The following is a 57,671-nucleotide window of genomic DNA, read 5'->3' on the forward strand; positions in this document are numbered from 1 at the left end:
TGCTGTATGGGTTTTCCCAACGACGCCAGCGGCAGTAGAAACACGTAACCTCCCATCAGCTGACAGTGCCAACACACGGGCGCATTGAAAGGAGCTAGAGATGCAGACTACTTTAAATTGTATCCCTCGTGGAGGAACACTGGTAGTTGAACAATAAAGGCAGATACCAGATGCCTTGCACTGCAGGTGGTGGATCGTGCATCTGGTAATGGCGTGAAACTTGGACACTGCTTTAAAATGACCAAAAGGGTGGGGCTGGAACATACTACGTCAGAGTGAAACACCGTGTACTTCATCAGTTGGCAACTAACATGCTTTGTCTGGTTTACGCAACGACCATGGCAGCAGTAGAAACACAGTAACATCTATTAAAACGGTATAACACACAGGCATTGAAGGGAGCTGGGATGCAGACACACTTTAAAATTGTTATCGTGGAGAGCACTGGTGGCAGGCAACAGATGCAAGGACCTTGCTGGTGGTGATCGGAAATTGCATCTGATGATAACAGTACTTGGACACTAACTGTGACCAAGGGTATTAAGAGGCTGGAACGTACTACGTCAGAGTGAGCACCGTGGTCTTCATCAGTTGGCAACTATATGCTTGTCTGAATTTATACCCAACGACCGTAGCAGCAGTGAGCACAGCAGCTCCATCAGCCCAAACGAAAGTATAACACGGGCGCATTAGAGCTAGAGATGCAGACTACTAAAATTATCCCCCTCGTGGAGAGAACACTGGTGGTTAAGACAACGGGCTTAACAGATACCAGAGATACCTTTTGCAGGTGATGATCGATAAATCTGATAATAGTGGCAGACACTAACTTAAAATGACAAGGGTAGGAGCTGGAACATACTACGTCAGTGGCTGTAATCTTCATCCCAGTTGGCAACTATATGCTTGTCACAGTTTACTGCCCGGCGACCGTGGCAGCAGTAGAAACGCAGTACCATCAGCCCAAACGGTAGCTTGCACGGGCGCATTGAAGAATAGAGATGCGAACCACTTTAGTGTTGTCGGAGGAGCACTTGGTGGTTAGACAACTTGAGGCTAACAGATACCAAAGATATTACTGCGGTGGTGGTCCGTGCATCTGATAACAGTGGCTTGGACACTAACTTTAAAATGACAAAGGGTAAGGCTGGAACATGCTACGTCCGTGAAACACCGTGACTATAGGCATTGACAGGATACCCCCACTGCCAATACCAAAGTGCCCAAATCAGTGTGCCAAGAAATGAGTAAGCCCAACCTGCAGGCAGTTCATTCTTGTATTCACCAATACCATCCCAATTTTCTTCAGCAAGTTCACCCTAGCATGTTATCCTCGTGGAGAACACGGTACTGTTGTATCTTGTGGTCACAGAAAAAACCTCTTCCTTCAAGAAAACCTAAGGCCTCTTGTGGCGATTGTATAGTCATAAGATTATTGACTCTTTATATGTTAAATAGCCTTTTGTTGGATAAAGTGTATTGTAATGACAATATAAATAGAATCAATTAAAGGAATTTTGTGAAAAGAGCATAGGATTATCATTTCTTGTAGCAATGGTATCTGCAAGCATATTCAGTTCTTTCAAATATCTACACATGCATTTGGTGGTAAATGTTGAAGGTGTGCACAAGAACAAACTTGTAATAATGGCTCAAATAAAATCAGTTATTGACAATGACAAACTTGATACACTAGAAGCCCTTTGACCAATCAATGTTTAACTGCTCACCCATCATTTAAGAGTGGGGTAAAAATAATTAATACTCAATGTCAGAAGATAGTCAAGCCTGACTTTTGTTTATAGCAGTAATACCAAGATTTTTATATCCTGCTGCAGTGTCTGAGAAAGCAAAAATGAATCTTACTTTGGATAGTTGTGAGTGAGCTAAAAGTCAGATTTGATGTGCAGCCAATTAGATACTCTGAGGAGGGTGGTCAAGCCTTTTAAAAGTACGGAGTAAGATATTGAGAAGGCGCATCTAACCTGAAGGTAGTGATACCTCCAAAAAATTGCAGGGCTTGATAAAAAGTATCACGAATGAAGTATCTAAGTTAAAGATAGTATTTCCAAAATTTATAGAGTCTGGCAAGGTATTTCGAAAAACTTCCTGACTGAAAGACGTGTCTCAAAAACTCATAGTCAATAAAGATTAAAGACAAAGTTTCTAAATGAAGATAATATCTCAAAGCTTATAAAATCACAATAAAAAGACATTGAAGACAAGTTTCTAGGCTGAAGGTAGATCATCTCAAAATTTGTAAGAGTTTGATAAAAAGATGAGTATCTAGCACAGAGACAATGCAGGTAGTGTCAGTATGATTTTGAAAAACTCCGTACAAGTAAAATAACTTCAGATCTAAATCACTCCAAAATTGCTCTAAAGATTTCCCATTACCAATCTTCAACTCTTTTGGTTTGCCATATTTAACTTTTAGGTGTGACCTTTGTCTATGCTAAATAATGGGGTTCTATCTAAGGTATGTAGGTGATTAACAATAAAAATAAAAAATCAACGAAGGAGGATTTTCATTGAAAAATATAATAGGATTATTACTATTTTAGCAACAACAGTATGTGTCTTTTGCTACGGATGACCATGAAACGATAGGGCATCATAGCACCATCAATCAAAACAGTACAACACGAAGTCGTATTAATACGAAGGAGATATAGTGCTGGGTCAAATACCTAGGCAGGAACACTGGTTTTTTGTACCTTCTTTTGCTAGATACAGTTGGATACCTTTACAATGCAAGTAGTGGTCAAATTGCATTGAGTAGGTATCATGGTCAGGTTGGCGTAATTTTAAATCAGAAAGAACAGCTGGAACATATTAGCAAAAGTTAGAGACTTTCTTGGTATATGTTGGTTCTTATACGCTTGTTTGTGATTGCAGCTGATAACCATGGTGATAATTACATGGTACAGTGACAATCATCAGCCCAAACAGTACAACCTGGAGTGCGTGATAAGTCTATAAGATTGAGGTAGAGACAGAGATTATTGCAAAATCCAATCCCTCATGCAGGCACATTAACTCTTTACACAATTGGATCCAGCAGATACGAATACGTATCTTTATGATGCAAATAGTTTATACAAGCGAGCAAGTAGCAATAAGAGTATGAAAGTAACAGCTGGAACATATTTTGTCAATCAGTGGGCAATTCTGTTGAGATAGCAGAGCAGTATGCCACTTATCTCGTTTGCACCTTGCTAAGCTAAGCAGTGTACAAGATGAGGTGTAACTCAGGACTTTGAAATGACTGCAGAATCAATCCTAGTGCAGGCACATTGACCTTTGTATGGATCAGTAGTTACCTATGGATACCTTCTAGATGCAAATGGTGAACCTCAGATGGTTCATGGAATAACTTTAGAATTTCCAAGAGTATTATCCTTTGTTATATCATGTGAGAAGTTGAAGCACTGTAATCCTCTTGAGACAGGTTCTTATTCAACAGTGTCTCAGTTACCTTAAACAGATTTTAGAAATTTTATAATACATAATTATAATATCTACATGTGCATTTGGTAGTAGATGCATCACACTGTATTGGAACTATGCAAAAAACAAACTTGTAATGCTTCAATTACAGCAAAGTGGGTATAGTAACAATCACGTAAAAACCTTCGACCAATAAATGTTTAACTGGTTACATATATCATGCGACAAGAATAAGGTATACTCCGTGTAGCGCGCAACCCAGCACAACTATTTTCTTATATTAGGGCAACCGACAGTTTGTATACCTACTTCTAATAAGGTGTTTAGATGTTCTTGGAGGAAATGAGAACCAGATCTTATTTTATAGCGTTATACCATGGTGGCCTCAGTGTAATTTTATACAGTCCAATGCAGATAACTCTGCTGTGTGCATGGTAACAATAACATCAACCTTATCGATAAATAGCACAGCATTGGGAGACATTTAGAGCAGATGGGGATGAAGGTGCTTTAAAGTTGCAATCCTAGTGGAGGAGGAACACTGGTTGTACCTTACATTGGATCAGCAAATACATGGATATCTTTATAGTGCAGGCTTGGTGAGCAAGTGCGGTGGTGTTGATGGTGGTTCCAGGTTTAACTTTGGGGTACAAAAGTGTATCGGCTGGGGCTGTTGCCCAGTAAAGCGATTCTTCTGCACCATCGACTGGTATCTGGCTGTCGGTTACGCAGCCAGGCAAGATCCAGCGCAGGACTCTGGATCAGCTTTGAGTGACTCTAGTGATGACCATGGTAATATTATACATCAGCAACACCCTGTCAACACAAACAGTACAGCATCAGAAGTATTGGAAACAGGTGGGGACAATGATTGTTTTAAAATTACAGTCCTAGTGGAGGAGGAACGCTGGTTATGTAACACGACTGGATCAATAGGTATATGGACGTCTTTGTGCAGAGTATTCAATTGCAGTGAATGATGGTGGCTCAGGCACTAACTAGAATCTTAAAAGTGTAACTTGTGGCACATATTATGTAAAAGTAGACACTTTTATTCTTCATTGGCAATGTTGTACTTGTTTCTCAGTTTACACCTGGCCGACACAGGGTTTCTAGAACCAATACCAGCGGTGACCATGGTAACAATGGCATCAACAGTAAGTCCAACTAGTACAACATGAGGTCACCTGTGTAGCCGAGACAGTGATTACTTCAAAGTTGAAATTCCTGGTGGAGGAAGAACATTGGTTATAAACTACAGCCGAGATCAACTTAGTACATACGGATACCTTTTACGTACGAGAGTGAACAAATTGCATCAATATTATGGTCATTCTTTGAAAATCTCTACAAGGTAACGCTGGAATATTATATAAAAGTAGAGGCTATATTTCCAGAAACTATTTTCACTTGTTTCTCAGTTTTGATAGTCAGTAACTTGGCTTTATAGCATAAAGAATATTTCTACAGCACCTCAATAGAGGGTGCTGTAAGTACTTTATATTCTTAAATAAAGACTCGGCAGTAAATCATGAAAATATGAGATATATTTTGCCTAAGTTGATGAGCAGGTAAAGCAAGGACTGATTATAATTATCACATTCGAGATAGGTTTTCATAAGGAAACTGGTAGTAATTGTTTATAGTTTGTTGTATTAAGATTTTGGTGATAATTAAAAGTGAAATGCTTGTGGCATGGCAGAGAGGAAGGATTCCGAACCACTCTGAAGGGCTTACCTACCGAAGGTTCCAGTCGTGCTGCTTCGACAATAGTACCTCTCTGAAAAAAAACCTCTTTCCGGATAACTTTGCAGCACATGAGAGAGGCCTTTGCTACGTTCCGTCTGACCAATTCCCCTTCGGTCTCATTGCCACAGTACTGAGGCGGAAGCAATTATGGCAAGTGTAACAACTGGTAGTAATGTTTGTCCCTCTGAAATAAAGTCACAAAGGGTGATTGACAGTGTCGTACATCTTGTAAGTCATGCCTTCACCTCTAATGCGGTGTCCAAGGTGTCCACTACAGTTTACACAGACGATCTCGTTCGTCGACCATCTGCATCAGGAACCTCTTTGACTACTCCCTCTATGGCATCATCAAAACTTGGTAAAGCCAGTACTGAGTCAGGGTAGCATTTGAGGAAAATGGCGGTGTGTTACATTGCCGACATAAATAGATGCCTTCTTCTTTATGGTCCCAGAACTTTCAGTAAACTTAGTGTTTTGTGCCTTTGTGTAAAATGATATATTTTCTTCTTCGGTTGTGTGTTGTAAGCCATGGTATACTCCTTATGGTTTTATTTTGAGTCTTTGGCAGTAGCATATATATGTTGTAGAAGTATGAAAGAGGCAGAGAGCACGCTGCTCCTTTTCTGTATGTCACTGTGCCACTCGCGAAGGTAGGCTAAAGTTTATCTTTCTATATTAAGGTATAGCTATTGGCGATGGTGATAATGGTAACTCTGGGAGATGGCATATTTTGAAGATACCAAATTTTATGTTGCGCCTTGACTAAAAGTTTCCTCACTCTCAAAATTTGGGGATATTAGGTTCATTCTCTTCGGTGATATAGCCATGCATACTAGTGTCTTAAAAAGTAATATAATGCTTAATAGGGTTAGGGCGATCATGGTATCGGTAGGTATAAAGGTTGTCAGCAGTGAGATACTTTACAAAGCAAGTCATACATGACCATCTTTTTCACTACGCTGATAGCATTATTGATAAATAGATTAGCCCCTCCTCTTGAAAGCGTTTTATGGCACTATAGATTAAATCTTTATTGATTTAATTGCTGGAACATCCACGGGTGCAATTATTGCTGGGTTGTTAGCCCAAGGAGTAAGTGCGGTTGAGGTTTGTGAGATGTATAAAAAAGAGATACCAATGATTTTTGGAAAAAACATGAGAAGGAATTTCCCTTTCAATATTTTCCCTTTTTCGCTTTTTGTTTCAAAATATAAATCAACCAATCTTGAAGCAATGGCTAAAAAATACTTTGGAGATAGCACATTTGAAGATGTCAAAACCGATTTGATAGTGACATCTGTTGATATTGCCAAGATGTCATTGCGACTTTACAAGACAGATCGTTTACAGCAACATACTGGACAAAAAGGTGTACTGCTTGCAAATGCCCTTTTGGCTTCAATTGCTGCACCTACATACTTTAAGGTTGATAGGGGTCCCAAGCATTCAGATTACTTGGTTGATGGAGGTATTGCTGCCAACAACCCATCACTGGTTGCAGTTATTGACGCATTACAACTTGAAAATAAAAAAGATAAAGGTAAAAAACCCGCCTCTATATCGGACATAGTCTTATTGTCAATGGGTACTGGAAAGGTTGATGCATTGCCATATGACTTAAAACCGCTAACAGATTCAACGATTGATTGGATCATTGAGTCACACCTGTCTTTGATACCACCTAGGTTTCATACAGCAACACCACTGATTGATATTCTCTTTGAAACACATGCAAAACTTGTAGAAGATCAAGTTAGATTTTTGTTTAGTACCCATAATCATAAAGAAGGATTTATGAGAATAAACCCTTTACTAAAAAGTGCAATCAAATTAGATGATGTGAGTAAACTCGAGACATTGCGTAAATTGGCCAAGTTAGACAAAGAGCAAATAAGCTGGATAGAAAAACACCTTTAAAAGTTATTTGCCGTTTTGTTTGTGTTACAATAGTCTGTTTTATCTAAGGGGTGTATTGTATTTACCAATCAATACAAAATGAAAAATCAATCAATTAAGGAGAATTTTGATGAAAAAGGTTATAGGACTGTTGTTGTTGCAACAACAGTATGTGTCTTTACTTTACCGATATTGTGGTGACGTTGGGGATGGCAGCACTCATCAATCAACAGTACAACACGGGGCGCATTAACTGGTGGGATGTGGGTTTTTTAAGTCAATCCCTCGTGCGGGAACGCTAACTATAGGCACAACCAGTCCAACAAATACATACAGGTCTCTTTTGCTTCAGAGGGTGGATACATTGTAATAATGGTGGCTTAAGTAATAACTTTAGAATCTCAAGAGGTGTAACAGCTGGAATATATTATATAAGGGGTTAGGCACCTTTTTTTGCCTTGACGGAGACAGGTACCTTATTCACTTGTATCTCAGTTTACATCGACAAACAAGAAGGTTTCCAACAATACAAGCACAAACCACGGATATCTACACGTGCATTTGGTGGGATGCATCACAAAGTTGGAAACATATGCTAAAGAGCAAACCTGTAATTCAAACACACCCAGCAGAACTTGGGTATAGTAATCAATCGCCTCAAAACCTCTTCTCAAAACCCTTCAAGCAATCAATGTTAACAGTTCCAATCACATGACAATGATCAAAAATAGTATTTGCTCCGTGCCAAGACGATAACCAGGCAAAACTTTCTTATCATATTGATACACACAAGTTTGTCCAGCACTGTCTTTTCCTAATAAGTGTTTAGATGTTCATGGGAAACAGAACAGACCTTATTTTATGGAGTTGTCTGGGTGTTGAGTCGGCTTAACAATTTATATACAACTGAAGAAAAACAGTCCAATACAGATGATTCTGCATCGCAAGAGACCTATTAATACAGAATCTGGTATCTACACATGCCATTTGGTGGAGGATGTATCCCACAAGGTTGGAACTATGCAAGACGACATGTTACTAAAATGATAATCAGTCATTAACCTATACTTCCAAACAGGGCACTAAGAGACCCTGCAACAAACAATAAGTGTTTAACTGCCCAATCATATAATAATGGGTCAAAAAATATTATATGCTCAGTGTCAAAATAATTTGGGAGCAAATATTCTCTTATCTTGAAAACAAAACGGTTTTTGTGCTTCTCATAAATGTTTAGATATTCATGGAGAGCAAAACGAATCTTATTTATGGCGTTGTCATGATGGCACCAACCCAAAAATTTTATGTATATCTTACAAGACAGGTGGTTCTGATGATCCCATGGTAATAATGAGTAGACAGTTACTCATTCTAATATTACAACATCAAGGAAGTATTAGACTAAGCTGGAATGAATTGGTTTTTAATTGTAATCTCGTTCAGGAAGGTGTTAGCAATACAACTGGATTGCTGAATACATGGATGCCTTTTGGCGCCAGAGGGTTCATTCACTCTTGTTGGTGATGATAACAATTGGATTAAATCGTAACTTGAATTCTCACTGCAAAATGTAACAGCTGGGTTATATTATCAAAGTGGACATGCAGTTTTCTTCAGGACTTAGTCGCTATTCCTTGTTATAAGCTTTATATTATAAGTTCTGATAATCATTGATATTAGTAGAGAATACTGTATTACTGAAGTCGAAACAGTACAACATCAGGAAATATTAAATTACCTGGAGATAGCAATTACTATAAAATCGTAATCCCTAGTGCAGGAAAATTGACTATTTATACAACTGGGTCAACAGATACATTGGGATATTTTTTAAATGCAAGTGGTGGCCGTATTGCATTGGATGATGATGCTGGTTCATATTCTAACTTTAACATTGAAGAGCGTGTAACAGCTGGAACATATTATGTAAAAGTACAACACAATTCTTCTGGGGGAACAGGTCGTTATACACTTGTTGTAAACTTTACACTACAACGTTCTGATGATCATGGCAATAGTATGAATGCAGCAACAACCACAAGGCTGAACGGTAGAATATCAGGAAGCATTGAAGTCGCTGGAGATGAGGATTGGTTTAAAGTTGTAATGCCTCGTACAGGCATATTGATGATCCAGACACTTGGACAAACAGATACAGTTGGATACCTTTACAATGCAGATGGTAGTCAAATTGCAGCAGATAACAATGGTGGTTCAGGTCATAATTTTTTAATCATAAGAAGTGTAGCGGCTGGAACATATTATGTGAGAGTAAAACACCCTTCTTCTTCGGGAATTGGTACGTATTGGTTAGATATAAGCCTTGAATCTGATCATGGCGGTTACGTGTATACAGCAACAGCCATCAACCCAAATAGTACAACACCAGGACGTCTTCAAATAGCCAGGGATAACGATTACTTTAGAATTGGAATCCCTAGTACAGGAACATTGGTTGTTCATACAACTGGACCAACAGATACAGTTGGATACCTTTTAAATGCAAACTGGGATCAAATTGCATTAGATGATAATGGTGGTTCAGGCCGTAACTTTAGAATTTCAAAAAGGGTGACAGCTGGAACGTATTATGTAAAAGTGAAACTCCATTCTTCTGCGGCAACTGGTCCTTATTCACTGATATCTCGTTTTACACCTACCCAAGCAGGTCAAACACAAGGTATAGACAATTCTACATCACGGGGTTCTATATCACGAGGCTCCAGTAATATGGGACTGGTAGGCAGCAACAGGGCACAACATATAGGAAGATAATTGATTGTTTAGCATACTAGAATAAGGCACAGAAGACTAAGAGACAGTCAAACAATATCTTCTTATCTTCGAAAACCTCAAAGATACTTTCTTTCACCTTTAACATGTCGCACCTGTATTTTACTATTTTGTTTATTGTTACAATAGTCTGTTTTATCCCCAAGATATATGGTATTTGCTCATCAATAAAGTAACAATCAATTAAGGAGATTTTATAAAAGGTTATAGGATTATTACTATTTTTATATGACCTAGCATACACTTTATGAAGTATCTTATGTAATACTGCACCCAACGACCATGGCAACAGTGAAACTTACAACATACCCATCAACCCAAAACAGTACCTTTGAGGCACGTGTTAGAAAGGCTACGAGATGCAGACTATTTAAAATTGTTATCCCTCATTGGAGGAACACTATTAGTTAAGACAACGGGCTGTAACAGATACCAAAGTTACCTTTACACTGCAGGTGGTGGTCAGTGCATCTGATGATAACAGTGGCTTGGACACTAACTTTAAAATGACAAAGAACAAGGGCTGGAACATACCCGTCAGGTGAAACACCGTGTACTTCATCAGTTGGCAACTATATGTAACATTGTCACAGTTTTACACCTTAACATGCTGCCCAGCAGTAGAACACAGCAACACCCATCAACCCAAACTATATTATATAATGTGACTAGTGCCTGGGCTGTATTGAAGAAGGGCTGAGATGCAGACTACTTTAAGGTGTTGATCCCTCGTGGAGGTACTGATGGATCAGACAACGGGCTAACAGATACCAAAGGATACCTTTACTACAGTGGTGGTCAAGTGCATCGACAGTGGCTTGGATACTAACTTTAAAATGACAAAGGAGTAGGGCTGGAACATACTACGTCAGAGTGATACCGTGTACTTCATCAGTTGGCAACTATATGCTTGTGTCACAGTTTACCAGCGCAGGCCACAAGCGCCTTAACAAGTGAAACACAGCAACATCAACCCAAACAGTATAACACGGGCGTATTGAAAGACTGAGTCTGAGACCACTTTAAAATTGTTGTCCCTCGTGGAGGGCCACTAAGTGTGAATTCAGAACAACAGACAGCAAGATGCCAAAGGATACCTTTACACTGCAGATGGTGGTCAATTATCTAGTGATAATGTGGTAAACTATGGACACTAACTTTAAAAAATGACAAGGGTAAGGCTGGTTTATGCCAATCAGGTGAAACACCATAATACTTCATCCAGTTGTAGCGACTATGTGCTTGTATCACAGTTTACTACCCTGACGACCTACCATGGCAGCAGTGCGGCACTGGCAGCTTGCCATCAGCCCAAACCTTGTGTGGTATAACACGGGCGTATTGAAGGCTGGAAGATGCAGACTGCTTTAAGGTGGTGACATTTGCCTGTGAAATCCCTCGTGGAGGGGAGCTTTGGTGCAGTTGGTTAAGGCTTGGAGGGAGGCTTAAAGGCATGAATTGTCTGAAGAAAGGATACACTACACCTGCCTGCAGGTATTTGGTGATCTTACTTGCCCGGAAATTGCATCTGATGATAAACAGCGCGGTGGCTTGGGTTGTTGAGTGATGGGGTTGTTTGCGCTGCTGTGTTTCTACTACTGTACCATGTCGTGAGTGGCTGTGATACAACACTATGAATATTGCCTCAACTGCTATTGATCTCTATTCAGCCCAAGAAAGTATCCTCATATCATTTGATCTTTCCTCTAACCTCATCTCTGTCTCAACATGGCTTGAATAACTAAGCAGTAATAGCAGGCAATATAATACCAGTATTTTCATATATATATCTATTGTGTGACCTTCTGAAGGATCTGGTGTTTGCATTTTCCTTTCTCCTGACGTTTATGTTCCAACAACCCTTCACTGCCCACACTAATCTAATTTTAAAGGAACGAACATCGACGCCTGTGTATGACTACTCACGATACTGGTATTGTTGTTCACCACCTACGTGAAATACTATCGCACTATTAATTATTGACATCTGTTAAGCCCCGTTGTGCTAACCTGATGTTCCCTCCACGGCCAGCATGAGAGACTCCGCCCCTCATTTAAGCGGAGTGCCATCTCGGCCCACTCAGCTACGCCCGTAACAATGTTATACTGTTGGAATTTGATAGTGACACTGTGTTTCCTACTAGTATCAGTGTCGTGTCCCAGGAGAGTAGCATAGATACTTCACGCCTTCAGAGTGTACTTGTATTGCTATAAAAATGTAACTAATCCTATAACCTGCCTTTTATAAAGAAATCCCTTGTGGTGATTGTTGCATTATTTATTTTGCATTTTTTTTTTTTTTTTTTTTATTATTGTTGATGAGCAGGGAAAATTTGTACATTGCTGTTACTTGCTGCCGGCATGCTATGTAATAATAATGTCTTTACAGATGTCTGAACATGAACTATTGTAACACAAATAAAGAGAGAGAAGGAAGGAAGAAATGTGGTAGAAACACTATGCGATGATGTGCAATCTCTGCACTAAAAGTGTGAAAGTACTGAGGTTTCTGAAGGAGGGGGCTTGTTGCCTCTTCTTCTGGTAAAGATGCCTTTTCTCCCTTCTACTTTAGTTCCCACTCTCCCACCATGTTCTCACGACCACAAACAATCAATTATCTTCCTATATGTTGTGCCCTGTTGCTGCCTACCAGTCCCATATTACTGGAGCCTCGTGATATAGAACCCCGTGATGTAGAATTGTCTATACCTTGTGTTTGACCTGCTTGGGTAGGTGTAAAACGAGATATCAGTGAATAAGGACCAGTTGCCGCAGAAGAATGGAGTTTCACTTTTACATAATACGTTCCAGCTGTCACCCTTTTTGAAATTCTAAAGTTACGGCCTGAACCACCATTATCATCTAATGCAATTTGATCCCAGTTTGCATTTAAAAGGTATCCAACTGTATCTGTTGGTCCAGTTGTATGAACAACCAATGTTCCTGTACTAGGGATTCCAATTCTAAAGTAATCGTTATCCCTGGCTATTTGAAGACGTCCTGGTGTTGTACTATTTGGGTTGATGGCTGTTGCTGTATACACGTAACCGCCATGATCAGATTCAAGGCTTATATCTAACCAATACGTACCAATTCCCGAAGAAGAAGGGTGTTTTACTCTCACATAATATGTTCCAGCCGCTACACTTCTTATGATTAAAAAATTATGACCTGAACCACCATTGTTATCTGCTGCAATTTGACTACCATCTGCATTGTAAAGGTATCCAACTGTATCTGTTTGTCCAAGTGTCTGGATCATCAATATGCCTGTACGAGGCATTACAACTTTAAACCAATCCTCATCTCCAGCGACTTCAATGCTTCCTGATATTCTACCGTTCAGCCTTGTGGTTGTTGCTGCATTCATACTATTGCCATGATCATCAGAACGTTGTAGTGTAAAGTTTACAACAAGTGTATAACGACCTGTTCCCCCAGAAGAATTGTGTTGTACTTTTACATAATATGTTCCAGCTGTTACACGCTCTTCAATGTTAAAGTTAGAATATGAACCAGCATCATCATCCAATGCAATACGGCCACCACTTGCATTTAAAAAATATCCCAATGTATCTGTTGACCCAGTTGTATAAATAGTCAATTTTCCTGCACTAGGGATTACGATTTTATAGTAATTGCTATCTCCAGGTAATTTAATATTTCCTGATGTTGTACTGTTTCGACTTATAGAAATATTACTGTAATCTCTACTATCGTGCGTTATCAGAACTTAGTAGTATAAAGAGTTTACAACAAGCGAATAGCGACCAAGTCCCGAAAAACTTGTGATGTCTCCTTTGTTGTAATATGTTTCTTCAATTTTTGTTTGTGAAAATTTAAATTACATTAATCACGCTATCCTATAACAAGTGGGACGAACCCTCTGCACGTAAAGGTATCGTATGGCTACAATCTTGCTGAACGAGGTTGTTTAAACCGTCTTCGTCTCCAGCTAGTTCAATACTTTCTGGTGTTTGTACTATGGTTTTACAACTGTTTTCTCTATCATTACCACGCAGTCATCAGAACCACCTGTTAGGCGATGGTATATAAAATTTTGGTTTGAGCCTTACCATGACAACGCCATAAATAAAGATCTAATTTTGTACTCACCAGAATATCCTAGCATTTATAGAAACCTTACTAAACTAACCATTTTTGTTTTCTAAGATAAGAATATTTTGTTCCTTATTTTCTTGACTGCTGAGCATATATTATTTTGATATTATTATATGATTGGGCGGTTAAACGCCTTATTGCTTGCAGGGTGCTGGTGCTTACGAGTATAGGTTGTGACTGATTATCATTTGAAGTACTACATTCGTCTTTTGCTACAGTCTCCAACCTTTGTGTTGTCCTCCATAAATACATGTGTGAATACTGTGATTTTCAACGATAATAGGTCTTTGCGATACAGAACTATCTGTGACCCCAGGCTGTTTTGTGAGGCTGTATATAAAGTGATGGTTGATTTAACCCTGTGATCCATCGAAATAGAGTCTGTTCTGTTCCATGAACAATCTTCTTATTAAGAAAAAGACAAAATATGGACTCAAACTTGTGTGGCTTATCCTTTATGATGAAAAGTTTTGCTCTTGGTTATCGTCTTGGCACGAGTATACTATTTTGACCCATTGTCGTAATGAACCGTTAAGCATTGATTGCTTGAAGAATTTGAGCGAGGGTTTTTGAGACGGTGATACTATGCCAAGTTCTGCTGTGTGTTGAATCATTACAGGTTTGTCTTTTAACATAGTTAAACCAATCTTCATCTCCAGCTGTTTCAATACTTCCTGATGTTGTGCTGTTTGGATTGATGGGTGTTGCTGTACTTCTAGTGTTGGCATGATCATCAGGCAAAAAATGAGACACAAGCATATAAGAACCAGTTCTCGTAGCACTACTGTGTTTCACTTTCACATAATAGGTTCCAGCCGCTGTGATGAGCTTTGAGATTTTAAAGTTCTGACCTAAACCACCAGCATTATCATTGAATGCAATCTGGCGACCATTTGCATCTAAAAGAGTTCCGTATGTATCTGTTACACCTGTTGTCTCTACAACCAATGTTCCTCTACTGGGGATGTGGATTTTAAAGAAATCTTTATCATTAGCTACTTCGATGTTCCCCTGTGTTGTGCTGTTTGGATTGATGGGTGTTGCTGTACTTATAGTATCGGGACGATTATTCGGTGTAAAATGAGACACAAACGCATAAGAACCAATTCCTGTAGAACTATGGTGTTTCACTCTTACATAATATACTCCAGCCATGAACATCTAAACATTTATGAGAAGCAATATGTAAAAACCGTTTTGTTTTATCAAGATAAGAGAATATTTGTTCTGCACTATTTGGTTGACACCGAGTATATGTTATTTTTGATCCATTACTATATGATTGGGCAGTTAAACACTTATTGGTTGAAGGGTCTCTTAGTGACCTGTTTGAAGTATAGATCAATAACTGATTTGCACTTGAAGCATTACACGTTCGTTTTTTAGCATAGTCCCCAACGTTGGTGATGCATCCCCCACCAAATGCACGTGTAGATACTGGAGAAGCATATGTTTGTGTTACTATAAAAAACAGCAACAATCCTATAACCTTTTTCATCAAAATCCCCCTTACTTAATTAATTTTATGATTAGTACTGTTATTACAATACACCCTTAGATAAACATACCATTGTACCACAAGCAAAACGGCAATAATCTTAGGGATGCATATGACTGTCTCTTAGCTTCTGTGCCTTATTCTAGTATGCTAAACAATCAATTATCTTCCTATATGTTGTGCCCTGTTGCTGCCTACCAGTCCCATATTACTGGAGCCTCGTGATATAGAACCCCGTGATGTAGAATTGTCTATACCTTGTGTTTGACCTGCTTGGGTAGGTGTAAAACGAGATATCAGTGAATAAGGACCAGTTGCCGCAGAAGAATGGAGTTTCACTTTTACATAATACGTTCCAGCTGTCACCCTTTTTGAAATTCTAAAGTTACGGCCTGAACCACCATTATCATCTAATGCAATTTGATCCCAGTTTGCATTTAAAAGGTATCCAACTGTATCTGTTGGTCCAGTTGTATGAACAACCAATGTTCCTGTACTAGGGATTCCAATTCTAAAGTAATCGTTATCCCTGGCTATTTGAAGACGTCCTGGTGTTGTACTATTTGGGTTGATGGCTGTTGCTGTATACACGTAACCGCCATGATCAGATTCAAGGCTTATATCTAACCAATACGTACCAATTCCCGAAGAAGAAGGGTGTTTTACTCTCACATAATATGTTCCAGCCGCTACACTTCTTATGATTAAAAAATTATGACCTGAACCACCATTGTTATCTGCTGCAATTTGACTACCATCTGCATTGTAAAGGTATCCAACTGTATCTGTTTGTCCAAGTGTCTGGATCATCAATATGCCTGTACGAGGCATTACAACTTTAAACCAATCCTCATCTCCAGCGACTTCAATGCTTCCTGATATTCTACCGTTCAGCCTTGTGGTTGTTGCTGCATTCATACTATTGCCATGATCATCAGAACGTTGTAGTGTAAAGTTTACAACAAGTGTATAACGACCTGTTCCCCCAGAAGAATTGTGTTGTACTTTTACATAATATGTTCCAGCTGTTACACGCTCTTCAATGTTAAAGTTAGAATATGAACCAGCATCATCATCCAATGCAATACGGCCACCACTTGCATTTAAAAAATATCCCAATGTATCTGTTGACCCAGTTGTATAAATAGTCAATTTTCCTGCACTAGGGATTACGATTTTATAGTAATTGCTATCTCCAGGTAATTTAATATTTCCTGATGTTGTACTGTTTCGACTTATAGGTGTTGCTGTATAGGCATCATATCCATAATCACTAGGTATAAAATGAGACACAAGTGCATAACTGCCAGTCCCGAAGAAAAACTGTGATGTCTCACTTTGACATAATATGTTCCAGCTGTTACATTTTGTGAGAATTTAAAGTTACGATTTAATCCACTATTATCATCACCAACAAGAGTGAATGAACCCTGTGCGCCAAAAAGGCATCCGTATGTATCTGTTAATCCAGTTGTATTTACAATTAATCTTCCCGAACGAGGGATTACAATTTTAAACCAATCTTCATCTCCAGCTAGTTCAATACTTCCTGATGTTGTACTATTTGGTTTTACAATTGTTGCTCTACTTCTATCATTACCATGATCATCAGAACCACCTGTTCTAGGCGATGGTATATAAAATTTTTGATTGATGCCACCATGACAACGCCATAAAATAAGATCTGTTCTGTTTCCCCCATGAACATCTAAACATTTATGAGAAGCAATATGTAAAAACCGTTTTGTTTTATCAAGATAAGAGAATATTTGTTCTGCACTATTTGGTTGACACCGAGTATATGTTATTTTTGATCCATTACTATATGATTGGGCAGTTAAACACTTATTGGTTGAAGGGTCTCTTAGTGACCTGTTTGAAGTATAGATCAATAACTGATTTGCACTTGAAGCATTACACGTTCGTTTTTTAGCATAGTCCCCAACGTTGGTGATGCATCCCCCACCAAATGCACGTGTAGATACTGGAGAGAGATGTATAAAAAAGAGATACCAATGATTTTGGAAAAACATGAGAAGGAATTTCCCTTCAATATTTTCTCCTTTTTCGCTTTTGTTTCAAAATATAAATCAACCAATCTTGAAGCAATGGCTAAAAAAATACTTTGGAGATAGCAATACTTGGAAGATGTCAAAAACCGATTTGATAGTGACATCTGTTGATATTGCCAAGATGTCACAGGACTTTTACAAGACAGACGTTTACAGCAAACATAATTGACAAAAGGTGTACTCGCTTGCAAATGCCCTTTGGTTTCAATTGCTGCACCTACATACCTTTAAGGTTGATAGGGTCCCAAGCATCTGTGATTTTCTGGTTGATGGAGGTATTATGCCAACAATCCATCACTGGACAGGTGCTGCTGACGCATTACAACTCTTGAAAATAAAAAAGATAAAGGTAAAACCCGCCTCTATATCGGACATAGTCTTATTGTCACCGGGTACTGGAAAGGTTGATGCATTGCCATAATTTAAAACCAATAACAGATTCAACGATTGATTTCAATATTGGAGTCACGGACTTGTCTTTGATACCACCGGCCACAGCAACACCACTGATTGATATTCTCTTTGAAACATTACGCAAACTTGTAGAAGATCGTTGATTTTGTTTAGTACTCCATAATCATAAAGAAGGATTTGGTATATCAAACCCTTTATTAAAAGTAATCAAATTAGATGATGTGAGTAAACTCGAGACATTGCGTAAATTGGTTGTTAGACACAAAGAGCAAGCTTGGATATGGAAAACACCTTTAAAAGTTATTTGCTGCCGAGCCGAGCATAATAAACGTTTATCTTAAGGTGTATTAGATGTCCTATAACCTTTTTCATCAAAATTCTCCTTAATTGATTGATTTTTCATTTTGTATTGATTGGTAAATACAATACACCCCTTAGATAAAACAGACTATTGTAACACAAACAAAACGGCAAATAACTTTTAAAGGTGTTTTTCTATCCAGCTTATTTGCTCTTTGTCTAACTTGGCCAATTTACGCAATGTCTCGAGTTTACTCACATCATCTAATTTGATTGCACTTTTTAGTAAAGGGTTTATTCTCATAAATCCTTCTTTATGATTATGGGTACTAAACAAAAATCTAACTTGATCTTCTACAAGTTTTGCATGTGTTTCAAAGAGAATATCAATCAGTGGTGTTGCTGTATGAAACCTAGGTGGTATCAAAGACAGGTGTGACTCAATGATCCAATCAATCGTTGAATCTGTTAGCGGTTTTAAGTCATATGGCAATGCATCAACCTTTCCAGTACCCATTGACAATAAGACTATGTCCGATATAGAGGCGGGTTTTTTACCTTTATCTTTTTTATTTTCAAGTTGTAATGCGTCAATAACTGCAACCAGTGATGGGTTGTTGGCAGCAATACCTCCATCAACCAAGTAATCTGAATGCTTGGGACCCCTATCAACCTTAAAGTATGTAGGTGCAGCAATTGAAGCCAAAAGGGCATTTGCAAGCAGTACACCTTTTTGTCCAGTATGTTGCTGTAAACGATCTGTCTTGTAAAGTCGCAATGACATCTTGGCAATATCAACAGATGTCACTATCAAATCGGTTTTGACATCTTCAAATGTGCTATCTCCAAAGTATTTTTTAGCCATTGCTTCAAGATTGGTTGATTTATATTTTGAAACAAAAAGCGAAAAAGGGAAAATATTGAAAGGGAAATTCCTTCTCATGTTTTTTCCAAAAATCATTGGTATCTCTTTTTTATACATCTCACAAACCTCAACCGCACTTACTCCTTGGGCTAACAACCCAGCAATAATTGCACCCGTGGATGTTCCAGCAATTAAATCAAGCCCTACCAAAAGGAGAACCCCATCATGCGAAGTGACGAAATTAAAAAAGGGCACAGCCGTGCACCACACCGAAGCCTACTCCGTGCAACAGGATTGAAAGATAAAGATTTTGATAAACCCTTCATCGGAGTAGCAAACTCTTTCATTGAACTGATTCCAGGACACTATTTTCTCAACAAAGTAGGAGAGATCATCAAAGAGGAGATTAGAGCCAATGGATGTGTTCCATTTGAGTTTAACACCATTGGGGTAGATGATGGCATTGCCATGGGGCATGATGGCATGCTCTACTCACTACCAAGCCGTGAGGTTATTGCCAACTCCATTGAAACAGTCATGAATGCACACAAGCTCGATGCGATGATTGCAATACCAAACTGTGACAAGATTGTCCCAGGGATGATCATGGGCGCACTACGTGTCAATGTACCAACAGTCTTTGTCTCAGGTGGACCAATGGCAGCTGGGCACAAAGCAGATGGCACACCCATCGACCTTGCAACGGCATTTGAAGCAGTTGGACAATTTGAAGCAGGCGAGATAGATGAGGCAGAGCTTACAGACATTGAGTGTAACGCCTGCCCAAGTGGTGGCTCTTGTTCGGGAATGTTTACTGCCAACTCCATGAATACGCTTATGGAGGCCATGGGTATTGCACTTTCGGGTAACGGTACCATCCTTGCCTTGACACCAGAACGAGAAGAGCTTTACAGAAAAGCTGCTAGACGCATTTGTGAGATTGCCAAGGCAGACACTGCAACACATGAGAAATTTAAACTACGCAATATTGTAAATGACAATGCTGTACGCAATGCATTTGCTGTTGACATGGCAATGGGCGGAAGCTCCAACACTGTACTTCACATGCTTGCCATTGCCAAAGAGGCGGAGGTAGACTTTAATCTTAAAGATATCAATGCTATCTCCAAACGTGTATCGCATATTGCCAAAATCTCTCCCTCTTTGACAACAATACACATGGAAGATATCAACAAGGCTGGTGGCGTCAATGCGGTTATGCATGAAATGAGTAAACGCGGGGATGACATTCTGCTTGATAACCTAACCATTACTGGCGAGAGCATTCTTGAGCGTATCAAAGATACCAATATTCTTGATACAAACATCATCCACACTATTGACAATCCCTATTCTGGTATTTGTTGGTCCCTAGGTTATCTTCATCAAGGTGTGTATTTGTTTGATACTACCAGAAAAATTACAAATTGGGTTCTTAAAAATTGAGACAGGATTTTACCAAAGGTTTTATTTTATTATCTTCAAGAGCCCTCTATTGGGTGCATCCTTAGTAGAGTTCCACATACCATCAGGATATAATGCAATTTTAGATGATAGAACTTTTCAAATATTTTATATTTTTATGAGCAAATCAATATGGATATAACAAACAGCAATATAAATGAAAATCAACATTTTTAGAGTTAGGTATTGTTTTTAAGGTCTTGAAGTTTATTAAAACTACAGAGATTAAGAAAAAAAAGTTTTGATAAAGTTTATTTGCTAGAAAATTTTTAGAGAAAAATTAAAACTAATACCAAACAAATTAAAATATGAGAAACCGGAATACACACGCTAAACATGAATGGGTGGGGATTAAGATATAGTGTAATTCAAAATTAGTGGCCTGGGTTATTGAATTTGACCCATAGAAACATAAGATTGAAAAAAGGAGTTAAGTTCATTCGATACCTATACAATCAGGAACTAATAAAGGAGTTTGTAGAGTTGAGGCAGAAAAATTTGTCTAATGAGGTGATAATAAAATTTTTGTGATAAAAATTAATACCCATTTGTGGAGCACCTCGGTTTTTATTGAAGTATTTTGGACCCCCACAAATCTGAATAAAAAAATCAGCAGAATTTTGTGCTGCCTGCCTCATCTCCTCTTTTGTATCAGGAAAAAGGTGTTTAATGGGGCCTTCATGCAAAAGGGTATAAAATCGCTCCAGCAGCTCACGCATACCTGCTTCACCTATCTCTTCAAGAAACCCTGGGTTTGGTTTGGTAACAGGAGGATTAACCCCATCATATGGAAGAAATGAAAAGTCGACACGAGAAAATTGCATCATAACCCTTTTTTTACTTACACTTATAGCATGAAAGTACTTTGGTGTCAACTCTTCTTAGCTTCCACCACCGCATCTATCATTGGACTCAACTGAAAAGCTATTGTGATAACCACACTCCAAGCATGTAAAATTTACTATTTTAGTGCCCGAGCAGCCTCCTAAACGCTGATCAGAAAGTTCTATGCCCTTCTGTTTACAACGTGGACAAAAACCACGCCTGATGGTATCTAGCTCCTCTTTTTTCTCTTTAAGGTAGTAGGCCATAACCGTGATAGATCCAACAAAAACAATAAAAAGAAAGAGTAGCAGATAGATATCCAAGGGGTCTCCTTATAGTGGGGTGTATTGTCGCAATATATCTTGGCGTACCTTATAATCAGGAAGATACTTTTGAACCAACTGCCAAAAAGCCTTTTGGTGGTGTTTGTGTGCAATATGTGCCAGCTCATGTACGACTACATACTCAATAGCCTCAAGCGGTACTTTCATGAGCATAATATTAAAAGAGAGTACATTCTTTGTTGAGCAGCTTCCCCATTGTCGTTTGGTTTTCCTAAAATGAATTGCTTCTGGAAAGAGAGACATCTTTGTTGCCCACCGATCTACCATATGTGCAATAATACTGTTTGCCTCTTTTTTGTAGTATGCTTCAATCTTCTTTTGGCACAATGCACTATCAAAGTGGGTGTGACTAAAGATTGCACTCTGCTTGCTGTCCTCTAGCTCAAATAAGCTATATCGCCTCGTATGCTCTCTAAATATAATTAAAAAAGGTGTACCCATAAAATAGAAATATCCACCCTCTCTAATGGTACTGGTACGTCCTTTTTTACTAAGAATACGTTCCCGTGTCTTGTTGATCCATGCAGACTTTTTGATCAATAGTGCTTCAATATAACAATGGGACACGGAGGGTGATTTAACAATCAATCTACCCTCTTCATCAAAAGAGAGATAGGTATGCTTGAGTCGATGATTGATAATATGCGTGTAGGTAGGTAATATCTCTGACATAGGCTCAGTAATAAGATATCCTTTCTCTTATGTATTATATTTTTTCAATATTGTCACAATATGGTCTGCCACTCGCAAAGCATTGGCATAGATAGTCCATGTATAAGCAACCGAACCCCCTGTGGGCATAAAGCTTGCATCAGCAACAAATAGATTGGGAATATCGTGTGCTTGGCAGTATTTGTTAAGTACAGAGGTTTTAGGATCATTCCCAAAGCGGCATCCGCCAGCAATGAGGTTCTGTGCTGGAGCATTTGAAATAGAAACATCAATATGCTTTGCCCCCATCTCTTTAAGGATTTTTTTACACTTTTTGGCAATGTAGTTACCTACTTTTACATCTTGAGGGTGACCCTGAATACGTAACTTTCCTACAGGCATACCATACTTATCTTTGTAGGCTTTGTCAATTGTCACATAACAGTTGTCGTTGGGAAGCCAATCATTAAAGATTTCAAAGCGAATACTTTTTTGTTCTGTAAAACGCTTAACAATACGCTCTTCCAATGCCTTTCCCCAAACCAATTTCTCTTTTTGATAGTTGTGTTTAAGTGCACGGGAGATGATATTTTGGTGTTCAAACATGAACTCCACCGAACCCCCCTTGAATTTACCTTCTAGCCAATCATCAATAAAGTACCAGTCAAGTATAGAACGATTGATAAAAAGCCCTGTTTGCATTAAGTCCTCAAACGAAATATGTTGAAGTATATCTTTGTGTAACTCCCCTTGTCCTGAACCACCACCTGAAAAGATAAGGTTTTTTCCTAGCTCTCCACTACTGTTTGCCAGTCCATTAGGGTGATATGTGTCTGCAGAGTTGAACAGAAGTCTAGCACTTTCATGGGCTTGTGCAGCAATAACAAATATATGACCATATATTTTCTTCTCTTTTTGGGTGATTGTATCAACTGCCAATGCATACCCTACACGTGTTCTACTCTTGTTGACAAGCTTCTTAACATGGGTGTTTGTCATTAGTGCCAACTTACCTGTTGCCAATGCCGGTTTGAGTAGAGCCTCTCGAGAGCTGCCTTTTGCACCAGAACTACAACCGTAACTACCACAAAAATTGGAGTAGTAACAGGCATAGCGATCTTCTTTGTTTTGAGAAAGTACTGCACGTGGTGTCACAAGTGGTGTCACACCAAGTTTTCTACAACTTCTCTCTAGCAGTTTAACCACAACATTCTCTTTGGTAGGAGGTTGAGAAAAATGAGATGTAGTACGTGGTGGCTCAAAGGGGTGTGGCTTGTACATACCAGAGATACCCACTAGTTCTTCTACTAGGGCATAATAGGGCTCTAACTCATCATAAGAGATAGGCCAATCAACCACATTGGCTCCTTTGATCTTGCCATACTTACTCTTGAGCCTAAAGTCATCAGGGTGCAACCGATGAAACATACCACTCATAAAGTTAGAGGAGCCTCCAACAATATTTCCATTCCAAAAACTCCAGCCACTATTGTAGGTAGGGGTTGCTTTCCACTTGCCATCAACCTTCTCTTCAATAATATGATATTCATCAAAAAGACTAGGGACAACAATATCACGACGACAGTAAGCGAGTTCATCTTTACTAAACTCTTCACGCCTTATAAGACGCCCTTTTTCCAGCATGGCAACCTTATAGCCTGCCTGCGTTAAAGTATAAGCAACTGCTCCACCACTGGCACCAGACCCAATGATGACGGCATCATATACCTTATGGCTCATAGATCAATATACCTTGTTTTAGGTCTTGGTTTTCCACCAAAACTATTGATAGCTCTCCATCCAAACAGTTTCGTATTGCTGCCATAGATTGGGTCAGAGAAGAGTGCCTCCATAGTGAGTACCATAATACGTGCAAGCCAACTGCTACCATAGGCAGTTGACTCATAGCTTCGAAGTGCCTTCTCTTTTTGTAAAGCATTGTAGGCAAGAAATTCTCCTTTTTCTCTACCCATTAACTCTCTTGCTCCATCAATAACAAACGCCCGAATATCTTTATCGTAAGTAGCATGGAAGATTGTCTCTTCTGTAAATGTAATTGTATGCATACGTTTAGCAGAAGGGAGCTTCCCTCCCTCGGGAAACATGTGTGCCTGTACTGCAGCAATAGTCTCCCTAACTTGGATAAATTCCTTTTGTTGTGTAGAAGTTGAATGTGCTTTTAGGCTTAAAGGCATAGGGATTCCTACAAGAGAGCCAAATACCATAAATGTTCTTCTTTTCACTATTTTACCTCTACTTTTTGTTTCATATCATAACATAGAATTTGTATAGCAATGGGGTGGTGCACTATAGTACCTGACAGTTACTTGTCATACGAATCTAAAAAATAGGGGGAAGAAGGGAGAGAGGATGAATGCATCCCCTCTAAAATAGAAGTTGGCCTATTTAGCCAATGCTGCCTTGGAAGCTTCTGCTACTTTTGCAAATGCTTCAGGGTTGTTCATTGCCATATCAGCAAGAATTTTTCTATCAAGTTCAATATTTGCAAGTTTTAAACCATGCATAAATCTTGAATAGTTCAAGTCATTTAGCCTTGCAGCCGCATTGATACGGATAATCCAAAGCTTTCTGAAGTCTCTTTTTTTCTGTCTTCTATCTCTGTAAGCATATACCAAAGAACGCTCAAGTTGTTCTTTTGCTTTTCTGAAGTGTTTCCTTCTACCACTGTAGAAGCCTCTTGCCTGCTTGAGGAGTTTTTTATGACGTCTGTGTCTAACAATACCCGTTTTTACTCTCATGGTTTTCCTTTACCGTTTTCTTTTAAGAAATAGGTGCCGATTATCGGACTTGCCCCGTATCTATTGTGAATAGTTGGGGGAACCTTACTTCAGTTGGATCGTCTTATACGATCATCTCTTTGATGTTCTTTGCGTCAACAGGATCAATGTGTTTTGGTGCTCTCGCTTGTCTATGGTGCTTACCATCAACTTTTGTAAGGATATGGCTTCTGTACGCTGTTCCTCTTTTGATCTTGCCGCTTTTTTTCACTTTAAAACGCTTCACAGCGCCTTTTACGCTTTTCATCTTTGGCATATATGCTTAACTCCCTTCATATATTTTTTCATACTGTCAAAAGACTGACTGCAGAAAATGGGAGGGTATTATACCAAAAAAATTTGAAAGTTTTATAAAAGGTATCTTGGTAATACAGAAGGCTATTGGCAACCTACACACTCTTGTGATCTGTCCTCAATATCATTGGTATTTTCAGGGGATTGGCTTCGCAGATAGTAGGTTGATTTAAGTCCAAACTTCCATGCATTCATATATATCTCATTGAGATATTTTCCACTTGCTTTATCTAATGTAATAAAGATATTGAGTGACTGCCCTTGATCAAGCCACTTCTGTCTAATAGCTCCAGCTTTAATAAGAAAATTCTGGTCAAGATCGTAAGCAGATATATAGTACTGCCACGTATCAGGCGAGAGTTTGGGTGCAGTCACAGGAATGAGTCCTGAAAGATTCTCTTCAAACCACTTACGCTTATAGACTGGCTCAATTGCCTGTGTTGTTCCTGTCAAAATAGAGATAGAACTGGTTGGTGCAATTGCCATTAGATATCCATTTCGCATACCATCTTGCTTGACCTTCTCTTTAAGCTTTTTCCAGTCATGGATATATCCAAACAACCCTCCTCTGTCAACCAGTTTACAGGCATTCTCATTGGCTTTATCTATAGGAAATATGCCTTTGGACCAGTCTGAACCCTCAAAATTTGGATAAACGCCTTTTTCTAATGCAAGATTGCTAGAGGACTCAATGGTATAGTAAGAGAAAGACTCCATCACCTCATCAACCTTGCTTAAGTGCTCAGGGCTTCCCCACTCTATCTTGGACTCAGCAAGCATTTGTGCTTCGCCCATAACACCTAAACCAATAGAGCGTGACTTTTCATTGGTACGCTTCACCTTTGCCAATGGATAAAAATTAAGATCTATCACATTATCAAGCATACGTACTGCAATAGGTATAACACGTTCAAAATCCTCTTTTGTGTTAACCTTAGAGAGGTTGACAGATGCAAGGTTACAGACTGCTGTATCACCATCAATCTTCTCTTTGTCAATAACCCATATCTGCTTACCGCCAATACTGTCAAGTGCAGTAATTTTCTTGGCAGGCTTAGACATACCGCTATCAACTGTCAATATCTCATCTTGGTCATAAGAGGCGGTTGTTCCATCTACAAATGTAAAACATATCTTATAGTAGTCTGGTGCCGTATTTTGGAATATCTCTGTACAGAGGTTGGTACTCCGAATAATGCCTGCATGTTTATTGGGGTTGGCATGGTTTGCTGTATCTTTGAAGGTTAAAAATGGATTACCTGTCTCAAAGTAAGAGCGAAGTATCTCTTTCCACAATCCCTTAGCAGAGATATGTTCTCTCGTAATATCATCATCACTATTTTCCAACTCAATGTAGCGCTTCTCAAATGCCTCTCCATAAAGTTCTGTCAACTCATTAGCTTCAAATGGATCAAACAGTGTCCACATCTCATCATTTGCAACACGCTTCATAAAAAGGTCATTAAGCCAAAGTGCTGGGAAGAGATCATGCGCACGACGACGCTCCTCTCCAGAGTTCTTTTTAAGATCAAGAAAATCTTTTATATCTACATGCCATGGTTCAATATAGACAGCAATTGCCCCTTTTCTGGTACCAAGCTGATCAACTGCAATAGCAACATCGTTTGCAATCTTGAGAAACGGCACAATGCCTCCAGCTGCATACTTGTGCCCATCAATGCAAGAACCCATTCCTCTTACCAAAGACCAGTCCCATCCAATACCACCACCAAATTTAGAAAGTAAAGCCATCTCTTTGTAGCCATCAAAAATACCCTCAATATTGTCTGACTTGTGCCCATCAATGCAAGAACCCATTCCTCTTACCAAAGACCAGTCCCATCCAATACCACCACCAAATTTAGAAAGTAAAGCCATCTCTTTGTAGCCATCAAAAATACCCTCAATATTGTCTGGGGTTGAACCAATATAGCAAGAGCTTAATTGATGTCTTGGCGTGCGTGCATTCGAGAGTGTAGGTGTGGCTGCCATCACTTCAAATTTACTCAAAATATCATAAAACTTTTTGGCCCATGTTTGACAATCAAACTCATTTTGTGCCAGAAACATTGCTACACCCATAAAAAGCTGTTGGGGTAGCTCAATAGGGTTACCCTGTCTGTCTTTAATCAGATAGCGATCATAGAGTGTCCTAATACCAAGATAGGTAAACTGAAGATCACGTTCAGGCTTGATATAGTTATTGAGATCATCAAGATCATACTTCTCTTTAAGGCCAAAGACAATACGCCCCTCTTTTTCTCCCTTCTCAAAATACTCTTGTAGATGGTTATAGCCAGTAAATCCTGTCACCTTATGGTAGAGGTCGTACAAGAACAGGCGAGAAGCAACAAAAGTCCAATTGGGGCGGTCAATATCTATTTTATCAACAGCTGTCTTAATGAGTGTTGTCTGGATCTCTTCAGAGGTAATCATGTCGCGAAATTGTAGCTTTGCATCAACTTCTAATTCACTTTGACTTACACCACTCAAGCCCTCTACTGCTTTTGATGTATACTTTTGAATTTTACTTACATCTAGTGTCTCGACTCTTTCATTTCGCTTGACAACTCTAATCATTTTTCCCCCAATGATTTGTTTCTTAACAATACTTTTTTATATAGAATATATGCTTTGTTTTTCAGGTAGAATTTAAGGTGATTTTATAGAAAATATACTTACATATCTGTTAATTTTTCTATCATTTTTAGGCAATATTTTTATAAGAATTTATAATACTTTATAAGCCTTCGAGAGAGTGGGGGTTTATAAGAATATAAAGGTTTTTTATCTAAAAAAATAAATGTAATAAGTGTACTATTTATAGAACTTTTAACTCTAATTGTGGTCCGGTTTTAGAAAAACCAGACCACAAATATTACTTAAAAACACGGTCAAAAATGTGGTTAACGTTCTTGGTATAGTAATCATAACTGAAGCACTCTCTAATTTGTGCTTCACTCAACCTTTCTCTAAGCTCTTTGTAAAAACCAGACCACAAATATTACTTAAAAACACGGTCAAAAATGTGGTTAACGTTCTTGGTATAGTAATCATAACTGAAGCACTCTCTAATTTGTGCTTCACTCAACCTTTCTCTAAGCTCTTTGTCTGCAAGAAGATACTGTAGATAAAGTGATTCTCCCTTATCATTCACTGTTGGTTTTCCCTGTTGAATCTCCTCCCATACCTTCATTGCGTTGCGTTGAACAATTTTATATGCATCTTCACGGCTCACATCTGCTTTTGGTAATTCAAGCAATACACGCTGTGAAAAAACCAGTCCCCCAGTCAGATTGAGGTTCTTCATCATATTCTCAGGCATAACAGTCATATTGGCAATAACATGATTCATACGATGAAGCATAAAATCAGTCGTAATGAAACTATCAGGTAGCCAAAAACGCTCTGTAGAAGAGTGAGAGATATCACGCTCATGCCAAAGTGCAACATTCTCCATTGCTGGTGTTGCATAAGCTCTGATAATACGTGCTAAACCTGTAATATTCTCTGTCAAAATTGGGTTACGTTTATGTGGCATGGCAGAGGAACCTTTCTGCCCTTTAGCAAAATACTCCTCCACTTCATATACTTCTGTACGTTGCCAATGGCGTACCTGCACTGCAAACTTCTCTACAGAGGAGGCAAGCAGTGCAAGGGTTGAGGCAAGACGTGCATAACGATCGCGCTGAATCACTTGATTAGAGACAGGGGCAGATTTAAGTCCTAACACCTCCATTGCATACTCTTCAAGTTCTAAAGGGGCATGAGCAAAGTTCCCCATCGCACCACTAATCTGTCCTACCCCAATAACCTCCATTGTCTCTTCAAGATTTTTAAGATGGCGTGCCATCTCATCATACCAAACTGCTAACACTAAACCAAAGGTGATAGGCTCTCCATGGATTCCATGACTACGCCCAACCATAAGTGTTGTTTTGTGTTCTACCGCACGCTTCTTAATGGATTCCATTATCATCTTCACATCTTCAATAATAATTTTAAGTGAGCGTACCATCTGAAGTGCAACTGCTGTATCAACTGTATCAGAGCTTGTCATTCCATAATGAAACCAACGACTCTCCTCTCCTAGTGTTTCTGATACCGATGTAGTGAAAGCAATAAGATCATGTTTTGTCACAGCTTCAATCTCATCAATACGTGCTACAGAGAAACCTGCATTTTGAATAATCTTTTGGGCATCCTCATTGGGAATAAGCCCCAGCTTATTCCATGCTTTAACGACAGCAAGTTCAACATCAAGCCATGCCTGATATTTTGCCTGCATTGTCCAGTTTTGTGCCATCTCTTCGCGCGAATAACGTTCTACCATTATTAAACCCTTATATGTAAAATTTCGGTATTATTCTATCTAAAATGCCGTTACAAGGAGGTGAGAGATACCTTTTGTCAAAGAGACGTTTCACGTGAAACAACCTATGCCAGCTTTCCTTTTCATAATGCATACTTTTGGACTAACGCAAGCACAAGCACAGAGACTTATCTGTAAAGGTAGACTACTCATCAATGGAGAATCTATCTATAATCCTGGTACAAAACTTAAACTTGGGGTAGTGGAGATTGTTCATTTTAAGGCTCAGTCACAGAAAAGAAAACCTCTCTTTCAGACTAAAGATTTTATGATCTTTGAAAAACCATCTGGTGTACTTGTGCATCCCAATACGATGTCTACCCCCTACTCAATGCTAGATGAAATCCGTGCCCTTCATGGTGAAAATGCTAATGCTACTCATAGAATTGACATGGAGACCTCTGGACTACTTTTAGCAAGTAAACACAAAAAAGCAGAAAACTTTCTCAAAAATTCCTTTGAGCATAAAACAATTCAGAAAAGTTACCTTGCATGGGTAGATGGTAAATTAACCAAACCATTCTCTGTTAATATGCCTATCAGGGTCAATGACGACTACTCTCAAACGAAACACAAGGTTTTTATAGATATGGCTGGTAAACCAGCATACACTAGCTTTAAACCTCTCTTTTACAACAAAGCACTCAACGCGACACTGGTTGCTTGTTATCCAATCACTGGTCGAACACATCAAATACGTATCCATCTGTTTCACGTGAAACATCCTATTTTAGGAGATCCTATCTATGGCACTACATTTCAAACTGCTAACGCCTACCTTGACAATACCCTAACCAAAGAAGAGCGTCTTATTCAAACTGGTTCAACACGCCTAATGCTGCATGCGCAAACACTAAAGTTTCCTTATGGGGCAACCTATTTTATAGAAAGCAAGATAGACTTTGAAAAGATGAAACAGTTAATCTGTGTGAAAGAAAAAAGAGTATTTAATGTGTGAGGGAATACATTCGCCTTACTTTTCTTCAGGACGATTTGCATCATATACAAACCATCCACCTCCAACAAGAACAACCGAAACAATCAAAATCAATAAAGCAATCTCTACACTACCCATTATTTTCTCCTTCAATCTCCTGCTCTCTAAGTTGACCACAGGCAGCAGAAATATCAAGTCCTTTAGACTCACGAATGGTACAATGTAGTCCTCTTTTGGTTAAATACTCCTGAAACTTCTTCATATCAGCTTCAGAAGGACGCTTGAATTCTGTTCCACCATAGGGATTAAAGTAGATTAAATTCACCTTTGCCTTAATGCCATTAAGTAGTTTGAGCAACTTCTTTGCTGCAGAAATATCATCATTGATATCCTTAATGACAAGATACTCAAACATTACTCTTTTGCGTTCATTGATAGGAAAGTGCTTAACTGCTGCAATAATTGATTCAATATTATAGGCTTTATTAATGGGCATCAATTGTTGACGTAGTTTATCATCAACTGCGTGCAAAGAGATGGCAAGATTAACACCAAGTCCTAGTTTTCCTAGTTTTTCTATTTTACTGCTTAATCCAGATGTAGATATGGTCTGACGGTGTGGTGCAATCGCCATGCCCTCATTATCGGCAAAAATCTTAATGGATTTTGTTACAGCCTCCATGTTATCAAGTGGTTCACCCATTCCCATAAAAACAATATTAACACGACGATTGGCAGCAATATGATTATCTTTTTTAATCATACGCAACTGTTCAACAATCTCTCCAGGGGTCAAATTTCGTGTAAAGCCACCCTTTGCAGTCAGGCAAAAAGTACATCCCACCTTACATCCTACTTGAGAGGAGATACATACCGTATAGCGTTCTTGGTGCTTTACAGAGCCATCTTCATGATACACTTTTTTTCGCATTAGCAACAGTACTGCTTCAACAGTATATCCATCATGTAGTTCAAAAAGGTACTTACGGCTACCATCAATACTATCTTGTACTACGGCAATCTTAAGTGGTGTAAGAATATACTCTTGTGAAAGCTCTTCTCGCATTATCTTGGGAAGATTTTTCATCTCTTCAAAATCTATAGCATATTTATGATATACCCATTGGTATATCTGCTTAGCACGAAATGCTGGCTTAATCTTTTGAGTAAGTTCCTCTTTGGTAAAGTCCTGAATAATCTGTTTTTTCATTATAAGTCTCTTTAATAGGGTAGCTATTTGTACCCATGGGTATGATGCATAATTAAAAAATGTAAGGGCAAAATCTACCCTACAAAATCATACAATAGAACATGCATTGACATATGTGCTTAAACGCTCCATTGCTTCAGCATGATTCTTTTTGAAGTCTCTGTGTGCGTTTTCATCACAATAGTTGGTTACAATAAAAATGCCTGTCGTAGGTATACCGTACATCTGTGCCACTTTCATCACAGCATAAAACTCCATATTTTCAAGATGGATATTTTGTGCTATATAGTGACTCCATATTTTTTTATTGGTGGTAATATAGTTCGAAGAGTTTACCAATGTTTCACATGAAACATTTTCAATGGTTTCAATGATGTTGTCTATTGGTGTATAGGCATTGCCATCAAAAAAACCCTGTTCTATATTTGTAGCAATATGTGATTTGATAATTTCAAATATCTTCTTCTCTCCATAGGATCCTGCCGTTGCAACAAATACCATATGGTCTGGCTTCTTTTGTTCACAAATGCGAGTAAGATTGATTGCTGACTCAACCATACCAATACCAATAGGGCTTGCAAAATCAAACTGTTCACTTTTTCCTGCACAAATAATCATTACATTCTCACTGGAATATTTTCAGATTTTAGGTAATGCTTAAGATCCATAATATCAATTTCTCTGAAATGAAAGATAGAGGCTGCCAATGCCGCATCAGCATGACCTACAATAAATGCCTCTTTCATATGCTCCATTGTACCTGCACCGCCACTAGCAATAATTGGAATATTAACCACCTCTCCAATCTTTCGGTTAAGCTCATTATCAAAACCTGCTTTAGTACCATCAGCATCCATGGAAGTAACAAGCAATTCTCCCGCACCTCTTTCATACGCCTCTTTTGCCCATGCTATCGCATTAATGCCAGTATCATTACGTCCCCCATGTGTAAAAATATGCCATTCATTTTCTGTAACTTGTTTAGCATCAATAGCAACCACAATACATTGTGATCCAAAACGCTTTGCCCCCTCTTCAATAAATTCTGGGTGCCTAATGGCAGCAGAGTTGATACTCACTTTATCGCAACCAACATTAAGTAGTGCGTAGATATCTTCAAGTTTACGAATCCCTCCACCTACTGTCAGAGGGATAAAAACCTCTTTAGCTACTTTTTTGACCATGTTTACAATGGTATCCCGTCCTTCATGACTGGCACCAATATCTAAAAAGGTTAATTCATCAGCTCCCTCCTCATTGTAACGACGTGCCACTTCGACTGGATCACCCGCATCACGGAGACCCACAAAGTTTACACCTTTCACAACACGTCCACCATCTACATCAAGGCAGGGTATAACTCTTTTTGCAAAATAATCCATTTACCTATCTCATTTCATTTAAAAATATGGTAAGATTATATAAAAACTATCCCAAGTAGAGGGTTAGTTTTGATTTAAATTTAATTGGGGTAAAGGTTACTTATAGTATGATTACTGAGAATTTGGCAGAATTTGCAAGCAAGAAATTCGGTCAGAATTTTCTAAAAAATGATATCTATCTACATAAAATCATCCAAGCGATGCCCAATGATAACCTTAGGGTTGCAGAGATAGGGCCTGGCTTAGGTGATTTAACTAAAGAGCTTGTCAAAGCTCGAAATGTCACAGCATTTGAGGTTGATAAAAGACTATGTGAGCATCTTGTATCAAAGTTTGAAATGCCTATTTCACAAGGGTACTTTGAACTTCGTTGTGGAGATGTGCTTGAGCGTTGGAAGGAAGGGACCCTGCTGGATGAGCCTTATCATCTGGTAGCAAATCTTCCTTACTATATTGCAACCAATATCATATTGAAAGCCTTTAAAGATGAACGATGCCAGTCTATATTGGTTATGGTTCAGAAGGAAGTAGCCGTTAAATTCTCTGCACAGAAAGGAGAGAAGGAGTTTTCTGCTCTTTCTGTCCTAGCAGAGAGTATTGGAGAGGCAACACTCTGTTTCGAAGTTGAACCAGAAGCATTCACGCCACCTCCAAAGGTTACTTCTGCCGTGCTTTTAATAAAAAAAGATCGTAGTCAAGACGATAGAAAGTTTGAAGCATTCCTTAAGATTGCTTTCGCACAACCGCGCAAAAAACTCTTCAAGAATCTTGTAGAAATCTTTTCAAAAGATATTGTATTGCAAACCTTTACAACATTAGGCATAGACCCTGACCTGCGACCTCATGAAACTGGGACATCTGATTATCATCTGTTATATAATGAATTAAAGGATAAATTAGATGGAAAACAACAAACCAAACAACGAAAACAGTCAAAGTCGAGAACAAAGAATACCAAACAGTGATCATGGGCAGGAAAAAAATAGACCCCAACGCAACAGAAGACCCAACCCATATAGACAAAACAATAATCAAAATCAATCACAAGAGGATGGAAATACTCGTACACCAAACCATCGTCCCAACCATAAACCAAATCCTAACAGACAGAGCAAGAATAATCGTAATGAGGAACAATCAAACCAAAAGAATCATATCAACAGAAACCGCAATAACAACCAAAATCGTAATGGTTCAGGCAATAAGGGACGTGGAAAAAAACGCCAAAACGTTACAACTGTAAATAATACAATGCGTCTATCTATTGAAGAAAATAAACGCATACAGGAAGCCAGAATGGCGCCGTGGAAACAGGGAGTAAACCTTAATAGTAAAGGAAAAGTACGTTTCACACCGCTTGGGGGACTAGGTGAAATTGGTGGAAATATGGCAGTATTTGAGACAGAGACTGCTGCAATCATTATTGATGTAGGGATGAGTTTCCCTGATGAGACCATGCATGGTGTAGATATCCTTGTGCCTGATTTTAGTTACCTGCATGCAATTAAAAACAAGATTAAAGCAATTGTTATTACCCACGGTCATGAAGACCATATTGGTGCAATGCCCTACCTCTTCAAGGAATTAAAGTTTCCTGTCTATGGTACCCCTTTGGCATTAGCAATGATTGAAAATAAGTTCAACGAACATGGACTCAAGGCCGATACAAAATACTTTAACTTTATTACAAAACGTAAACAGTACACTATTGGTGACATGAAGATTGAATGGATTCATAACACTCACTCTATTATTGATGCCTGTTCACTTGCCATAGAGACACCTGCAGGAATTTTCATGCACACAGCAGATTTCAAAATTGACCATACCCCAGTTGATGGTTACACAATGGATCTCAGGCGCTATGCATACTATGGAGAAAAAGGTGTTTTATGTCTCTTCTCTGATTCAACAAACTCACATAATCCTGGTTTTACTAAAAGTGAGACGGTTGTAGGGAAAACGTTTGATACACTTTTTGAAATGGCAAAAGGGCGTGTAATCATGTCCACCTTCTCTTCTAATGTGCACCGTATTTTCCAAGCAATGCAACGTGGTGTGAAACACAATAGAAAGATTTGTGTAATAGGTCGCTCTATGGAACGCAATGTTGAAACCAACCGAGCACTTGGTTTTGTAGATATTGATGACCGACACTTCATCGAATCACATGAAATACCAAAATATGCGGACCATGAAGTACTGGTTGTCACAACCGGTTCACAAGGAGAGACAATGGCAGCACTAAACCGTATGGCAACGGATGAACACAGACATATCAAGCTTAAACCAAGTGATACAATCATCATTTCTGCCTCTGCAATACCAGGAAATGAAGCTTCTGTCAGTAAACTAATGAACCTTTTGATGAAAGCAGGTGTAACTGTACGCTATAAAGAGTTTAGTGATATTCATGTCTCTGGACATGCTGCACAAGAAGAGCAAAAATTGATCATTAGGTTAGTACAGCCCAAATTCTTTCTACCAGTACATGGTGAGTACAACCACATTGCCAAGCATGCACGAACTGCAGTTAGCTGTGGGGTAGATGAGCGAAATATTTTACTCATGAATGATGGAGATCAGGTGGAGATTACGCCAAAGTACCTTAAAAAGGTCAAAACAGTTAAAACGGGTAAAACCTACATTGATAACCAGAACAATACAACCATTGAAAATGATGTTGTACTCGATAGGCAAAAGCTAGCTGAAGATGGCATTGTAACCATTGTGGCACAAGTCTCACAAAGTAATGGCAAAATGGTAGGCAAGCCAATTGTTTATACCCACGGATTAGTTCCTGATAAAGAAGATAAAAAGTTTGCTAAAGAGATTGAGCATATTATTGAAACCATGCTTCTAAATATGAAAGAGGGTAGCATGAAAGATCATACATACATCGAGAATGAGATTAGAAATATTGTACGCAAGCATGTTGTGCGTATCAAAAAACGCTACCCACTTATTATTCCTACTATTTTTGTCATATAAATATCATGGATACCTCTAGTATCTGTGCTATAATGACACAGACCCCATCCCCTATAACCAAAGAGGAGATATGAATAACCTTATAGAGACTGCAAAAAAGACACTCCGTATTGAGATAGAAGCACTTGAAAAAATGGCTGATCGACTAGACAAAAGCTTTCTCGAGGCAGTTGACCTTATTTTGAATACTAAAGAAAAACTCATTATTACTGGTGTTGGCAAATCTGGATTAGTAGGTGCCAAAATGGCAGCAACGTTTGCCTCTACAGGTACCTCTAGCTTCTTTTTGCATCCTACAGAAGCACTACATGGTGATTTAGGAATGATTGGCAAAGGAGACACTCTCCTTGCTATCAGTAGTAGTGGAGAGAGTGAAGAGTTAACCAAAATACTCCCACATATCAAACGTTTTGACATCCCTCTTATAGGGATGACAGGAAACAAGAACTCCTCTTTAGGATGTTATGCCGATGTATGGCTCAATATTGCTGTAGAAAAAGAGGCCTGTCCACTCAATACTGCCCCCACAGCCTCAACAACACTAACCATGGCATTGGGTGATGCACTAGCAGTAGCACTCATGAAAAAACGTGATTTTAAACAAGAAGATTTTGCTTCATTTCATCCTGGAGGCAGTCTTGGGAAAAAACTCTTTATTAAAATCAAGGATCTCATGCGTACTGAGAATCTCCCTATCATCAATGAAAAAACGCCTCTCAAAGAGGCAATTGTCATTATGAACGAAGGAAAACTAGGAAATATACTTATTGTTGATAAAGAAAAAAGGCTCTCTGCCATTTTAAGTGATGGGGACCTGAGGCGTGCTCTCACAAAAGAAAACTTCAGCATAGATGAACCAGTATATAGCTATGCAACCAAGGCACCAAAAAGCTATCATAACACCGAACTACTTGCCAGTGAGGCACTGGAGATTATTGAAGATGCTCGTATTCAGCTACTACCCATTACCGATACAAATAACCATATAATGGGAGTATTGCATATTCATGATTTAGTTGCTGCTGGAATCAAGAGGAAGTAGATGAGACTCAATAAATATATTGCACACAATACCAAATACTCCCGACGAGATGCCGACAAGCTCATAGAGATGGGGGAGGTAACACTAAATAGACACCCTATCAGAGAGTTTGGCTATAAAGTACAGCCCACAGATCATATTTTTATCAAGGGGCAGATTATCAAAGAGAAGGGCAACAAAGTAACAGTTCTTGTCTACAACAAACCTAAAGGGGTGCTAGTAACCAAAAAGGATGACCGAGGTCGTACAACCATTTACCACAAACTTCCAGGTAAATTTAGACACTTTACCCCTATAGGGAGGCTCGACTTTGCCTCAGAAGGACTTCTGTTGTTAACGGATAATGTAGAGGTTGCTACAGTACTCATGGAGAGTAAACTTGACCGTACCTATAATCTAAAGATCGATAAACCCGTTACCGAAGAGATGGTCGTTGCCATGAAAGAGGGGCTAGTGCTAGACGATGCACGTGCGGGGGCACATGAAAAGAGTAAAATACATAGTATGGAGTTTGCCCCTTTTGTTGCTTTTGATATACGATCAGAAGGGAAAAACTATACCAAAATTCGTGTAACTATTAATGAAGGAAAGAATCGTGAACTACGCCGTTTTTTTGCTCACTTCGATACCAATGTACTTGATCTCAAGCGTGTATCATTTGGTGGCATAGAACTAGATAACCTTCCTACTAACAAAACCCGTTTTTTTACCAGACGTGAATATGATGATCTTCATACCTTTCTTAAGCAGTATAAAAAAGAGGCTAAACGGGAATTGAGAAAAGCCAAAGCAAAACCTCAAGAGTAGGTATGAAAAACTTAGCACTCATATATCGACCAAAGACCCTTGATGAGATGATTGGTCAGCACCATCTATTAAAAGAAGGTGTATCGCTACGCAGGATGATTGAGGAAAATACGCTTCTTCATACTTTTCTCTATGGACCTCCTGGATGTGGCAAAACTACACTAGCACGCATTATTGCTACAACACTTGGATACCCTTTTTATGAACTCAATGCTACAACATTCAAGACTGAAGAGATCCAAAAGATATTTAAAACTTATACCAATGCCTTACAGAAACCACTTATTTTTATTGATGAGGTACATCGTTTAAATAAAAACCAGCAAGAGGTTCTGTTGCCTTTTATGGAACGATACGATGCGCTTATTGTTGGTGCCTCTACAGAGAATCCTTACTATTCAATGACAGCAGCTATACGCTCACGATCACATCTTTTTAAGCTTGAAGCAGTCAGCAAAGAAGAGATGCGTACCTATCTTGAGACTATTTTAAAAAGAGAAAATATTGAATCTGATGAGGAGGCAAATGCCTATCTTGTCTTCTCAAGTGGTGGAGATATCCGTGCTATGCTCAATTTACTTGAAAGTGCTGCTACAGTACAAACCCCTATTACGCTTGAAATACTTAAGCAGATACGACCTCATGCTATACAGATGGGTTCCTCCGAGAGCGAAAGCCATTATGAGCTCACCTCAGCAATGATAAAAAGTATCCGCGGTTCTGACATTGACGCAGCACTTTACTACCTTGCACAGCTGATCGAAGGAGGTGAGCCAGCCGAATTTATTGCTAGACGTCTTGCCATTCTTGCCAGTGAAGACGTAGGTAATGCCAACCCTCATGCACTCAATCTTGCCTCATCTACTCTTAATATTGTCAAGCATATCGGTTACCCAGAAGCACGTATCTCCCTCTCGCAACTTGTAATTTACCTTGCTTCATCTCCCAAATCCAATAGTGCCTATATGGCAATAAATAAAGCACAAAAAGCCATCCAAGAAGGCCTTGTCTGCCCCATTCCTGATCATATTAAAACCCATGCTAAAAACTACTATTATCCACATGATTTTGGTGGTTGGGTAGCACAGGAGTATCTCAAAACCCCTTTACGCTTCTACAAAACACAAAAAATTGGGTTTGAAAAAACACTTTGGGAGTGGCATAAACAAATTACCACTAAAAGCAATTAGTGGTTCTTGTATATTTCTATATTATAATAGTATGAAATAACTCAATAAAGGAGTATATTGATGAAAGTTTTTTTATCTCTTTTAACCACCATAGCTCTCTTTGTCTTGACGGGATGTGTAGGTATAGAAGCAATGTCAGAAAATACTACACAAACTGGTATCATCACTGGTGCTGTAGCGGGAACCATCATTGGATATAATACTAAAGGTCATCACAAAGGACGCCATGCCGTACTTGGAGGGCTTTCAGGTGCTGTAGCAGGTGGTCTTGTTGGTAATGAAATAGACAAAGATAATTCTCAAATAGTCAATGCTGGTGGATGGCATCAGTAATTTAGAAAGGAAAATACAACCATGAAACAATCTGTATTTATTTTTATTATAGTAGTATTTACACTTAGTGGTTGCTACAACCAGCCTGGGTTGGTTCAAGACCAAAGTTATGAACGTACAAAGACTGGTATGCTTGCCGGTGCTTTAGCAGGCGCTGCCATAGGATATAACACAAAAGGGCATCATAAAGGCAAACGTGCTGCTATCGGTGCCCTTCTTGGTGCTGCACTTGGTGGTGGAGCTGGATATAGGCTTGACCAGCAAGCAAATGATGTGGCAAGCGTATTGGGCACTAGAGTTAACAATGACCCCTTGGCTACACTTGATCCTAATAACGATATTATTGTTTCCAAGCATGCTACCTATGTAAAAATTATGCTTAGAGATAAAATGATGTTTGCTACAAATGCTTCAACACCACAATCACATGCAAGACATAAGGTAGAAAAAGTAGGTGCATTGTTAAAACAATATCCTCAAACTATTGTAGGGGTTGCTGGTTTTGCAGATCGTAGAGGAAGCTATGCATATAATTTGAATCTTTCTGAAAGACGTGCTAAAAATATTGCTTCCCTTCTTGCAACAAATGGTACACCATTTGTAAAAGGTTGTTCGTGGAATAAGCCTATTGCTCCCAATAATAGCATTAAAAATAGAGCACTCAATAGACGTATAGAGATCTATCTTTATGCCGATAGAAATCAAATGACAGACCCCTGTCGATCATGAAAACTGCTCTTCAGGGTTTTAACTTTTAATATTATTATTTTAATATTTTTGGTAATGGTATAAAAGTATGAAATTAACCCTTTTCGAGTATAATACTTTCAACTTATCCACAAGAGAGTATACTTGAAACACTTTATCTGGAATATTGACCCAACAATACTACATCTAGGTCCACTACAACTACGCTGGTATGGTCTACTTTTTGTTGGTTCTTTCTTCTTGGGACTTTATATGCTTCAATGGATATTTAACCGTGAAGGAAAAGACCCTGCCTTACTAGATAGCCTCCTCTCTTATGTTATGGTTGGTACCATCATTGGTGCACGCTTAATGCACTGTTTTGCGTATGAGCCAGACTTCTACCTTTCACATCCGGTAGAAATACTCAAAATCTGGAAAGGTGGACTTGCTAGTCATGGTGGTATGCTTGGCACAATCACTGCTGCCTGGATTTTTGCAAAAAACTATCAACTCAATTTCTCATGGCTACTTTCTCGTATTGCTATTCCTGGCGCACTGGCTGCTACATTTATTCGCCTTGGTAACTTCTTTAATTCTGAGATACTTGGCAAGCCTTCTGAGCTACCATGGGCCATTATTTTTGAACGTATTGACATGATTCCTCGTCATCCAGTACAACTTTATGAAGCATTTAGTTATTTGTTATTATTAATTATTTTACTCAATATCTACAAAAAAGTTTCCGCTACTACTGCCACCAAAATTCTATCGCCACTATTTTTAATTATCGTATTTACCGTTCGATTTATACTTGAATACATGAAAACTAAACAGGCTGACTATACTTGGGATTTGCCGCTAACAACGGGGCAGGCACTCAGTCTACCATTCATTATTATTGGAGTTGTTTGGTTGCTCTATAATATCAAGTTTGAAACAATAAAAAAAGAACCTTTTGGTTAAACAAGAGGTCTTCTTGAGTATAATAGAAATCTTTTTGAGGAGCATGATGGATGGATAGTATATTTGAACAAATTAATAGTATATTGGAATCAATATTTTTCTTCGATATTTTCTTTGGAAAAATAGAGGGTTCTTCTATGCCCTTTATTGTTGCATGGTTAGTTATGGGTGGAGTTTTCATGACTTTCCGCTTTGGTTTTATCAACATACGTATGTTTGCACATGCTTATAAAATCCTTACAGGGAAATATCGTACCAAGGATGATGATGGAGAAATTACTCCATTTCAGTCTCTTACCACTGCCCTTTCAGCTACTGTTGGTCTAGGAAACATTGCTGGAGTTGCTATTGCTATTGCTATTGGAGGTCCTGGGGCAACTTTCTGGATGATACTTGCAGGGTTTTTTGGTATGACTCTGAAGTTTACAGAAGTTACTCTTGCTCAAATATATCGTGAAAAACGATCTGACGGACGTATCATGGGCGGGGCAATGCAATACCTCTCCAAAGGGCTTGCTGCTAAAGGGTATAAGCAATTAGGAAAAGGTCTTGCTCTCTTTTTTGCCATACTTACCATAGGGGGAAGTATTGGTGCAGGGAATGCCTTTCAGACCTCTCAGGCACTTGGGGTGCTAACAGACCGTGTTCCTTTTTTTAAAGAATATCCTATTGTTTTTGGGCTTATTATGGCAACTGTTGTTGGTTTTGTTATTATTGGGGGTATCAAGCGTATTGCCTCAACTGCTGAAAAAATTGTACCTTTAATGGTCGTTATGTATCTTGCTGCTTCCATTTTTATTCTTATAGTCCATGCAGCTGAAGTACCACATGCTATTGTTACAATTTTTCATGAAGCTTTTGTGCCTTCTGCTGCCATTGGTGGAATGATTGGTGTACTTGTTCAGGGCTTTAAGCGGGCTGCCTTCTCCTCAGAAGCCGGTATTGGCTCTGCTGCTATTGTTCACTCTACTGCATCGGTCAAATATCCTGTGCGCCAAGGAATGGTCGCACTCTATGAGCCTTTTATTGATACAATTATTATCTGTACGATGACAGCATTGGTCATTGTTACTACAGGTGTTTACGACCCAAATGGTGCCTTTGGTGACCTTGTACAAGCCAAACAGGGTGCTGCACTCACTGCTGCTGCCTATGGTACTATCATCTCATGGTTTCCCGTTGTCCTCTCTGCCTCCATTATCCTTTTCGCTTTCTCCACCATGATTTCATGGTCTTACTATGGTGAACGCTCATGGACCTACCTCTTTGGAGAAAAATATACCTTGATTTATAAACTAATTTTTATCTCTTTTACTGTCATGGCTTCTGTCACCAGTGCTTCGACCATGCTAGAGTTTTCCGATCTACTTATTTTAACAATGGCTCTGCCTAATATCATTGGTATGTATATGCTCCAAGGGGATGTCAAAACAAATCTTGATCTTTACTTGAAAAAGTGGAAAAGTGGAGAGCTAGACATGGAAGCAATACGAAAATAACAAAAAGGGGTAAGAGAAAAAGTGGGCTTGTTTGCTACACTTTTTAGATAAGCTTTACGCCCTTATCACCCGCTTCAAGATAACCAATAATATAACCATCGGTATTGACCAATACAGAATCAATATCTTCAGGCTCTACAACCCAAACCATGCCTATACCCATATTAAAAGTACGAAACATCTCCTCTTCATCTACATATTTTTCCATAAACTCGAAGATAGGTAGAGTTTGAATATTATCTTTTTTGATAACTGCTTTAATGCCTTTAGGTAAGATACGTGGGAGATTCTCAATAATGCCACCACCAGTAATATGTGCAAGTGCTTTAATATACTGTTTATTGGCTTTGTACTCTTTAACATAAATACGTGTTGGTTCAAGCAGTGTTTCAAGCAAAGGTTTACCCTCAAACTCTGTTTCAAGACTCATTCCCAACTTATCAAAAAAGAGTTTTCTTACTAACGAATAGCCATTAGAATGGATACCAGAACTTGGTATGGCAACAAGTATCTGACTAGACTTAACATTGGAAATAGTATCCATTTCAGAACGTTCGGCAATCCCTACCGCAAAACCAGCAAGATCAAAATCATTTTTTAAGTACATCCCCGGCATCTCAGCAGTTTCTCCACCAACCAGTGCACACTCAGAACGACGACACCCCTCGGCAATACCAGAAACTACATCTTTGGCATTCTCTAACAATAGCTTACCTGTGGCATAATAATCAAGAAAAAACATTGGTATACCATGATTACAGATAAGGTCATTAACGCACATGGCAACAAGATCAATGCCCACTGTATCGAGCTTATTGCTTTCAATGGCAACCTTGAGTTTTGTACCCACTCCATCAGTTGCAGAAAGAATCACTGGCTCTTTATACCCAAGAGGAAGAGCATAAGCACCAGCAAATGAACCAATACCACCAATTACATTGTTATCAAAAGTTGATTTAACATCAGATTTGATTGCTTCTACAAACTCATTACCTGTATCAATATTAACACCAGCATCTTTGTAAGAAATATTTGACACTATTTTCCTTTGTTCTGTTCACATGAAGGAAAAAATTGTTTAAGTAGCAACAATCCTGGACAAAAACCAGTTACACCGGCAATAAAAAGCATGGACATCATTGCAACCATAATAAGAAAAGCTATTTTGAATATCTGCATTCCTGCAAGACCAAGTATCAGCCCGAGTATAATCGCTTGAACAATACGTTGCATTCTCTCAGCACATAACATCTAAAATCCTTATAAATTTAGTGTATTATAACCAAAAATAGCTTCTATGTTCTGATTTTGGATTGGATATAATACCTTATGAAGAATAGATTATCAACTATTATTGGAGGAGGTGCTGCAGGACTTTGTGCAGCTATTTTAATTGGTAGAGCAGGAAAGAAAGTCACACTTTTAGAACAAAATAAGCAGGTCGGTAAAAAAATTCTTATCTCAGGTAATGGCAAATGTAACATCACAAATTGTTATATTGGTCCTGAGCGTTTTCATAGTAGCAATCCCTCTTTTATTGCCACAGTACTTAAAGAGTATGGATTTAAGAAGGTGGAAAAATTTTTATGTTCCATTGGTCTAGAATTGCATGAAGGAAAAGAGGGAAAGATGTTTCCACTTTCTCTTCATGCTGCCTCTGTTGTCGAACTGTTAGAGTATGAAGCTAAAAGAGTTGGGGTTGAGATTATTTGTGACTGCAAAGTAATAAAGGTAATTGATACAGAAAAAGGGTTTATGCTGGAAACCTCGCAAGGCAAAAAAGAGACTGCTACGCTACTTGTTACCACTGGATCATTGGCTGCTCCTCAACTTGGTGGAAATGACTCTGGGTACCTCTTTGGTACAACACTTGGACATACACTCGTTCCATGCCATCCCGCATTAGTACAACTCTGTTCTAAAGAACTGTGGGTAAAACAGTGTGCTGGTGTTAAAATAAATGGTATTGCCACACTCTACGTAAATGGAGAACAAATTACGCAACGCAAGGGGGATCTTCTTTTCACTAACTATGGTATTAGTGGATTGGCTATACTTGATCTCAGTCGAGAAGTAAGTGCCCGACTGACTACTTCTGATCATTGTGAACTTTCACTTGATCTTATGCCTACATTAAGCAAAGAAAAACTTAATAGTTTACTACTTAAAAAAATAACCCCAAAGAGTTCAAAACCAACTCTTTTATGGTTGCAAGGAATATTACATAAAAAACTTGCAAAAACTATTTTAATATATACCAAATGTAGAAGTAAAACAGAAGGCGAGCTCAATCGAAAAGAGATTAATAAATTAGTACACACTATCAAGAATCTTAAGCTAAGTATTAATGATACCAAAGGACTTAAATATGCCGAGGTAATAGCTGGAGGCATTAATACACAAGAGATAGACCCTTTTACTATGTGCTCAAAAATTATACCAAATCTCTATTTTGCTGGAGAAATACTTGATGTAGATGGAGACAGGGGAGGATTTAATTTCCACTTTGCATGGATAAGTGCAATGCGGGCAGCAGAAGCAATTATAAAATTATAATTTCATCAACCATCAACTGTAAACTAATATCTCCTCTAAAAATATTTTTATTAACTGTATAGATTATATCAACCATTGTATTTGGAGTATATATCGTATTGGCTCTAAACTGTACGCCCTGATGGACAATACCATCCTGTTTAAAAAGAAAACGTAGGTGGTTCCCCTCTTTTCCCATAGGAGAAGATTGTAAAATGCAGACTTTGGGGGTATAAAAACGAGGAGTAGGGTTACTGTGTCCAAATGGCTCAAAGCGCTTTATTAAGGATGTTAGGGCAAAAGAGATATCTTTAAAATGTAGAGTGCCGATCAATTCATCACTACTATTTTGCTCCTCTATAGCAACATAGTATTTACGTAAAGAATACTTAAAGGCTTCAAGCACTTCTACTCTCAAGCTCAGCCCAATAGCCATAGCATGACCACCAAACTTTTCAAGTTGTTCTCTAAAAGGATTCACTGTTGCAAAAAGATCACAGTTTCCAAAACTCCTACCACTACCTTTTAGTACTCCTTTACCATTATCACTCAATACAATACAAGGACGCTTAATTTTTCTTGCAACACGGGCTGCCACAATACCTACCACTCCTTCATGCCAACCTTTACCACTAACAACTGTTACTGCTGCTTTTGTATCTATAGACTCCAATACCATTTTAGTAATTGTTTCTTCAGTCATTTTACGTGCCTCATTAAAACTAATGAGTTGTTGTAAATGTACCCTTGCGTCATAGATATTGGTTGAAATTAAAAAATTGACTGCATAAGAAGCATCATCCATTCTTCCTGCACTATTAAGTAGTGGTGCAAGGAAAAATCCTATATCTTCCGAACTAAACTGCTCTTTTTTTATATACTCCTTATAGGCTCTAACTGATGGTCTTTGACTTTTAGAAAGTCTTTGAAGACCAGCAATAACCATAGTACGGTTGATATGTTTCAAGGGCATCACATCTGCAATGATTGCTATAGCTACAAGCTCCATATATGCCATCATATCTATCTTAATATTTAATGTATTTTTTAATGAAGCAATCAAATACCATACAATCTGTGCTCCACATATTTCTTTATAGGGGAAAGTACAATCAGTTTGTTTTGGGTTTATAATGGCATAGGCTTTTGGAATTTGTGGGGGAAGTAGATGATGGTCTGTAATAATCAAATCTATTCCCAATATTTTACAGCGTTTTGCAGCATTAATTGCAGAAATACCATTGTCAACCGTAATGGCAAGATCAGTTCCCACAATATGAGGAATAATTTTTTCAGAGAGTCCATACCCATCCTTAAAACGGTTAGGAATAATCCATTTAACAGGATAGTTAATTTCTTCAAAAAAGAGTTTCATTAAGGTTGTTGCTATTACGCCATCAACATCATAGTCACCAATAATTATGATTTTTTCTTTATTTTTGATGGCAGATATAATACGCTCTGTTGTGCATTGCATATCTTTAAATACATGGGGCTGAGGAAGATCTTTAAGAGTAAGAAAACCTTCTTTGAAACGTGAATAAAGTAGTTTTTCTAACGCATCAAGCGTTAAAGAATTAGACATTTTCTTTTTGTGCCATTGCTGCTTTAACAAATGATAAGATGGTAGGATTAGCATTTTGTAATCTAGAGGTAAATTCTGGGTGGAACTGTACACCAAGGAACCAAGGGTGATCTTTAACTTCAACTGCTTCGATAAGCCCATGAGATTCACCAGTAACTTCCATGCCTTTATTTTCAAGTGCTTCACGGAATTTTGGGTTGGCTTCGTAACGATGCCTGTGGCGTTCATATATTACACTTGCATCATAAGCTTCACGTAATTTAGAACCTTTTTTAGTCTCACATTCGTACTCACCAAGACGTAATGTTCCACCCATAGGAGAGGTAGTAGTGCGTATCTGTTTTATGCCACTTATATCAATAAATTCATCAATTAAATAAATAAGTGGATTTGAAGTATTTTTATTAAATTCAATAGAGTTAACATCTTCAAGATTTAATACATTTCTAGCAAATTCTATCATACTTAGTTGCATTCCTAAACAAATACCAAGAAAAGGAATTTTCTCTTCTCTAGCATATTGAATAGACTGTATTTTTCCTTCAATACCACGTTCACCGAATCCTCCAGCAACCAAAATACCATCTACATCATGTAGAAATTTTGTTGCACCCTCTTCTTCAATTTTTTTAGAATCAACCCATTGAATATTTACACGACTATCTAGGTGTGCACCCGCATGGATAAGTGCTTCGGTTAAAGATTTGTAAGACTCTTTAAGATTAAGATATTTCCCAACAAATGCAATCTTTACTTCATCTTTTGGCATCATAATCTTTTGTACAAGATTAACCCATTGATCCATTTGTGGTGAACAGTTTTCTAGTTTAAGCTGTTTACAAATAGGCATAAGAATATCTTGACGTAAAAAATTGAGTGGTACCTGATAGATAGTTGGTGCATCTTCTGCTACAATAACTGATTCTTCATCTACATCACAGCTATAAGCAATTTTATTTTTAATCTCTTTATTTACAGGTACTTCTGCACGAAGTACTAGCATATGAGGTGCAATACCAATACGCCTAAGCTCTTGTACTGAATGTTGTGTAGGTTTGGTTTTTAACTCCTCTGCTGCTTTAATGTAAGGTAATAAAGTTACATGTATATTCATAACATTGGTTTTTCCAAGCTCATGTTTCATTTGACGAATTGTTTCAAGAAAAGGAAGTCCTTCTATGTCTCCAGTTGTACCACCAAGTTCAACAATAAGAACATCTTTACTTTCACCTGCACGAACAATACGCTCTTTAATCTCATTAACAATATGAGGCACTACTTGAATTGTTTTGCCAAGATACTTCCCTTTACGTTCATTTTCAATGACTGTTTTATATACTTGACCTGTGGTAAAGTTATTATTTTGTGTTAAAGAGGTATCAAGAAAACGTTCATAATGTCCAAGATCAAGATCGGTTTCTGCACCATCTTTAGTAACAAAAACTTCACCATGTTCTAAAGGAGACATGGTTCCAGGGTCAACATTAATATAAGGATCAAGTTTAAGTACACCAACCCTTTGACCTGTATGTTTTAAAAGTGTACCAATACTTGCTGCTGTAATTCCTTTTCCAAGCGAACTAAGTACACCTCCAGTGACAAAAATATATTTTGTTGTTTCATTATCCATTTATAGTTGATCCTACCCTATAATTGGCATAATAATTGTCATAAAATTATCATTTTTAACAATAAATGGAAGACTTGGTTCATTAAGTTCTATCGAAAATTCATGATGATTAGTTTGGGAAATAAAGTCAAGTATATAACGACTATTAAAAGACACCTCAAATTTTTCATTAAGTCCTGTAGAAAGTTCAATTTCTGTTTTTGCTTCTTTATTATCAGCACTAAGAGAATTAAAAACAATAACATCAGTAAGTAAGGTCATTTTAATTTCTTGTGAAATTGTTGTAATCATTTTAATAGCATCAACCATCTCTTTTTTAGGAAGGGTGATAGAATGTTTGATGGAAGAAGGAATAATACGTTGATAATCAGGAAATTTTCCATTAATTAAACGTGTATAGAAAAAATAACTCTCATTAGAGATAATAAGATTTGTTTCATCAAAAAAGATATTAATTTCATCAAGAAAAAGTTTTTGAATTTCAAGAATTGCTTTTTTAGGTACAATTAAAGAGAGTGTTTCAGAATTATTTCCAACAATGGAAGCAATAGCAAGTCTTCTAGTATCAGTTCCTACAAGATAAGTTCCATCATTCTTAATATCAATTAAAGCACCATTAAGTTCAAATTTTGGATTATTAGTATCAATAGCAGGAGAGATTTTTTTAAGATTTTGAATTAAACTAAGAGAATCTAATGTAATTTTAGGTTTATCATCAATAGTTGGAAAAGTAGGATAGCTTTTTGAATCGAAAGTAGGAAGTTTAAATTTGGAATGATTTTGTTTGATTACTAATGTATCATTTAAAAGTTCTAATGTAATTTCATCATCTTTTAAAATACGTATAATATCAAGTAAATCTTTACCATTGGCAGTAAAAGAACCTTCTGTTTCTATAAGGATTTTATCGGTAGAAATATTTAGTCCTATTTCATGATCAGTTGCTGTAAGTGTACACTTATCTCCTTCTGATTGAAAAAGAATATGTGATGTAATTTGACTAGCATCTTTTTTTTCTAAAAAAGGTTGCAAATTAATGAGTATTGATTCAATAATTTGTTTTTGTACTTTTATTTTCATTAAATCTCCTTACTTTAATTTATTAATATCTTTAGTAGATAGTAGTAGTTTGACATGAATATGTGAAAAACTGTGTTAATGGCTAAACTATCGAATATTTTATCTTTATTTTAATTGATGAGAACTTTATACTTATTCACTACGTACTATTATATCTTTTTTTTATTCAAGTTTTTAGTGACTTTGTTGTGTATTAGTATAGATTTTATTAGAAAGTTCTTCTAATATGACTTTAAAATTTTCATCATTTTCAATGATTTCATCAATCTTTTTCATAGTATGAGAGATAGCACTGTGATCTTTCATACCAAAGTAAAGTGCAATTTGAGGCATAGAGTTTTTAGTGAGATTTCGGGCTAAATAGATAGCAGTACGACGGGCATTTACTACATTACTAGTACGTTTTCTACTTCTAATATCAGAAGGTTTAACATTGAGTTCATGTGAGACAACTTTCATAATATTGTCAATAGTAATACTTTCTCTCTTTTCTTTTAGATGATCCTTAATAGCATTTTGTGCAAAATCGAGACTAATTTCCTGATTGAGCATAGTAGCCATTGCATTGATACGAATAATAGCACTTTCAATTTCGCGGATATTGTCTCCCATATTGGTAGCAATAAAATTAGTTACTTCATTAGATAGTTTAATACCATCCAACTCACATTTTTTTTGGATAATAGCAATCTTTGTTTCTAATCCAGGAGGTTGAATATCAGCCATCATTCCCCACTCAAAACGGGTACGCAATCTATCTACCAGTCCAGCAATTTTATTAGGTGGACGATCGGCAGTCATAACAATCTGCTTATTGGTATTATGTAATTCGTTGAAGGTATGAAAGAACTCTTCTTGTGTCTGCTCTTTTCGGCTAAGAAACTGAATATCATCAATGAGTAGTAAATCACACTCTCTATATTTATCACGGAAACGATCCATAGTTTGTGAACGTAAGTGAGAGGTAAAAGAGTTCATAAATTGCTCAAGTGTAGTATAAATAACCATATTACCTAGGGCAATATGATAGTTTCCAATTGCTTGTAGTAGATGGGTCTTACCTAACCCCACTCCACCATAAATAAAGAGTGGATTATAAATTTTTCCAGGTTTCTCTGCAACAGCTTTAGCAGTGGTGTAGGCAAATTGGTTAGACTCTCCAACAATAAAACTTTCAAATATTAAAGAGGGATTCAAATAAGTACTTTTCGTATGGCCTTTTTCAATATTTGATTTGAGAATAGATATAGTTTTTTCATTTGACTGTTTTTTAACAACAATTTCTATTTGGGGTTTGATTTTATTTTGAAGTTCAAAGAGATGAGCAAGCCTATCGGCATATTTGGTTTTGATCCATTTAGAAACAAGAATATTGGGTGCATTAAAGTAGGAGATATTGCTTTTAGAACGTTTTGTATCGTAAACTAATTTCTTGATATAGTGCTCATATTCTGTTTCTGAAATCTCTTTTTTGAGTTCAAAAAGTACTTTTTGACCAATATTCATAGTAATCCCATTTAATTAATAGATTTTCACACATTTTAAGATTTTTAATCCCTCATGTGAATAACTTGTACAATTTTAGCTAAGTTAAGCTAAAATAAGCCTACTTACTAGAGTGTGAATATTTTTATTCACGATATGGATAAAGGTGTGAATGAATATCTTAGGAATTGACCCAGGAAGCCGTAATCTTGGTTACTGTATTCTCTATTGGAGCGGTAAAAATATTTCACTGGTAGAAGCAGGGTTATTGAAAATCAAAACCAAAAATCTCCAAGAACAGATTATAGAGCTAGCAGAAGGAATAGACACTATTCTTAAATCACATACCATAGATGAGGTAGCCATTGAAGATATCTTTTTTGCTTATAATCCTAAAAGTGTGCTCAAGTTGGCACAATTTCGTGGAGCTCTCTCTTTGAAAATACTACAGGAGATAGGTTATTTTTATGAGTATACGCCATTACAAGTTAAAAAAGCAGTTACAGGTAATGGAAAAGCAACTAAAGAGCAAGTAGCATTTATGGTTAAACGGTTGCTAAACATCAAAAAAGAGATTAAACCACTTGATATTACTGATGCAATGGCAATTGCATTAACACACTTACAACGGGTAAAAATACGGAAATATTAATTAAACTGTTTCCGTTTCTGTTTTTTGATTGAAATCATACGATTTTTTGGTACGTTAAAGACACTTTTTTTATAATTTTCTGAAGATTCATGAATGATTTGGTCATACATATAGATATCATATTTAAAATATGCTAAACCATTTTCTTCATAAACGGTAAAATAGACAATATGTATAGGAATAGGTTTTGTCAAAACAATAGTTTTTGGTTTATTTGTTTTAATAATATCTTCTATTTTTTTACGGTTCCAATTATTTTTGGAGTGTTGCAATACAAAATGTGCTAGTTTAAAAGGTTGTTCTACACGCATACAGCCTGAAGAGTAAACTTTATAGCGACGATCAAATAAACTTTTATTATCGGTATCATGTAGATAGACTTCATATTTGTTGGGGAACATGAACTTAATGCGTCCAAGTGCATTTTCATCTCCAGGAAGCTGTACAAAACGCCATGGTACACGTTTGTTACTATACTCATAAGGATCAAGCTCTTCTTGGGTAATACTTACTTCCTTATTACCCTTGAAGACATGAATATTATGATTAATTAGATAGTCGGGATACTCCCTAAGTACATGAATGAGATCACGTTTAATGAGGTTATCGGTAATTGTCCAAGTAGGATTGATGACTACATATTTTATCTTATTGTCAAAAACAGGTGTAGGACGATCGATACGTCCGACCACAATACTTTTTTTCAGAACCATCTTCCTGTTTTTATAGTAACGAAGATTAAAGTCAGGAATATTTATTTCAATATACTCATTCTCAAGATATTTGGGATACAGCTTGGTCTTATCAAGGTTGGTAATGATTGCTTGGATATTCTTGTGTACAGGCTGGTTAAGGTATTGGATCATGATATTATCTATTTGACCAGTTACTTCAAGTAAATAACGTTTTTGGTAGGTCATAACTGCCTTTTGCATGAGCTTATCAAACTTTTTATAGAGCTTTGCCCACTTGGGATAGTCCCCTGAAATCTGTAATCTTTTTTTTACTTGAAGTACACGATTATTGCTGTCACCAATTTTAAGAGGAATATCAGAATAGGATATTTGTGGAAATTTTTCCATAGTACGATAGGACTTGAGTATCTTGATTAATTTTCGATAACGTCTTTTAAATGGAATAAGAGATTCAAGATAGCTACGAATTTCCCCTTTTTTTATAGCAGAAATAAGAGGACCATGAGGAGGAAAGTGTTTAGGTTTTATTTCCCATATAGCATGTATATCATCACTCTCTTTGAGGGTAGCAAATTTTTTTTGTACAAGATCCCAGTCCACATCACCTTGAACAATAAAACGTACTAGTCTAACGTAGGAATTTGTCAATAATAAATCAAGTCTAGCATAAGTTATGGCCCTTTTTGAAACAGGGATGGTGTTATTGTCAAGATAGTAGAGTAATTTTTCAATTGCTTTTTGATCAAATAGTTTATTTTTATAATTAAAAAGAGGGTCTTTAAATGCTTGAATGAGTGCACTCATCTTTTGTGCATTTTTAGTCCCAACCCAGAGTGGTCTATTTCCAGTTTTGGCATAAATCTCTTTAACAATCTTGCCATTTTCCCCTTTGAGTTTTGTGGCAATGCTCTTTCGTAGATTGGTAGTAATAGTATACATACTTAAAGGCTGAGAAAATGCTAGTGTATGTAGAATTAGGAGTAGTAAAATTAGTTTAAGTATTTTCAAAAAGTAATATCCTTAAATAACTTTGTTTTTGGGTACGATTACTCTGTACCAATGATGGCTTTATAAACTTGTTTATCAATGAGTTGTAAGTATTTTGTTGGTGTTACTTTTTTCATCTCTTCGGCAAGCCAACGTATTTGAAACCATGCCGCTCCACTATCGCGTAGACCAAAGTAGTTTTTGAGTGAACGAATGTTGAAGGTGACAACCATATCTACTTTCCAATTATCTGTCACAATGTGTTTAAAGGCATCACCTACGTTACGTTTCTTTTTACCAGACTCCAGTTTCTCATAGAGTGTTTTGGCATCACCCCTTTGCTCTTTAATGAAAGGTAGAGAAGATTTTGCAACAGCATTTTTAATAAAATTAGTATCTTTATTATACTGAAAGTATAATTTATCATAGATAGCACGTATCTCAATAACAAGGTATTCTTTATCTATAATTACAAAAAGATCCAATGCTATTAGTTTATTATAGAAAAAGATAAAGCCATCATTTTCTTCAAGTGAAGCAATAAATGCATTGATTACTGAAGACATAGTGTATCGTGTGGAGCGTACAGAAATTGCTTGTATACGATGACGTGCATGCTCTTGCAATACACCTCTAGATGTTCCTCGTATAAGATAACTGAGCGTTGCATGTTCTAATATAGAGTGATGATGGTGTACCCATGCTAAACTTTCAAGCAAGCTTGAGTGTTCAATGGTGTTGATAGCACTTGTATCAAGATACTCCATCGACTCTTTGATGCATTGGTTCTCTGAGTTTTTAAAGCTGTCATAACATGTTCTAGCAGCAATTTCTGCTGCACCTATACCACTCTCTTGTAGTAGTGTTACTTGCGGTTTTTGGTATGTTATGTTATGTATTGTTATTGTTTTCATACCATACCTCAAACTCCACAATGTGATTTTAGATACAATTATACCAAATAAATCTGATACGCTATTTGTAGAGACAAATGCAAGTACTTATTGGCTTAAGTATTTCTTGCTACATTTGTCCTTACAACTTAGTAAACTAGGTATAAAAATGCAACCATGCTCTCGTTTCCATACTTTTAAAGAGGACTTTAGAGATCCATTTTCTAGAGATCGTGATAGAGTTATCCACTGTAGTTCATTTAGGCGATTGGAGTATAAAACACAAGTATTTCTTAACCATGAGGGAGATTACTTCCGTACCCGCTTGACACATTCACTGGAGGTAAGCCAGATTGCTCGCACACTCTCACAAATATTAAAACTCAATGAGACACTTGCAGAGGTTATTGCACTTTCGCATGATTTAGGACACACTCCTTTTGGGCATATAGGCGGAGATGAGCTTGACAGACTACTTAAATCAGATGGTCACAAGATGGGCTTTGAGCATAATTTTCAGTCATTTCGTGTCTTGATAAAACTAGAAAAGCGTTATAAGAATTTTGATGGGCTTAATCTTACGTTTGCTACTCTTGAAGGAGTGCTTAAGCATTCCTACCCTTATAAAAAACCTTTTTTACACAGTTTGAATACATATTTTGAACTTGAGAAACATCCTTCTCTTGAAGCCATGGTGGTTGATCATGCAGATGAGATTGCCTATACCTCTCATGATATTGATGATGGAGTAAAGTATGGTCTAATTAGTTTTGATGACCTTCTTGAAGTTCCTCTTTGTTTGCATGTAGACAAGAATGTACAGGATGAGGGTATTGGACGAGGAGAATCTCTCTACCGGCATCGATTTGTGGCTGAACTTATTAAGCTGTTGGTAGAGGATTTTATTGAATACTCTAAAGAGGGTGCACAGAAATATAGACAGACAGAGCCTATTGTTGGAACAATAGATGCCTCTTTGCCTTTGCCAGTTGGTTTTTCCAAAGAGATGGCAACACAACTGAAAATATTAAAAAAACTACTTCTCAAAAATCTCTATAGGCATGAAAAGATTGCACAGAAAATGTATGCAGGGAAGCAGTGCATTATCGGGCTCTATAAAGCATTTAGCGAAGACAATAATCTATTGCCTTCACATCAAAAAGTATTAATGGAGATACGCCCCAAACATCGCGTTATTGCTGACCACATAGCAATGATGACAGATCGTTATGCAATGAAGACCTATCATGAATTATATGGATTAGGATTATAATAGTAAGTTTCAGATATAATGCGCGAAAATTACTACTACGTTAAAGCTCCTTTGTAAAATACTTTAACACCCAAATTAGGAATAATCATGCAGAAAATTAAGAATATTGCTGTCATTGCACACGTTGATCATGGAAAGACAACATTGGTTGATCAGTTGCTTCAACAATCAGGAACTTTCGCTGCACATCAGCAAGTGGAAGAGAGAGCAATGGATAGTAATGATATTGAGAAAGAAAGAGGAATTACTATCCTTTCAAAAAATACAGCCATTACTTATGGTGATCACAAGATTAATATTATCGATACTCCAGGTCATGCCGATTTTGGTGGAGAGGTTGAGCGTGTTCTTAAGATGGTTGATGGTGTTTTGATGCTTGTGGATGCCCAGGAAGGGGTGATGCCCCAGACAAAATTTGTACTTAAAAAGGCAATTGAATTGGACCTTATCCCAGTAGTTGTTATCAACAAGATTGACAAAGATGGTGCAGAGCCAGATCGTGTTCTTGATGAAATGTTTGATCTACTTGTTGCACTTGATGCAAATGAAGAACAGCTTGAGTTTCCAGTACTCTATGCAGCAGCACGTGATGGGTATGCCAAGTGGAATCTTGAAGATGAAAATAAAGATATGACACCACTTTTTGAAGCAATTCTTGAGAAGGTGCCTTACCCTGATGGATCACCGAATAATCATACACAAGCACAGGTATTTACACTCGATTCAGATAATTTTGTTGGCCGTATTGGAATTGTTCGTATTTTTAATGGAAAAGTTAAAAGAGGTGATGAGTACCTGCTTGTTAAAGCAGATGGAGAGAAGTTCAAGTCACGTATCTCTAAACTAATTGGTTTCAAGGGACTTGAGCGTATGGAGATTGAAGAAGCAGAAGCAGGTGATATTGTTGCTATTGCAGGTTTTTCAGATATTGATGTGGGTGATTCTATCTGTGATCCTATTAACCCTGTAGCACTTGATCCAATGCATGTTGAAGAGCCAACACTTTCGGTTATTATGTCTGTTAATGATGGACCCTTGGCAGGGACAGAAGGGAAGCATATTACTTCCAATAAGATTAGGGAGCGTCTTGAAAAAGAGATGGAAACCAATATTGCTATGCGCATGGAGCCTCTTGGAGATGCCTCTTTTAAAGTATCAGGTCGTGGTGAACTTCAAATTGGTATTCTAGCTGAAAATATGAGACGAGAAGGCTTTGAGTTTCTTTTAGCACGTCCTGAGGTTGTTGCCAAAGAAGAGAATGGTGTTAAGATGGAGCCATTTGAACATCTTGTAGTTGATGTACCTGAAGAATTCCAAGGGGTTGCTATTGAAAAACTTGGTAAACGCAAAGCAGAGATGACAAGTCTGACACCGATGCCTGACGGTACGGTACGTATTGAGTTTGAGATTCCCGCACGCGGACTTATAGGTTTTCGTTCAGAGTTTTTGACCGATACTAAAGGAGAGGGCATTATGAATCACTCTTTTATTGAGTACAGACCTTACAGTGGGATTGTGATTAGTAGAATGCCAGGTGCACTAGTAAGCATGGATGACGGGGAGGCAGTTGCTTTTTCTATTTTCAACCTACAAGCACGTGGAATACTTTTTATTAAGCCACAAGATAAAGTCTATAATGGTATGGTCATTGGAGAGAGTGCACGTCCAGGAGATCTTGAGGTTAATCCACTCAAAGGAAAACAGTTAACCAATATGCGTACCAGTGGTGCAGATGAAGCAATTAAGCTTGTTCCACCACGTGATATGAGTCTTGAGTTGGCAATGGAGTGGATTGAGGATGATGAATTAATTGAAGTAACACCAGAAAATATTCGTATTAGAAAAAAATATCTTGATCCAACAATGCGAAAAAGAGTACAAAGAGATAAGAAAAATGCCACAAAA

The 57,671-nt window shown here is 37.7% G+C and carries 45 protein-coding genes and 2 pseudogenes (1 of these 47 only partly in view); 20 read left to right on the top strand and 27 right to left on the bottom strand.

What is annotated here, in order from left to right; all coding sequences use genetic code 11:
* Nucleotides 1–835: 835 nt before the first annotated feature.
* Entirely contained in the window at nucleotides 836–1,045 is a 210-nt protein-coding gene (locus LGB01_00355; protein ID MCB4752678.1) for a hypothetical protein, read from the top strand.
* A gap of 133 nt (nucleotides 1,046–1,178) precedes the next feature.
* Here the strand turns inward: LGB01_00355 and LGB01_00360 are convergent.
* Nucleotides 1,179–1,319, bottom strand: a pseudogene (locus LGB01_00360) (cytochrome C oxidase subunit III).
* A 4,027-nt stretch (nucleotides 1,320–5,346) separates the two neighbouring features.
* On the opposite strand from LGB01_00360, the gene LGB01_00365 reads away from it, so the two are divergent.
* From LGB01_00365 to LGB01_00375, 3 genes are all read left to right on the top strand, one after another.
* Nucleotides 5,347–5,583: a hypothetical protein gene (locus LGB01_00365; GenBank protein MCB4752679.1), complete on the top strand. Its 237-nt coding sequence runs from the start codon at nucleotides 5,347–5,349 to the stop codon at nucleotides 5,581–5,583.
* 657 nt (nucleotides 5,584–6,240) lie between these two features.
* Nucleotides 6,241–7,116 carry a patatin-like phospholipase family protein gene (locus tag LGB01_00370; GenBank protein ID MCB4752680.1) on the top strand — a complete coding sequence of 292 codons (876 nt, stop codon included), beginning with the start codon at nucleotides 6,241–6,243 and terminating at the stop codon, nucleotides 7,114–7,116.
* A gap of 1,707 nt (nucleotides 7,117–8,823) precedes the next feature.
* Nucleotides 8,824–9,870 carry a PPC domain-containing protein gene (locus tag LGB01_00375; GenBank protein MCB4752681.1) on the top strand — a complete coding sequence of 349 codons (1,047 nt, stop codon included), beginning with the start codon at nucleotides 8,824–8,826 and terminating at the stop codon, nucleotides 9,868–9,870.
* A 2,632-nt stretch (nucleotides 9,871–12,502) separates the two neighbouring features.
* On the opposite strand, the gene LGB01_00380 is transcribed toward LGB01_00375, so the two are convergent.
* The 5 genes from LGB01_00380 to LGB01_00400 form a co-directional block, all read right to left on the bottom strand.
* Nucleotides 12,503–13,549 (bottom strand): PPC domain-containing protein, encoded by a 1,047-nt coding sequence (locus LGB01_00380; protein ID MCB4752682.1) that lies wholly within the window; start codon nucleotides 13,547–13,549, stop codon nucleotides 12,503–12,505.
* A 992-nt stretch (nucleotides 13,550–14,541) separates the two neighbouring features.
* Nucleotides 14,542–15,141 carry a PPC domain-containing protein gene (locus LGB01_00385; protein ID MCB4752683.1) on the bottom strand — a complete coding sequence of 200 codons (600 nt, stop codon included), beginning with the start codon at nucleotides 15,139–15,141 and terminating at the stop codon, nucleotides 14,542–14,544.
* Nucleotides 15,128–15,508 (bottom strand): RICIN domain-containing protein, encoded by a 381-nt coding sequence (locus tag LGB01_00390; protein ID MCB4752684.1) that lies wholly within the window; start codon nucleotides 15,506–15,508, stop codon nucleotides 15,128–15,130. The genes LGB01_00385 and LGB01_00390 overlap by 14 nt, the downstream gene beginning before the upstream one ends.
* A 162-nt stretch (nucleotides 15,509–15,670) precedes the next feature.
* Nucleotides 15,671–16,801: a PPC domain-containing protein gene (locus LGB01_00395; protein MCB4752685.1), complete on the bottom strand. Its 1,131-nt coding sequence runs from the start codon at nucleotides 16,799–16,801 to the stop codon at nucleotides 15,671–15,673.
* Nucleotides 16,744–17,541: an RICIN domain-containing protein gene (locus LGB01_00400; GenBank protein MCB4752686.1), complete on the bottom strand. Its 798-nt coding sequence runs from the start codon at nucleotides 17,539–17,541 to the stop codon at nucleotides 16,744–16,746. Before LGB01_00400 ends, LGB01_00395 begins: the two co-directional genes overlap by 58 nt.
* A 319-nt stretch (nucleotides 17,542–17,860) precedes the next feature.
* Between LGB01_00400 and LGB01_00405 the strand changes: the two genes are divergently transcribed.
* Nucleotides 17,861–18,001, top strand: a complete 141-nt coding sequence (locus tag LGB01_00405) for a hypothetical protein (GenBank protein ID MCB4752687.1) — start codon at nucleotides 17,861–17,863, stop codon at nucleotides 17,999–18,001.
* Nucleotides 18,002–18,475: 474 nt separating this feature from the next.
* Here the strand turns inward: LGB01_00405 and LGB01_00410 are convergent, their stop codons facing one another.
* Nucleotides 18,476–19,369: a patatin-like phospholipase family protein gene (locus tag LGB01_00410; GenBank protein MCB4752688.1), complete on the bottom strand. Its 894-nt coding sequence runs from the start codon at nucleotides 19,367–19,369 to the stop codon at nucleotides 18,476–18,478.
* Nucleotides 19,370–19,384: 15 nt separating this feature from the next.
* On the opposite strand from LGB01_00410, the pseudogene LGB01_00415 reads away from it, so the two are divergent.
* Nucleotides 19,385–20,515 (top strand): annotated as a pseudogene (locus LGB01_00415) (dihydroxy-acid dehydratase).
* A gap of 563 nt (nucleotides 20,516–21,078) precedes the next feature.
* Here LGB01_00415 and LGB01_00420 read toward each other — a convergent pair.
* From LGB01_00420 to purB, 9 genes are all read right to left on the bottom strand, one after another.
* Nucleotides 21,079–21,450, bottom strand: coding sequence for a hypothetical protein (locus LGB01_00420; protein MCB4752689.1), 372 nt, complete (start codon nucleotides 21,448–21,450; stop codon nucleotides 21,079–21,081).
* 54 nt (nucleotides 21,451–21,504) lie between these two features.
* Nucleotides 21,505–21,771: a hypothetical protein gene (locus LGB01_00425; GenBank protein ID MCB4752690.1), complete on the bottom strand. Its 267-nt coding sequence runs from the start codon at nucleotides 21,769–21,771 to the stop codon at nucleotides 21,505–21,507.
* Nucleotides 21,772–21,780: 9 nt separating this feature from the next.
* Complete coding sequence (locus LGB01_00430; GenBank protein ID MCB4752691.1) at nucleotides 21,781–22,464, bottom strand: M48 family metallopeptidase; 684 nt, start codon at nucleotides 22,462–22,464, stop codon at nucleotides 21,781–21,783.
* 27 nt (nucleotides 22,465–22,491) lie between these two features.
* Complete coding sequence (locus LGB01_00435) at nucleotides 22,492–24,183, bottom strand: GMC family oxidoreductase (protein MCB4752692.1); 1,692 nt, start codon at nucleotides 24,181–24,183, stop codon at nucleotides 22,492–22,494.
* Nucleotides 24,180–24,686, bottom strand: a complete 507-nt coding sequence (locus LGB01_00440; protein ID MCB4752693.1) for a gluconate 2-dehydrogenase subunit 3 family protein — start codon at nucleotides 24,684–24,686, stop codon at nucleotides 24,180–24,182. The genes LGB01_00435 and LGB01_00440 overlap by 4 nt, the downstream gene beginning before the upstream one ends.
* A 159-nt stretch (nucleotides 24,687–24,845) precedes the next feature.
* The gene (gene rplT / locus LGB01_00445) at nucleotides 24,846–25,202 is read right to left on the bottom strand and encodes a 50S ribosomal protein L20 (GenBank protein MCB4752694.1); all 357 of its coding nucleotides are present in this window, start codon (nucleotides 25,200–25,202) and stop codon (nucleotides 24,846–24,848) included.
* 103 nt (nucleotides 25,203–25,305) lie between these two features.
* Nucleotides 25,306–25,497, bottom strand: coding sequence for a 50S ribosomal protein L35 (rpmI, locus tag LGB01_00450; protein ID MCB4752695.1), 192 nt, complete (start codon nucleotides 25,495–25,497; stop codon nucleotides 25,306–25,308).
* 122 nt (nucleotides 25,498–25,619) lie between these two features.
* On the bottom strand, nucleotides 25,620–28,115 hold the full coding sequence (locus LGB01_00455; protein ID MCB4752696.1) for a ribonucleoside-diphosphate reductase subunit alpha: 2,496 nt from the start codon (nucleotides 28,113–28,115) through the stop codon (nucleotides 25,620–25,622).
* A gap of 424 nt (nucleotides 28,116–28,539) precedes the next feature.
* Nucleotides 28,540–29,868, bottom strand: coding sequence for an adenylosuccinate lyase (gene purB / locus LGB01_00460; GenBank protein MCB4752697.1), 1,329 nt, complete (start codon nucleotides 29,866–29,868; stop codon nucleotides 28,540–28,542).
* Between the two features lie 94 nt (nucleotides 29,869–29,962).
* On the opposite strand from purB, the gene LGB01_00465 reads away from it, so the two are divergent.
* The gene (locus tag LGB01_00465) at nucleotides 29,963–30,865 is read left to right on the top strand and encodes an RluA family pseudouridine synthase (protein ID MCB4752698.1); all 903 of its coding nucleotides are present in this window, start codon (nucleotides 29,963–29,965) and stop codon (nucleotides 30,863–30,865) included.
* A 109-nt stretch (nucleotides 30,866–30,974) separates the two neighbouring features.
* Here LGB01_00465 and rlmN read toward each other — a convergent pair whose 3' ends face one another.
* From rlmN to hisF, 3 genes are all read right to left on the bottom strand, one after another.
* Complete coding sequence (rlmN, locus tag LGB01_00470) at nucleotides 30,975–32,054, bottom strand: 23S rRNA (adenine(2503)-C(2))-methyltransferase RlmN (protein MCB4752699.1); 1,080 nt, start codon at nucleotides 32,052–32,054, stop codon at nucleotides 30,975–30,977.
* Nucleotides 32,055–32,141: 87 nt separating this feature from the next.
* The gene (locus tag LGB01_00475; protein ID MCB4752700.1) at nucleotides 32,142–32,672 is read right to left on the bottom strand and encodes a purine-nucleoside phosphorylase; all 531 of its coding nucleotides are present in this window, start codon (nucleotides 32,670–32,672) and stop codon (nucleotides 32,142–32,144) included.
* Complete coding sequence (gene hisF / locus LGB01_00480; protein MCB4752701.1) at nucleotides 32,672–33,436, bottom strand: imidazole glycerol phosphate synthase subunit HisF; 765 nt, start codon at nucleotides 33,434–33,436, stop codon at nucleotides 32,672–32,674. The genes LGB01_00475 and hisF overlap by 1 nt, the downstream gene beginning before the upstream one ends.
* A gap of 107 nt (nucleotides 33,437–33,543) precedes the next feature.
* On the opposite strand from hisF, the gene rsmA reads away from it, so the two are divergent.
* The 9 genes from rsmA to LGB01_00525 all read left to right on the top strand — a co-directional run bounded on the left by rsmA (nucleotide 33,544) and on the right by LGB01_00525 (nucleotide 42,951).
* Complete coding sequence (rsmA, locus tag LGB01_00485; protein MCB4752702.1) at nucleotides 33,544–34,401, top strand: 16S rRNA (adenine(1518)-N(6)/adenine(1519)-N(6))-dimethyltransferase RsmA; 858 nt, start codon at nucleotides 33,544–33,546, stop codon at nucleotides 34,399–34,401.
* Nucleotides 34,337–36,427: a ribonuclease J gene (locus LGB01_00490; GenBank protein ID MCB4752703.1), complete on the top strand. Its 2,091-nt coding sequence runs from the start codon at nucleotides 34,337–34,339 to the stop codon at nucleotides 36,425–36,427. The genes rsmA and LGB01_00490 overlap by 65 nt, the downstream gene beginning before the upstream one ends.
* Nucleotides 36,428–36,497: 70 nt before the next feature.
* A complete protein-coding gene (locus tag LGB01_00495; GenBank protein MCB4752704.1) occupies nucleotides 36,498–37,469 on the top strand; it encodes a KpsF/GutQ family sugar-phosphate isomerase in 972 nt (323 codons plus the stop codon).
* Nucleotides 37,470–38,276 carry an rRNA pseudouridine synthase gene (locus LGB01_00500; GenBank protein ID MCB4752705.1) on the top strand — a complete coding sequence of 269 codons (807 nt, stop codon included), beginning with the start codon at nucleotides 37,470–37,472 and terminating at the stop codon, nucleotides 38,274–38,276.
* 2 nt (nucleotides 38,277–38,278) lie between these two features.
* Nucleotides 38,279–39,466 carry a replication-associated recombination protein A gene (locus tag LGB01_00505; GenBank protein ID MCB4752706.1) on the top strand — a complete coding sequence of 396 codons (1,188 nt, stop codon included), beginning with the start codon at nucleotides 38,279–38,281 and terminating at the stop codon, nucleotides 39,464–39,466.
* A gap of 60 nt (nucleotides 39,467–39,526) precedes the next feature.
* Complete coding sequence (locus LGB01_00510) at nucleotides 39,527–39,799, top strand: hypothetical protein (GenBank protein MCB4752707.1); 273 nt, start codon at nucleotides 39,527–39,529, stop codon at nucleotides 39,797–39,799.
* A gap of 21 nt (nucleotides 39,800–39,820) precedes the next feature.
* Nucleotides 39,821–40,528 carry an OmpA family protein gene (locus LGB01_00515; protein ID MCB4752708.1) on the top strand — a complete coding sequence of 236 codons (708 nt, stop codon included), beginning with the start codon at nucleotides 39,821–39,823 and terminating at the stop codon, nucleotides 40,526–40,528.
* A gap of 123 nt (nucleotides 40,529–40,651) precedes the next feature.
* Nucleotides 40,652–41,452 carry a prolipoprotein diacylglyceryl transferase gene (gene lgt, locus LGB01_00520; protein ID MCB4752709.1) on the top strand — a complete coding sequence of 267 codons (801 nt, stop codon included), beginning with the start codon at nucleotides 40,652–40,654 and terminating at the stop codon, nucleotides 41,450–41,452.
* 50 nt (nucleotides 41,453–41,502) lie between these two features.
* Nucleotides 41,503–42,951 carry an alanine:cation symporter family protein gene (locus LGB01_00525; protein MCB4752710.1) on the top strand — a complete coding sequence of 483 codons (1,449 nt, stop codon included), beginning with the start codon at nucleotides 41,503–41,505 and terminating at the stop codon, nucleotides 42,949–42,951.
* 43 nt (nucleotides 42,952–42,994) lie between these two features.
* Here LGB01_00525 and purM read toward each other — a convergent pair whose 3' ends face one another.
* A complete protein-coding gene (gene purM, locus LGB01_00530; protein MCB4752711.1) occupies nucleotides 42,995–43,990 on the bottom strand; it encodes a phosphoribosylformylglycinamidine cyclo-ligase in 996 nt (331 codons plus the stop codon).
* Nucleotides 43,990–44,202 carry a DUF2892 domain-containing protein gene (locus LGB01_00535; GenBank protein ID MCB4752712.1) on the bottom strand — a complete coding sequence of 71 codons (213 nt, stop codon included), beginning with the start codon at nucleotides 44,200–44,202 and terminating at the stop codon, nucleotides 43,990–43,992. The genes purM and LGB01_00535 overlap by 1 nt, the downstream gene beginning before the upstream one ends.
* A gap of 78 nt (nucleotides 44,203–44,280) precedes the next feature.
* Between LGB01_00535 and LGB01_00540 the strand changes: the two genes are divergently transcribed.
* Nucleotides 44,281–45,507 (top strand): NAD(P)/FAD-dependent oxidoreductase, encoded by a 1,227-nt coding sequence (locus tag LGB01_00540; protein ID MCB4752713.1) that lies wholly within the window; start codon nucleotides 44,281–44,283, stop codon nucleotides 45,505–45,507.
* Here the strand turns inward: LGB01_00540 and recJ are convergent.
* The 4 genes from recJ to dnaA form a co-directional block, all read right to left on the bottom strand.
* Nucleotides 45,494–47,071, bottom strand: coding sequence for a single-stranded-DNA-specific exonuclease RecJ (gene recJ, locus LGB01_00545; protein MCB4752714.1), 1,578 nt, complete (start codon nucleotides 47,069–47,071; stop codon nucleotides 45,494–45,496). The genes LGB01_00540 and recJ overlap by 14 nt on opposite strands.
* Nucleotides 47,064–48,701 (bottom strand): CTP synthase, encoded by a 1,638-nt coding sequence (locus LGB01_00550; GenBank protein ID MCB4752715.1) that lies wholly within the window; start codon nucleotides 48,699–48,701, stop codon nucleotides 47,064–47,066. Before LGB01_00550 ends, recJ begins: the two co-directional genes overlap by 8 nt.
* Nucleotides 48,702–48,713: 12 nt before the next feature.
* Complete coding sequence (dnaN, locus tag LGB01_00555; protein ID MCB4752716.1) at nucleotides 48,714–49,781, bottom strand: DNA polymerase III subunit beta; 1,068 nt, start codon at nucleotides 49,779–49,781, stop codon at nucleotides 48,714–48,716.
* 174 nt (nucleotides 49,782–49,955) lie between these two features.
* Nucleotides 49,956–51,287 (bottom strand): chromosomal replication initiator protein DnaA, encoded by a 1,332-nt coding sequence (gene dnaA, locus LGB01_00560; GenBank protein ID MCB4752717.1) that lies wholly within the window; start codon nucleotides 51,285–51,287, stop codon nucleotides 49,956–49,958.
* A 151-nt stretch (nucleotides 51,288–51,438) separates the two neighbouring features.
* On the opposite strand from dnaA, the gene ruvC reads away from it, so the two are divergent.
* Nucleotides 51,439–51,918 carry a crossover junction endodeoxyribonuclease RuvC gene (gene ruvC / locus LGB01_00565; protein ID MCB4752718.1) on the top strand — a complete coding sequence of 160 codons (480 nt, stop codon included), beginning with the start codon at nucleotides 51,439–51,441 and terminating at the stop codon, nucleotides 51,916–51,918.
* On the opposite strand, the gene LGB01_00570 is transcribed toward ruvC, so the two are convergent.
* Together LGB01_00570 and LGB01_00575 are read right to left on the bottom strand one after the other, a co-directional pair.
* The gene (locus LGB01_00570; protein ID MCB4752719.1) at nucleotides 51,915–53,621 is read right to left on the bottom strand and encodes a L,D-transpeptidase family protein; all 1,707 of its coding nucleotides are present in this window, start codon (nucleotides 53,619–53,621) and stop codon (nucleotides 51,915–51,917) included. The genes ruvC and LGB01_00570 overlap by 4 nt on opposite strands.
* Nucleotides 53,622–53,659: 38 nt before the next feature.
* Nucleotides 53,660–54,514 (bottom strand): FAD-dependent thymidylate synthase, encoded by an 855-nt coding sequence (locus LGB01_00575; GenBank protein MCB4752720.1) that lies wholly within the window; start codon nucleotides 54,512–54,514, stop codon nucleotides 53,660–53,662.
* Between the two features lie 148 nt (nucleotides 54,515–54,662).
* Here LGB01_00575 and LGB01_00580 point away from each other — a divergent pair, with 148 nt between their 5' ends.
* Together LGB01_00580 and typA are read left to right on the top strand one after the other, a co-directional pair.
* The gene (locus LGB01_00580; protein MCB4752721.1) at nucleotides 54,663–55,766 is read left to right on the top strand and encodes a deoxyguanosinetriphosphate triphosphohydrolase; all 1,104 of its coding nucleotides are present in this window, start codon (nucleotides 54,663–54,665) and stop codon (nucleotides 55,764–55,766) included.
* An 87-nt stretch (nucleotides 55,767–55,853) separates the two neighbouring features.
* A protein-coding gene (gene typA, locus LGB01_00585; protein MCB4752722.1) for a translational GTPase TypA crosses the window boundary here: on the top strand, nucleotides 55,854–57,671 show its 5' portion. 3 nt of this gene lie beyond the right edge of the window; only the first 1,818 of its 1,821 coding nucleotides appear in the window; its start codon is at nucleotides 55,854–55,856; its stop codon lies off the right edge, out of view.

This window comes from Sulfurovum sp., assembly GCA_020525365.1.
In the GTDB taxonomy this organism is placed as follows: domain Bacteria; phylum Campylobacterota; class Campylobacteria; order Campylobacterales; family Sulfurovaceae; genus Sulfurovum.

Excerpts from the sequence above, each read along its gene's own strand:
- LGB01_00355 (MCB4752678.1), top strand. The coding sequence starts at position 836 with ATGACAAGGGTAGGAGCTGGAACATACTACGTCAGTGGCTGTAATCTT.
- LGB01_00365 (MCB4752679.1), top strand. The coding sequence starts at position 5,347 with ATGGCAAGTGTAACAACTGGTAGTAATGTTTGTCCCTCTGAAATAAAG.
- LGB01_00390 (MCB4752684.1), bottom strand. The coding sequence starts at position 15,508 with ATGAAAAAGGTTATAGGATTGTTGCTGTTTTTTATAGTAACACAAACA.
- LGB01_00400 (MCB4752686.1), bottom strand. The coding sequence starts at position 17,541 with ATGTTTTTCCAAAATCATTGGTATCTCTTTTTTATACATCTCTCTCCA.
- LGB01_00405 (MCB4752687.1), top strand. The coding sequence starts at position 17,861 with ATGCCAACAATCCATCACTGGACAGGTGCTGCTGACGCATTACAACTC.
- LGB01_00420 (MCB4752689.1), bottom strand. The coding sequence starts at position 21,450 with ATGATGCAATTTTCTCGTGTCGACTTTTCATTTCTTCCATATGATGGG.
- LGB01_00430 (MCB4752691.1), bottom strand. The coding sequence starts at position 22,464 with ATGTCAGAGATATTACCTACCTACACGCATATTATCAATCATCGACTC.
- LGB01_00435 (MCB4752692.1), bottom strand. The coding sequence starts at position 24,183 with ATGAGCCATAAGGTATATGATGCCGTCATCATTGGGTCTGGTGCCAGT.
- rplT (MCB4752694.1), bottom strand. The coding sequence starts at position 25,202 with ATGAGAGTAAAAACGGGTATTGTTAGACACAGACGTCATAAAAAACTC.
- rpmI (MCB4752695.1), bottom strand. The coding sequence starts at position 25,497 with ATGCCAAAGATGAAAAGCGTAAAAGGCGCTGTGAAGCGTTTTAAAGTG.
- LGB01_00455 (MCB4752696.1), bottom strand. The coding sequence starts at position 28,115 with ATGATTAGAGTTGTCAAGCGAAATGAAAGAGTCGAGACACTAGATGTA.
- purB (MCB4752697.1), bottom strand. The coding sequence starts at position 29,868 with ATGGTAGAACGTTATTCGCGCGAAGAGATGGCACAAAACTGGACAATG.
- rlmN (MCB4752699.1), bottom strand. The coding sequence starts at position 32,054 with ATGAAAAAACAGATTATTCAGGACTTTACCAAAGAGGAACTTACTCAA.
- LGB01_00475 (MCB4752700.1), bottom strand. The coding sequence starts at position 32,672 with ATGATTATTTGTGCAGGAAAAAGTGAACAGTTTGATTTTGCAAGCCCT.
- hisF (MCB4752701.1), bottom strand. The coding sequence starts at position 33,436 with ATGGATTATTTTGCAAAAAGAGTTATACCCTGCCTTGATGTAGATGGT.
- rsmA (MCB4752702.1), top strand. The coding sequence starts at position 33,544 with ATGATTACTGAGAATTTGGCAGAATTTGCAAGCAAGAAATTCGGTCAG.
- LGB01_00490 (MCB4752703.1), top strand. The coding sequence starts at position 34,337 with ATGGAAAACAACAAACCAAACAACGAAAACAGTCAAAGTCGAGAACAA.
- LGB01_00495 (MCB4752704.1), top strand. The coding sequence starts at position 36,498 with ATGAATAACCTTATAGAGACTGCAAAAAAGACACTCCGTATTGAGATA.
- LGB01_00500 (MCB4752705.1), top strand. The coding sequence starts at position 37,470 with ATGAGACTCAATAAATATATTGCACACAATACCAAATACTCCCGACGA.
- LGB01_00505 (MCB4752706.1), top strand. The coding sequence starts at position 38,279 with ATGAAAAACTTAGCACTCATATATCGACCAAAGACCCTTGATGAGATG.
- LGB01_00510 (MCB4752707.1), top strand. The coding sequence starts at position 39,527 with ATGAAAGTTTTTTTATCTCTTTTAACCACCATAGCTCTCTTTGTCTTG.
- LGB01_00515 (MCB4752708.1), top strand. The coding sequence starts at position 39,821 with ATGAAACAATCTGTATTTATTTTTATTATAGTAGTATTTACACTTAGT.
- LGB01_00525 (MCB4752710.1), top strand. The coding sequence starts at position 41,503 with ATGGATAGTATATTTGAACAAATTAATAGTATATTGGAATCAATATTT.
- LGB01_00535 (MCB4752712.1), bottom strand. The coding sequence starts at position 44,202 with ATGTTATGTGCTGAGAGAATGCAACGTATTGTTCAAGCGATTATACTC.
- LGB01_00540 (MCB4752713.1), top strand. The coding sequence starts at position 44,281 with ATGAAGAATAGATTATCAACTATTATTGGAGGAGGTGCTGCAGGACTT.
- recJ (MCB4752714.1), bottom strand. The coding sequence starts at position 47,071 with ATGTCTAATTCTTTAACGCTTGATGCGTTAGAAAAACTACTTTATTCA.
- LGB01_00550 (MCB4752715.1), bottom strand. The coding sequence starts at position 48,701 with ATGGATAATGAAACAACAAAATATATTTTTGTCACTGGAGGTGTACTT.
- dnaN (MCB4752716.1), bottom strand. The coding sequence starts at position 49,781 with ATGAAAATAAAAGTACAAAAACAAATTATTGAATCAATACTCATTAAT.
- dnaA (MCB4752717.1), bottom strand. The coding sequence starts at position 51,287 with ATGAATATTGGTCAAAAAGTACTTTTTGAACTCAAAAAAGAGATTTCA.
- ruvC (MCB4752718.1), top strand. The coding sequence starts at position 51,439 with ATGAATATCTTAGGAATTGACCCAGGAAGCCGTAATCTTGGTTACTGT.
- LGB01_00575 (MCB4752720.1), bottom strand. The coding sequence starts at position 54,514 with ATGAAAACAATAACAATACATAACATAACATACCAAAAACCGCAAGTA.
- LGB01_00580 (MCB4752721.1), top strand. The coding sequence starts at position 54,663 with ATGCAACCATGCTCTCGTTTCCATACTTTTAAAGAGGACTTTAGAGAT.